The 45,467-nt window shown below is 65.0% G+C and carries 40 protein-coding genes (1 of these 40 only partly in view); 29 read left to right on the top strand and 11 right to left on the bottom strand.

All coding sequences use genetic code 11. The annotated features are described in order from the left end of the window. Nucleotides 1–385, top strand: partial view of an SRPBCC family protein gene (locus D3I60_RS06115; protein WP_262775256.1) — the 3' portion only. Its footprint begins 119 nt before the window's first position; 385 of the gene's 504 nt are visible here — the last part of the coding sequence; the start codon falls outside the window, past its left edge; the stop codon is at nucleotides 383–385. Nucleotides 386–470: 85 nt separating this feature from the next. On the opposite strand, the gene D3I60_RS06120 is transcribed toward D3I60_RS06115, so the two are convergent. After that, the gene (locus tag D3I60_RS06120; RefSeq protein ID WP_262775257.1) at nucleotides 471–1,130 is read right to left on the bottom strand and encodes a histidine phosphatase family protein; all 660 of its coding nucleotides are present in this window, start codon (nucleotides 1,128–1,130) and stop codon (nucleotides 471–473) included. Nucleotides 1,131–1,215: 85 nt separating this feature from the next. On the opposite strand from D3I60_RS06120, the gene D3I60_RS06125 reads away from it, so the two are divergent. The 10 genes from D3I60_RS06125 (at nucleotide 1,216) to D3I60_RS06170 (ending at nucleotide 14,821) form a co-directional block, all read left to right on the top strand. Beyond that, complete coding sequence (locus tag D3I60_RS06125) at nucleotides 1,216–1,746, top strand: MaoC family dehydratase (protein WP_262775258.1); 531 nt, start codon at nucleotides 1,216–1,218, stop codon at nucleotides 1,744–1,746. A gap of 8 nt (nucleotides 1,747–1,754) precedes the next feature. After that, nucleotides 1,755–2,558, top strand: coding sequence for an HpcH/HpaI aldolase/citrate lyase family protein (locus D3I60_RS06130; RefSeq protein WP_262775259.1), 804 nt, complete (start codon nucleotides 1,755–1,757; stop codon nucleotides 2,556–2,558). A 13-nt stretch (nucleotides 2,559–2,571) separates the two neighbouring features. Next, nucleotides 2,572–3,237, top strand: coding sequence for a peptide deformylase (locus tag D3I60_RS06135; RefSeq protein ID WP_262775260.1), 666 nt, complete (start codon nucleotides 2,572–2,574; stop codon nucleotides 3,235–3,237). Between the two features lie 104 nt (nucleotides 3,238–3,341). Beyond that, nucleotides 3,342–4,556: a hypothetical protein gene (locus D3I60_RS06140; protein WP_262775261.1), complete on the top strand. Its 1,215-nt coding sequence runs from the start codon at nucleotides 3,342–3,344 to the stop codon at nucleotides 4,554–4,556. Nucleotides 4,557–4,611: 55 nt separating this feature from the next. Beyond that, nucleotides 4,612–5,142, top strand: coding sequence for a peptide-methionine (S)-S-oxide reductase MsrA (msrA, locus tag D3I60_RS06145; protein ID WP_262775262.1), 531 nt, complete (start codon nucleotides 4,612–4,614; stop codon nucleotides 5,140–5,142). Further along, entirely contained in the window at nucleotides 5,142–6,023 is an 882-nt protein-coding gene (locus D3I60_RS06150; RefSeq protein WP_262775263.1) for a nitroreductase family protein, read from the top strand. Before msrA ends, D3I60_RS06150 begins: the two co-directional genes overlap by 1 nt. Next, nucleotides 6,020–7,273, top strand: coding sequence for an MFS transporter (locus D3I60_RS06155; RefSeq protein ID WP_262775264.1), 1,254 nt, complete (start codon nucleotides 6,020–6,022; stop codon nucleotides 7,271–7,273). Before D3I60_RS06150 ends, D3I60_RS06155 begins: the two co-directional genes overlap by 4 nt. Before the next feature lie 145 nt (nucleotides 7,274–7,418). Next, on the top strand, nucleotides 7,419–11,303 hold the full coding sequence (locus D3I60_RS06160; protein ID WP_262775265.1) for an efflux RND transporter permease subunit: 3,885 nt from the start codon (nucleotides 7,419–7,421) through the stop codon (nucleotides 11,301–11,303). A 24-nt stretch (nucleotides 11,304–11,327) separates the two neighbouring features. Beyond that, on the top strand, nucleotides 11,328–12,089 hold the full coding sequence (locus D3I60_RS06165; RefSeq protein ID WP_262775266.1) for a CPBP family intramembrane glutamic endopeptidase: 762 nt from the start codon (nucleotides 11,328–11,330) through the stop codon (nucleotides 12,087–12,089). 191 nt (nucleotides 12,090–12,280) lie between these two features. Then, nucleotides 12,281–14,821 (top strand): PhoX family protein, encoded by a 2,541-nt coding sequence (locus D3I60_RS06170; protein WP_346659554.1) that lies wholly within the window; start codon nucleotides 12,281–12,283, stop codon nucleotides 14,819–14,821. Between the two features lie 89 nt (nucleotides 14,822–14,910). Here D3I60_RS06170 and D3I60_RS06175 read toward each other — a convergent pair whose 3' ends face one another. Both D3I60_RS06175 and D3I60_RS06180 read right to left on the bottom strand, forming a co-directional pair. After that, nucleotides 14,911–15,552, bottom strand: a complete 642-nt coding sequence (locus tag D3I60_RS06175) for a VOC family protein (protein WP_101545790.1) — start codon at nucleotides 15,550–15,552, stop codon at nucleotides 14,911–14,913. 172 nt (nucleotides 15,553–15,724) lie between these two features. After that, nucleotides 15,725–16,213 (bottom strand): inorganic diphosphatase, encoded by a 489-nt coding sequence (locus D3I60_RS06180; protein WP_101545791.1) that lies wholly within the window; start codon nucleotides 16,211–16,213, stop codon nucleotides 15,725–15,727. A gap of 108 nt (nucleotides 16,214–16,321) precedes the next feature. Here D3I60_RS06180 and dacB point away from each other — a divergent pair, with 108 nt between their 5' ends. The 3 genes from dacB to tilS are packed head-to-tail and all read left to right on the top strand — an operon-like array spanning nucleotide 16,322 to nucleotide 19,837. Continuing rightward, nucleotides 16,322–17,815, top strand: coding sequence for a D-alanyl-D-alanine carboxypeptidase/D-alanyl-D-alanine endopeptidase (gene dacB / locus D3I60_RS06185; RefSeq protein ID WP_262775267.1), 1,494 nt, complete (start codon nucleotides 16,322–16,324; stop codon nucleotides 17,813–17,815). Beyond that, nucleotides 17,812–18,828 (top strand): zinc-dependent metalloprotease, encoded by a 1,017-nt coding sequence (locus D3I60_RS06190; RefSeq protein ID WP_262775268.1) that lies wholly within the window; start codon nucleotides 17,812–17,814, stop codon nucleotides 18,826–18,828. The genes dacB and D3I60_RS06190 overlap by 4 nt, the downstream gene beginning before the upstream one ends. Then, on the top strand, nucleotides 18,815–19,837 hold the full coding sequence (tilS, locus tag D3I60_RS06195; RefSeq protein ID WP_262775269.1) for a tRNA lysidine(34) synthetase TilS: 1,023 nt from the start codon (nucleotides 18,815–18,817) through the stop codon (nucleotides 19,835–19,837). Before D3I60_RS06190 ends, tilS begins: the two co-directional genes overlap by 14 nt. A 3-nt stretch (nucleotides 19,838–19,840) precedes the next feature. On the opposite strand, the gene D3I60_RS06200 is transcribed toward tilS, so the two are convergent. Next, nucleotides 19,841–21,115, bottom strand: a complete 1,275-nt coding sequence (locus D3I60_RS06200; RefSeq protein ID WP_262775270.1) for an amidohydrolase family protein — start codon at nucleotides 21,113–21,115, stop codon at nucleotides 19,841–19,843. 116 nt (nucleotides 21,116–21,231) lie between these two features. Between D3I60_RS06200 and D3I60_RS06205 the strand changes: the two genes are divergently transcribed. The 12 genes from D3I60_RS06205 to D3I60_RS06260 all read left to right on the top strand — a co-directional run bounded on the left by D3I60_RS06205 (nucleotide 21,232) and on the right by D3I60_RS06260 (nucleotide 33,812). Continuing rightward, complete coding sequence (locus tag D3I60_RS06205; RefSeq protein ID WP_262775271.1) at nucleotides 21,232–22,503, top strand: MFS transporter; 1,272 nt, start codon at nucleotides 21,232–21,234, stop codon at nucleotides 22,501–22,503. Between the two features lie 47 nt (nucleotides 22,504–22,550). Next, a complete protein-coding gene (gene hpt / locus D3I60_RS06210) occupies nucleotides 22,551–23,102 on the top strand; it encodes a hypoxanthine phosphoribosyltransferase (protein ID WP_262775272.1) in 552 nt (183 codons plus the stop codon). 179 nt (nucleotides 23,103–23,281) lie between these two features. Next, nucleotides 23,282–25,468 carry an ATP-dependent zinc metalloprotease FtsH gene (ftsH, locus tag D3I60_RS06215; protein WP_262775273.1) on the top strand — a complete coding sequence of 729 codons (2,187 nt, stop codon included), beginning with the start codon at nucleotides 23,282–23,284 and terminating at the stop codon, nucleotides 25,466–25,468. Then, nucleotides 25,468–26,091: a GTP cyclohydrolase I FolE gene (gene folE / locus D3I60_RS06220; RefSeq protein ID WP_172173815.1), complete on the top strand. Its 624-nt coding sequence runs from the start codon at nucleotides 25,468–25,470 to the stop codon at nucleotides 26,089–26,091. The genes ftsH and folE overlap by 1 nt, the downstream gene beginning before the upstream one ends. Nucleotides 26,092–26,114: 23 nt before the next feature. After that, on the top strand, nucleotides 26,115–26,996 hold the full coding sequence (folP, locus tag D3I60_RS06225; RefSeq protein ID WP_262775274.1) for a dihydropteroate synthase: 882 nt from the start codon (nucleotides 26,115–26,117) through the stop codon (nucleotides 26,994–26,996). Beyond that, the gene (folK, locus tag D3I60_RS06230) at nucleotides 26,993–27,949 is read left to right on the top strand and encodes a 2-amino-4-hydroxy-6-hydroxymethyldihydropteridine diphosphokinase (protein WP_262775275.1); all 957 of its coding nucleotides are present in this window, start codon (nucleotides 26,993–26,995) and stop codon (nucleotides 27,947–27,949) included. Before folP ends, folK begins: the two co-directional genes overlap by 4 nt. A gap of 28 nt (nucleotides 27,950–27,977) precedes the next feature. Then, nucleotides 27,978–28,439 (top strand): DUF3180 domain-containing protein, encoded by a 462-nt coding sequence (locus tag D3I60_RS06235; protein ID WP_101545812.1) that lies wholly within the window; start codon nucleotides 27,978–27,980, stop codon nucleotides 28,437–28,439. Continuing rightward, nucleotides 28,436–28,936: a PH domain-containing protein gene (locus D3I60_RS06240; protein ID WP_262775276.1), complete on the top strand. Its 501-nt coding sequence runs from the start codon at nucleotides 28,436–28,438 to the stop codon at nucleotides 28,934–28,936. Before D3I60_RS06235 ends, D3I60_RS06240 begins: the two co-directional genes overlap by 4 nt. Nucleotides 28,937–28,938: 2 nt before the next feature. Further along, complete coding sequence (locus tag D3I60_RS06245) at nucleotides 28,939–30,774, top strand: PH domain-containing protein (protein WP_262775277.1); 1,836 nt, start codon at nucleotides 28,939–28,941, stop codon at nucleotides 30,772–30,774. Next, a complete protein-coding gene (locus D3I60_RS06250; RefSeq protein WP_262775278.1) occupies nucleotides 30,771–31,661 on the top strand; it encodes a Rossmann-like and DUF2520 domain-containing protein in 891 nt (296 codons plus the stop codon). The genes D3I60_RS06245 and D3I60_RS06250 overlap by 4 nt, the downstream gene beginning before the upstream one ends. 44 nt (nucleotides 31,662–31,705) lie before the next feature. Further along, complete coding sequence (gene lysS / locus D3I60_RS06255; protein ID WP_262775279.1) at nucleotides 31,706–33,265, top strand: lysine--tRNA ligase; 1,560 nt, start codon at nucleotides 31,706–31,708, stop codon at nucleotides 33,263–33,265. Nucleotides 33,266–33,482: 217 nt separating this feature from the next. Then, on the top strand, nucleotides 33,483–33,812 hold the full coding sequence (locus tag D3I60_RS06260) for a histone-like nucleoid-structuring protein Lsr2 (RefSeq protein ID WP_092015973.1): 330 nt from the start codon (nucleotides 33,483–33,485) through the stop codon (nucleotides 33,810–33,812). A 294-nt stretch (nucleotides 33,813–34,106) separates the two neighbouring features. Here D3I60_RS06260 and D3I60_RS06265 read toward each other — a convergent pair whose 3' ends face one another. Then, a complete protein-coding gene (locus D3I60_RS06265; protein WP_262775280.1) occupies nucleotides 34,107–34,997 on the bottom strand; it encodes a macrolide 2'-phosphotransferase in 891 nt (296 codons plus the stop codon). Between the two features lie 150 nt (nucleotides 34,998–35,147). On the opposite strand from D3I60_RS06265, the gene D3I60_RS06270 reads away from it, so the two are divergent. Beyond that, nucleotides 35,148–37,688 carry an ATP-dependent Clp protease ATP-binding subunit gene (locus tag D3I60_RS06270; RefSeq protein WP_262775281.1) on the top strand — a complete coding sequence of 847 codons (2,541 nt, stop codon included), beginning with the start codon at nucleotides 35,148–35,150 and terminating at the stop codon, nucleotides 37,686–37,688. Between the two features lie 106 nt (nucleotides 37,689–37,794). Continuing rightward, complete coding sequence (locus D3I60_RS06275) at nucleotides 37,795–38,379, top strand: amino-acid N-acetyltransferase (protein WP_262775282.1); 585 nt, start codon at nucleotides 37,795–37,797, stop codon at nucleotides 38,377–38,379. A gap of 118 nt (nucleotides 38,380–38,497) precedes the next feature. Here the strand turns inward: D3I60_RS06275 and D3I60_RS06280 are convergent, their stop codons facing one another. Continuing rightward, nucleotides 38,498–39,529, bottom strand: a complete 1,032-nt coding sequence (locus D3I60_RS06280) for an A/G-specific adenine glycosylase (protein ID WP_262775283.1) — start codon at nucleotides 39,527–39,529, stop codon at nucleotides 38,498–38,500. A 36-nt stretch (nucleotides 39,530–39,565) separates the two neighbouring features. On the opposite strand from D3I60_RS06280, the gene D3I60_RS06285 reads away from it, so the two are divergent. Further along, on the top strand, nucleotides 39,566–40,369 hold the full coding sequence (locus tag D3I60_RS06285) for a hypothetical protein (protein WP_262775284.1): 804 nt from the start codon (nucleotides 39,566–39,568) through the stop codon (nucleotides 40,367–40,369). Between the two features lie 4 nt (nucleotides 40,370–40,373). Here the strand turns inward: D3I60_RS06285 and D3I60_RS06290 are convergent, their stop codons facing one another. From D3I60_RS06290 to amaB, 5 genes are all read right to left on the bottom strand, one after another. Then, on the bottom strand, nucleotides 40,374–40,766 hold the full coding sequence (locus D3I60_RS06290; RefSeq protein ID WP_262775285.1) for a VOC family protein: 393 nt from the start codon (nucleotides 40,764–40,766) through the stop codon (nucleotides 40,374–40,376). A 43-nt stretch (nucleotides 40,767–40,809) separates the two neighbouring features. Then, nucleotides 40,810–42,177 (bottom strand): DNA repair protein RadA, encoded by a 1,368-nt coding sequence (gene radA, locus D3I60_RS06295; RefSeq protein WP_262775286.1) that lies wholly within the window; start codon nucleotides 42,175–42,177, stop codon nucleotides 40,810–40,812. A gap of 172 nt (nucleotides 42,178–42,349) precedes the next feature. Continuing rightward, nucleotides 42,350–43,117 carry a type I methionyl aminopeptidase gene (gene map, locus D3I60_RS06300; RefSeq protein ID WP_262775287.1) on the bottom strand — a complete coding sequence of 256 codons (768 nt, stop codon included), beginning with the start codon at nucleotides 43,115–43,117 and terminating at the stop codon, nucleotides 42,350–42,352. Nucleotides 43,118–43,433: 316 nt separating this feature from the next. Beyond that, the gene (locus D3I60_RS06305; protein ID WP_262775288.1) at nucleotides 43,434–43,658 is read right to left on the bottom strand and encodes a PLD nuclease N-terminal domain-containing protein; all 225 of its coding nucleotides are present in this window, start codon (nucleotides 43,656–43,658) and stop codon (nucleotides 43,434–43,436) included. Nucleotides 43,659–43,853: 195 nt separating this feature from the next. Continuing rightward, the gene (gene amaB, locus D3I60_RS06310; protein WP_262775289.1) at nucleotides 43,854–45,389 is read right to left on the bottom strand and encodes an L-piperidine-6-carboxylate dehydrogenase; all 1,536 of its coding nucleotides are present in this window, start codon (nucleotides 45,387–45,389) and stop codon (nucleotides 43,854–43,856) included. Nucleotides 45,390–45,467: the final 78 nt, after the last annotated feature.

Consider the following 45,467-nt stretch of genomic DNA (forward strand, 5'->3'; position numbering starts at 1 on the left):
GGAAGCGTGGACGAACCCCGACGTCATGGCCCGCTGGTTCCACCCCGAGACGCTGGTCACCCCACGCGAATCCGTATCCGTCGACCTGCGGGTCGGCGGCGAATACACCTATACTATGCGCATACCAGACACGGGACAGGAGTTCCCGACCGCCGGGAAGTACCTTCACATCGACGAGCCCGTCCGCCTCGACTTCACTTGGGGGAGTCCCGGCGAGATCGACAATGCCCCGCGCGTCAGCGTCGCACTTGAGGAGATCGACGCCGACCGCACCCGCATGACGTTCACGCTGACCGGCCTGCCCGACGACTCGGGTGAAGACGCCAGTGTCTACGACGGCTGGTCCTCGGCCTTCGTCGAACTCCGCGCAGAGGTCTCGGCCTGATTGCGCCCGCGACGTCCGGCACTTGGGCCCGGCGTCGATGTCACGGCTGCGGGCCGCAGTCGCTGCCCCGCGGCGGTGGACCACTTCAGGAATCGCCGAGGTGGTCCACCGCAGCGAGCGACCGCAGGGTCCGATTGCCGAACCGATCGTCCTCGGTCAGTTCGGTGATGCACCCGGACTGCGCGGCGAACGTCGCCCGCCCCATCGCCTCAAGAGGCAGTTCGAGCCACCGACCGATGACGAACGTGTGGGCGAAGCCGTGGGTGACGACCACCTGGTGCGAGGCTCGCTGCGCGAGGATCTCGCCGACCGCGGCGTAGATCCGAGCGCCGGCCTCGCGCCGCGTCTCCGCACCGTCGATGCCTTCGGCATGATCGAGGCGCATCGTGTGGTCGAAGGCGCCATCGGGCACGGGTGGGAAGATGAAGCGCTCGTCCAGCCAGGACTGCTCCCGTCCCTCCGCGACCCCATACGACTTCTCGCGCAGACCCGGGTGGTCGACTGCGCGCGTGCCGAGTCGATCGGCGATCACTTTGGCGGTCCTCCGCGTCCGCTTGAGATCGGAGGTGAACACCGGCGCCGAGGCGGCCGTCGGGATCCGCGACCGCAGTTCGGAGGCGATGCGATCGGCTTGGAGTTCGCCGCGGGCGGTGAGCTCGGAATCGTGCCACCCGCCGACCCGGGCCTCGAGATGGTGTCGGGCCTCCGGGTGGGTGACGACGAAGAGGGATCGTGTGATGGCCATGGTGGACTCGATCCTACCGACCCCCGAGTCGCAGGGGTCCGGTGAATGGCGATAAACTCAAATCACGACGAGTGAGGAGCGTTACATGAGTGACAAGGTCATTGCACAACGAGGTCTGTGGCTGGACGAGATGGAAGTCGGAGCCACCTATAAGCACGCACCTGGCCGTACAGTCACCGAGGCGGACAACACCCTGTTCACGGCCGTGACCATGAACACCCAGGCCCTGCACCTCGACGCGGCATGGTCGGCCACCGAACCCTTCGGCGAGCGCCTCGTCAACTCGATGTTCACCCTGGCCACCCTCATCGGTCTGTCCGTGTCCCAGCTGACGCAGGGAACGACAGTCGGAAACCTCGGCTTCTCCGAGGTCAGCTTCCCGGCACCGATGTTCCACGGCGACACCCTCTACGCAGAGACGACGATCCTCGACAAACGCAATTCGAAGTCCCGTCCGGGCCAGGGAATCGTCACCTTCGAACATCGCGGCTACAACCAGGACGGCAAGCTCGTCGCGAAGGCCGTGCGCCAGGCGATGATGTTCGACTCCAGTCACGAATCTGCGGCGGCAAAGTCCACCGCCGACACCGCCGATCAGACCAACACCGGAAAGTGAGCGCCCATATGTCTCTCGAGTTCAAACCCGCCTGGCTCTTCGTCCCCGGCGATCGTCCCGACCGGTACACGAAAGCAGCCGAACGCTCGGATATCGTCATCCTCGACCTCGAAGACGCCGTCAATGAGGCCGACAAAGCTGCCGCACGGGAGTCCATCGTCGACTTCCCGCTCGACCCGACCCGCACGGTCGTGCGGGTGAACTCCCACGATTCGGGCCACCTCGGCGAGGATCTGAAGATGCTTGCGCGCACCGAGTACACGGCCGTGATGCTGCCGAAGGCCGAGCTTGCATCCGATGTGTCGATCGTTTCCGGATTCCAGGTCATCGCGCTCATCGAAACAGCGCTCGGAGCCGTCAACGTCGCCGAGATCGCCGCCGCGTCGAACGTCTATGCGCTGATGTGGGGTTCGGAGGATCTCATCGCCGACCTCGGCGGAGGCTCCTCTCGCAAGGCCGATGGTGGCTACCGGGACGTGGCCAAGCATGTGCGCAGTCAGACCCTCCTCGCCGCTCGGGCCCACCGCAAGTTCGCACTCGACTCGATCTGGGCAGACATCCCGAACCTCGAAGGACTGGCAGCCGAGGCCGAAGACGCCGTGCAGTCGGGGTTCTCCGGCAAGGTCTCCATCCACCCCAACCACGTGCCCGTCGTCCGCGACGCCTTCCGCCCCAGCGACGAACAGCTGACCTGGGCACGGTCGGTGCTCGACCTGGCGAAGACGGAGAAGGGCGCATTCTCCTTCGAGGGCAAGATGATCGACGCCCCGCTGCTCAAGCACGCCGAACTCATCGTCGCCCGCGCGAACTGAGAGACATCACCTCGTGAACGCCGCCGATGCGCTCATCGCCGACCAGATCCGTGCCGTTCTCACCGCCGCTGAGGCGGGGGACGGGACCGCGCCCATCGTCGAGGCCGGAGACCCGATCCTGCGCACTGACACCCGCCCCTTCGACGGGCAGGTCGACGATGCCGAGCTCGAGCAGCTCGCCGAGGTGATGCGAGCGACCATGCTCGCCGCCCCGGGAGTCGGCCTCGCCGCCCCGCAGGTGGGCATCGGTCTGTCGATGTTCGTCGCCGAAGATCCCGGTGCCCGCGATCCCGAGGTCGCGAAGGTCCGGCAGCGGGAGCCGATGCCGCTGCGGGTGGTCCTCGACGCGGAGTACGAACGCGCCGGGGCCGACGACGTCGCCTTCTATGAAGGGTGTCTGTCGATCCCCGGCTACCAGGCCGTCGTCGCCCGCTCGCGCTCGATCGCATTGACGGGCGTCGATCTGCAGGGCAACCCCATTGCCGAGGAGGTCTCCGGGTGGTCGGCGCGCATCGTCGCCCACGAGACCGATCACCTGTCCGGGGTCCTCTTCCTCGACAGAGCCGAGATGCGATCCTTGGCGACGAACGAATCCGTGGCGAATTTCTGGCACCAGCCCTCGACACAGAAGGCCGCCGCCGAACTCGGCTTCTCCTTGCCTTCGGGCATGGTGATGTGAGCTCTCGCTGCTGCCGTCGGCGGGAACCAGGGCGGCAATCATCGTGACCTCAGGCCCGTGACCATTCTCACCGGCAATTCAGGCGAGCATGATTCGATGAAGCCATGCGACTTCCCGACATCCCCCACCGCCATCACCGTTTCGTGCGGACCACTGCTGCTCTCGGCGCCGGTGCTCTCGCGCTCGTCCGCCGCCGCGACGTCTCCGCCGAATATCAGGGCAGCCTGCGGGGCGCCACGGCGCTCGCCAACGCGGGCCTGACCTGGCTCACCGGGTCCCGGGCCTTCCTCGGCAAGGTGGGCGGATCGAGCGGCATCGACGAATTCTTCGGAGCCTTATCCACCAGAGGGAGCGGCCCCGTCCGATATGCTTCCTCTCCTGCGCACATCTCTGACGTCGGAGCACTCGACGGCGATGCCGACGCGGATACTTGGTGGGACGAACAGGCGAACGTGACGTCCCCGGCGTTCCTCAATCTGGTCACCGCAGCTGGAGCAGGAGCGGCTGCCTGGGCGCTCTGGCCGCTGACGGAGCGGTTGGCGGAGAAGGTCGATGAGAAGCTTCCGAGCGGCGTCGGCCGTGGTCTCAATGCTGTCGTCAACGGCGGACTAGTCGCGGCGACAGCGGTCCTTATCGACAAGGTCGAGAAATGGGCCGACGACGTCGAGGAACTCAATTATGCTCCGCTCGAGATCGAACTTCCCGCCCATATCCGCGAATCGGTCGATACGCTGTTGTCTCTGCCGCACCCGAACTCGGAGGCCAGCGCCGAGGCGGTCCGAGAGCAGTTCGCCTCCGCGAAGTTCTTCGTGTGGGTCACCTATCCCGATTCCTTGTATTCAGGCGATGAACCCGTCGTCCTAAACCCTGAACAGATCGAACAGCTGCTCAAGGACGAGGACATCACTTCGATCGACGTCCGACCCGACGAATCGACCCCGAGCGCGGCACCGGCTCGGCATATCTACCCGGTCACCGGAATCACCGGCGGCGGCGACGGCGGCACCGTCAGATCGGGCGACCACGCCGGCCTATCGAGCGGACGTTTGGAACTCACCCTCGACATCGTCGACGGACGTCTCACCAGTGTGGATCTCAACGAGGTCGACGACGAACCATTCGCAGACCTGCTCTCCGCCGAGGCCCTGCGCGAATCCGTACCCGGCACCCTGCACCCGGGAAGTCTCGACGACGAAGACGGCGGATACTCCTCGAGCTTCGAGATCGCCGATGGCGATGTCGAGGATGCCGTCCGCACACTGGAGCGATGGCCGCGCCCGGACGAATACACCTTCCGCCCCGACCGAGGGCGGCCGTGACCGCTGACCGGGGGAAGCTCGGGAATAACCTGCGCGCGTCATCGTTATACGTTGCATGAGCGATCTTCGTACCCTCACCCTCGGCGCTGGCTGCTTCTGGTGCCTCGACGCCGTCTACCAGCGGACCACCGGCGTGAGAGAAGTGATCTCCGGTTACACCGGCGGACACACCGATAACCCCGGATACCGTGAGGTCTGCTCCGGGATGACCGGCCACGCCGAAGCCCTGCAGGTGACCTTCGACGCCGACATCGTCCCCGAAGACGTCATTCTCGGCCTGTTCTTCACCGGCCACGACCCCACGAGCCTCAACCGCCAGGGCTACGACGTCGGCACCCAGTACCGGTCGGCCATGTTCTACCGCGACGAGACCGAGAAGCAGCACTTCGCCGAAGCCATCGAATCCGCGCAGACACTGTTCGACGACCCGATCGTCACCACCCTCGAACCCCTCGGCACCTTCTATCCCGCCGAGGCGGTCCACCAGGACTTCTACACCGCGAACCCGGACAACGGCTACTGCCGTGTCATCATCGACCCGAAACTGCACAAGGCCCGCACCGCTTTCGCCGAATGGGTGAGCTGATGGGCAGCCGCAAAAAGGACAAATGCAAGAAGTCCAAACACAAGGACCGCAAACGGTCCAAAGACGCGGGCGACGCCTGTGAGGTGACGAAAGGCCGTGTCCGTGCCCACTTCCTCGACGGCAACACCGGGCCATGGGCGAAGAGCCTGGCCGCGCAGGAATCACAGAACATCCAGGGTGCACGAGCCGAACCGTCGCCGCGGGATAGGGCAGAGACGAACTCCACCGAGGCAACCGCCGCCTCAGCGACGGACCGCACCGCAACCGTGACGCCCACTCGCCGCGGACCCGACTACTCAGCGCCGTCATCGATCGACATCGTCGCCGATCCCGTCCTCCACGCCCTGAGCACCCGACGGTCGATCTCAAAGGTCGACCCGGAGACCCCGAACGACTCCGATCTGCTCGAGATCATCCGATCGATCTCCTCGGTCGCCGACCACAAGTCACTGCACCCCTGGCGTTTCCTCATCATCCGCGGCAACGACAGGAACCGCCTCGGCGACGCCCTCGACGAAGCCGCCGGCGTCGTCCGCAAACCCGGCGAGACCAATACGAAGCCGCTGCGGGCCGAACTTCTGCTCGCCCTCGTCTCCTCACCGGTCGAACATGACAAGGTTCCCGAATGGGAGCAGCACGTCACCGCCGCCGGTGCCGGCCACCTGCTCGAACTCGCCCTGTGGCAAGCCGGCTGGGGAGTCATGTGGCGCTCGGGAACCCTGACGAACACCGAACCGGTGCGCCGCCTCCACCGCCTGACCGATCACGAGCTGCTCATGGGCTGGTTCTACATCGGAGCCGTCCCCGAACGCTACCGACAGCGCCTGACCACGAGCACCCGCCCCCTGCCGAAACCCGAACAGTTCCTCGATACCCTGTGAGCACACCCGACACCGACACTCCGGAAACGCGCCGCCTGCCCAAGGAGATCTATGTCCTCGTGGCAGCGGCCTTCATCGTTGCCCTGGGCTACGGAATCATCGCACCCGTCCTGCCGCAGTTCGCGGCGAGCTTCGACTTCGGGGTCACCGCCGCAACCATCGTCGTCTCCTCGTTCGCGTTCTTCCGGTTCGTGTTCTCACCCTCATCCGGGCGCCTCGTCGATGCCTTCGGCGAACGCCGCATCTACATCACCGGTCTCCTCATCGTCGCCGCCTCCACCGCGGCCGTCGCCTTCGCACAGAACTACTGGCAGCTGCTGATCTTCCGCGGACTCGGCGGAATCGGCTCGACCATGTTCAGCGTCTCCGCGATGGCGCTCATCGTCCGCCTCGCCCCGATCGACGCCCGCGCGAAGGCATCGTCGACGTATGCGACCGCGTTCCTCGTCGGCAATATCGCCGGACCCGTCCTCGGCGGTGCCATGGCCGGATGGGGAATGCGCATCCCGTTCGTCATCTACGCCGTCGGTCTGCTCATCGCCGCCGTCGTCGTCCGCGTCTTCCTCGCCTCCACCGCATCCTTCGGCTCCTCGACGAAGTCCGGACGTGCCCGGCTGGAAGCGGAGAAGGACATGGAGCAGCAGGAAGTCATGTCCTTCCGGGAAGCCTGGAAGGATTCGGCCTACCGGTCGGCGCTCATCTCCGCCTTCGTCCAAGGCTGGTCAGCGATGGGCATCCGCGTGGCCATCTACCCGCTCTTCGCCATCCAGGCCCTCAAGGCCGATACCGCCGTGGCCGGACTGGCGCTGACCATGTTCGCCATCGGCAATGCCTCTGCCGTGACTGTGGTCGGACGCTTCGCCGACACCGTCGGGCGCAAACCCTTCATCCAATGGGGTCTGTTCGTCCTCGGCGTGACCACCGCGGCGCTGGCCTTCATCGATTCGATCTGGCTGTTCTTCGCCTTCTCCATCATCGCCGGGATCGGTTCCGGCCTGGCCAACCCCGCTCAGCAGGCCACCGTCGCCGACGTCATCGGCCGCGACCGCAAGGGCGGCCGAGTGCTCGCCCGCTACCAGATGGCCCTCGACGGCGGAGCCATCCTCGGCCCGATCATCGCCGGAGCCGTCGTCGACCACTTCGACTACTCGTGGGCGTTCATGCTCACCGGCGTCCTCGGCATCATCGCCGCGGGCCTGTGGTTCTTCGGCCGCGAGACCCGTCCCCGCCAACCTGCCTCGGCGGGGTGACACATCAGCAGCTGCCAGTGGCCTAAGCTCCTGATTCCGAGAAGTCAGGTTTTCCTCATGTGCGGTTCAGGGGACACTCACTAGGATGGTTGGTTGAGTCGGCGTTCTGCGTCGTCGCCCTGCCTACGACAAAGAAAGTCCCCTCGTGAGTTTCCTGACCCGGCTGAGCCTGAAGAACCGGGCGCTCATCGCGCTCATCTCCGTCGTCGCCATCATCTTCGGCGTCATCGGTGCCGGTTCTCTCAAGCAAGAGCTCTTCCCGTCCCTCGATAACCCACAGGCCACGGTCACCGCCTCCTATGAGGGAGCCACCCCCGAGGCCGTCGAATCCGAAGTCACCGACCCACTCGAAGGGGCGCTGACCGCACTGCCCGAGGTCGAGGACATGACCTCGACCTCCTCGGCGGGCAGTTCGCAGATCACCGTGAGCACGAAGTACGGCGACGACTCCGATGACGTCGTCCGCGCCCTGCAGCGCGCCGTCTCCCAGGTGCAGCCGACCCTGCCCGACGGGGTCGAACCGAACGTCATGATGATGGGCACCGACGATATTCCGGTGCTCGCCCTGTCCGTGACCTCGGATGCCGATGAAGACCAGCTGGCGGCGAATCTCGAAGACATCGTCGAACCTGAGCTGAAGAAGGTCGACGGCGTCTCCCAGGTCCAGATCGCCGGAGCGAAGACCAAACAGGTCGAGATCAGCATCCGCCGCGACGACCTCGAGGACGAAGGAGCCAACCTCGACGAGGTGGCCGGAATCCTCCAGTCCAACGGTGTGCCCACCTCGGCGGGTGAGCTCAAGGGCGACGACGGCACGGCCCCGGTCGAGGTCGGCACCCGCATCCGCTCGATCGATGCGATCAAGGACCTCGTCATCTCCGGCAACGACGGACCGATCCAGGTCTCCGACGTCGCCGACGTCAAACTCGTCGATGAGCCGATCGAGTCGATCTCGCGCACCAACGGCGAACCCTCGCTGTCCGTGTCGGTGATGAAGGAGTCCGACGCGAACACCGTCGACGTCTCTCACGCGGTGGCCGACAAGCTGCCCGAACTCGAGAAGATGATGGGTGACAACACGGAGTTCGTCTCCGCGTTCGACCAGGCCCCGTTCATCGAACAGTCCATCCACGACCTGCTCAACGAGGGTGGGTTGGGCCTGATCTTCGCGGTCCTCGTCATCCTCGTCTTCCTGCTGTCGGTGCGGGCGACGATCATCACCGCCATCTCCATTCCGCTCTCCCTCCTCATCGCCATGATCGGGCTGTGGATGGGCGGGGAGACCCTCAACATGCTCACCCTCGGTGCGCTGACGATCTCCGTCGGCCGCGTCGTCGACGACTCCATCGTCGTCATCGAGGCGATCCGCAGACGCCACGCCTCCGGCGGCGACAAGTTCTCGAACATCCTCGCCGCCGTCTCCGAGGTGGCCGGTGCCATCACCGCATCGACCCTGACCACGGTGGCCGTGTTCCTGCCGCTGGCGTTCGTGACCGGGCAGACCGGTGAGATGTTCCGGCCCTTCGCCCTGACCGCGACCATCGCCCTGCTCTCGTCCCTGTTCGTGGCACTGACGATCGTGCCCGTCCTCGCGTACTGGTTCCTGCGTCAGCGTGAGGCGAAGGTCAAGCTCACCCGTGCGGAGAAGGCGGAGATCCGTCGCAGCCGGAAGTCGATGCTGTCGCAGTGGCGGGCAGAGAAGAAGGAAGCGAAGAAAGCCGACAGGAAGCGCGACCTCGTCGCCGCCGGTGCCGAAGCCGAGGACACCGGTCCTCGTGACAGCGTCGAATCGTCCCTGCGGGCCGATGCTCCCGTGCAGGCCGGTGCCGCGACTCGAACCGATGCGACCGGAGTGGCCGCGGACGGACCGCGCTACGGCGATTCCGAAGACGGAACGGAAGCGGTCGACGAGCTCGCCGGAATGCATTCTCCGGTGACGCGACTGCAGAAGACCTATATGCCGGCCATCGGGTTCTCGACGAAGCACCCGATCATCATGATCCTCATCGCCGTGCTCGTGCTCGCAGGCACCGGAGCGATGATCCCACAGCTGAAGACCGAGCTCTTCGGCGACACCGGGCAGGACTCCCTGCAGATCTCGCAGACCTTCGACCCGGGCACCGACCTCGATGAGGCCTCGGAGCAGGCGAAGAAGGTCGAGGACATCCTCGCCGATGAATCCGATGTCGACTACTACCAGCTGTCGCTCGGCGGCACGTCGTTCGGCTTCACCGACGATTCGTCGCTGACGGGCACCTATATCGTCAACACGAAGTCCGGAGTCTCGGCGCAGTCGATCTCCGCGAATCTGCAGAAGCAGTTCGACGGCCTCAAGGGTGCCGGCGACGTCGAGGTGGCAAGCCAGAGCTCGACCCCGGGTGCGCAGACCATCGACGTCACACTCACGGCCACCGATCCCGAGGAACTCGAGGACGCAACGAACAAGGTCAGCGACAAGCTCGAGGGCGTATCCTCGGCACAGTCGGTGACGAGCGATACCGCTGCGGTCCAGCCCGTGATCGAAGTCAAGGTCGATCATGAGAAGGCCGCGAAGGAGAACCTCACTGAGGCGGCCATCGGCCAGTATGTGCAGCGTGCCATGCACGGTCAGCAGATCGGTGAGGTCGTCATCGACGATGTCTCCCATACGGTGCTGCTCTTCGATCGCAATGCCGACACCGTGGAGAAGCTGCGTGAACTCAAGATCCCGGGCAAGCCGGAAGAGACCGCGCCTGCCGGAGGAGCCGGCGCAGGTGCGGCAGGCGGAACGGCCGGCGCTGCCGGTGGAGCTGGCGGCGGTGCCGGGGGGTCGGGTGACGCCGGTGCAGCCGGAGGCGCTGGTGGTGCCGGCGGCGCAGGTGGTGCCGGTACGACGGGCGGCGATCCGAATGCGGGTGCTCCTGTGACCTCGGAGCCGCGATTCATCGAACTCGATGAGGTCGCCGACGTCAAGGAGGTCAAGACCGCACCGACGATCCGCCACACTGATTCGCAGCGTTCGACCACCGTGTCCGTGACCCCGGAAGGCGATGACCTCGGGGCCGTGTCGACCGAGGTCCAGTCCGCCCTCGACGAGGTGGACCTGCCCGATACGGTGTCCGTCGACACCGGCGGTGCCACCCAGGAGCAGAACGAAGCGTTCTCGCAGCTGGGACTGGCGATGCTCGCGGCGATCCTCATCGTGTTCGTCATCATGGTCGCCACGTTCAAGTCACTGCTGCAGCCGCTGATCCTGCTGGTCTCGATTCCGTTCGCGGCCACGGGTTCGGTTGCGCTCTCGCTCATCACCGACACTCCGCTGGGGCTGACGTCGATGATCGGTCTGCTCATGCTCATCGGCATCGTGGTGACGAATGCGATCGTGCTCATCGACCTCATCAACCACTTCCGAGTGCGCGGGGTCGACCTTCGTACGGCCATCGTCCATGGCGCCCGACTGCGTTACCGTCCGATCCTCATGACCGCGGCCGCCACGATCTTCGCTCTGCTGCCGATGGCCCTCGGGCTCACCGGCGGGGGAGTGTTCATCTCGAAGCCGCTGGCGATCGTCGTCATCGGCGGACTGGTCAGCTCAACGCTGCTCACGCTCATCCTCGTGCCCGTGCTCTACCTGCTGCTCGAAGGGGTCAAGGAACGCCGGGCCGAGAAGAAGTACGTGAAGAACATGGCCCGCGGTGAGGTCCTCGACGCCGCCGAGGCACGGGCGCATGAGCGGGAGACCGCGACTGTGACTGCCGATGCCGGGGCCCCTGCCGCAGATTCCGTTGACACTCGGTCACGGAGATCGGGGGAGGCCCCCACCGAGGCGACCGCACCGACCGCGGACTCGACATCCGCGGATACGGGCACGACCGCCTCGGCGGCGGATGGATCGACGGACGCCGACCGCCTCGATGACCGCCGCGACGACGAACCGACCGGCGCCAGACAGGACACCGACGTGGAGCGAGGCGACGGGCCGGGAACGGACTTCACCCTGCGCAGCCAGCATCCGCGTCGTGATGACGGGGACGGCGAACCCAAACACTGAGCCGTCCCGGCTAGAGTTGAGTCCATGACGACCGAGCTCGAACCACAGGAGAGGAAGCGCCTGTGGTTCGAGCTCGGTCTCATTGCTGCCCTGTCCCTGGGGCAGGCATCCGTCTATGCGATCGTCCGCCTGGCAGACGTCGCCACGCGCGGACCGATCAGCGACGCCCAGGCCAAGCTCAACACCTCGATCTCGCCCCGGCCGGGCTTCGACCTGATCTACCAGCTTCTCGACATCGGCTTCACCCTCGTGCCCGTCGCCCTCGCGATCTACCTGCTCAGTCGAGACCGACCGGCCCGGCCGCTGCCGATCGGGCTCGGAGTCGACGGGCACCGACTGCGCGACCTGGGCCACGGTGCCCTCATCTTCCTCGTGATCGGCATCGGCACCCTCGGGGTGTACGCGGGCGGCAGGGCACTGGGGATCACTGCCGAGATCCAGCCGTCCAACCTCGGCGATCATTGGTGGACGATTCCCGTGCTGCTGCTCTCGGCCGCGAAGAACGGAATCCTCGAAGAGGTGCTCATCTTCGGCTTCGGGGCGCTGCGTCTGCGGCAGCTGGGCTTCGGACCCTGGCCGATCATCATCTCCCTGGCGATCTTCCGCGCCAGCTACCACCTCTACCAGGGCATCGGCCCGTTCATCGGCAACGTCGCCATGGGCATCATCTTCGGCTGGTACTTCGTGCGCAAGGGCAGGCTCATGCCGCTGGTGTGGGCGCATGTCATCATCGACGCCGTGGGATTCCTCGCCCCGGGAATGCTCACCCTCGTCGACTTCGGCTGAGTGGAGCAGGCGAGGTCGGGACAGGCGAACGGGACACTCATTCCTCCCTCCGGGTTCACCTCTGGTTCACCGACGGGTAGTTCCAGTGCCGCTTGCCGGTGACAGTCTTGATCGGGTGAGTCCTTCCGGCTCCGCCCTCTGTACCGGGTGGGCCCCGGACTGGGAAGATACCCGATACAAGGAGAGAATCGATGCGAACCTTTCTGCCGATGGCCGACCATGTGCGTGGCAAGCGCAGCCCAGTCACGTGCGCGCTGAAGTGCGACAACGCCTGTCTCAAGGCCACCTGCAACACATCGGCAAATGGGTATTTCCGCGATATCGTCAATGCGAAGCTCAGCCGTCGCGCGGTTCTCGGTGCCTCGGCTGCCGGCGCCCTGGCCATCGCAGTGACCACCGCACCGAGTCCGACCGCACGCTCTGCCGCCGCAGCCACCGCAGGCAGTCTGGCCTTCACCGCCATCGACCCGGTCCAGCACGAGGTCGACGAATTCATCGTCCCCGAAGGCTACTCCTGGCATCCGATCGTCCGCTGGGGAGACCCCCTGTTCCCCGACTCTCCGAAATTCGACCCGGAGAATCAGAGCCCAGAGGCGCAGCGCCGCCAATTCGGCTATAACAACGACTTCCTGTCCATCCAGATCGACCCCGACGACTCCAACCGGGCTGTGCTCTTCGCCAACCAGGAATACACGAACGACGCCATCATGTACCCCGAGGACATGGACGGAGCCGATCAGCGGGCGATCAGCCGCGAAGCCCACGGACTGACCGTTGCCGAACTCATCCGCACAGATGAGAAGTCGACGTGGACGATCGATGTCAACGGAAAGAAGAACCGCCGGTTCCTCATCGACACCGAGTACGAGTTCACCGGTCCCGCCGCCGGTTCCGATCTGCTGCGGACGAAGGACTACCCGAACGGTGACAAGGCGCAGGGCACTCTCGGCAATTGCTCGGGCGGGCTCACCCCCTGGGGCACTCTGGTGTCCGGTGAGGAGAACTTCAACTCGTACTTCAAGGCGCAGGGCACCTCGGCGGCCGATAAGCGCTACGGTCTCGACAGCGAAGATTCGGCCAACGGCTGGGAAGCCGATGTCGACCGATTCGATACGAACAACCCGGGCTACGCGAACGAAGCGAATCGGTTCGGCTGGATCGTCGAAGTCGACCCTTGGGACCCGAACTCCACTCCTCATAAGCACACGAACATGGGCCGCTTCAAACACGAAGGGGCGAACATCACGATCTCCGATTCGGGCCACGCCGTGGCCTATATGGGAGACGATGAGAAGTTCGACTACCTCTACAAGTTCGTCTCGAAGGACACCTACGTCGAGGGCGATCGCGAACACAACAAGACGCTGCTGACCGACGGCGACCTCTACGTCGCGAAGTTCACCGGCAACTCACCGAAGTCCGAGATCGACGGCAGCGGTGAGGTGCCCGCCGACGGCGAGTTCGACGGCAGCGGACAGTGGCTTCCGCTGGTCAAGAACGGCAAGTCGCAGGTGGCAGGATTCTCCGTCGAAGAGGTCCTCGTCAACACCCGTCTGGCCGCCGACAAGGTCGGACCGACGAAGATGGACCGCTGCGAAGACGTCGAACCGAACCCGGTCAACGGCCGCATCTACGTCGCCTGCACGAACAACTCCGACCGTGGCACCGACGGGAAGGCCGCCGCAGATGAGGCCAATCCGCGCACGGAGAACCGCGACGGGCACATCGTCGAGATCACCGAGCGCTCTGGTGATCATACGGGCACCGAATTCGACTGGACGCTGCTGTTGGTCTGCGGAGACCCGAAGCAGGGCGACGCCACTTACTTCTCCGGCTTCCCCGTTGATCAGGTCTCACCGATCTCCTGTCCGGACAATGTCGCCTTCGACACCGCCGGAAACCTGTGGATCTCCACCGACGGTGCTCCCGACGGCATCGGCTACTGCGACGGGCTGTTCAAGGTCACCATCGACGGCGACCAGCGCGGCCGGGTCGAACAGTTCCTGTCCGTGCCTCGCGAAGCCGAGGTCTGCGGACCGCTCGTCCACGATGAGTATGAGTCAGCTTTCGTTGCGGTCCAGCACCCAGGTGAGGACGGCTCCTATGCCGATCAGCACTCGCAGTTCCCCGATTATGTCGACGCGACCGATGTCGACAAGGGAGTGGCCGCGATGCCACGGCCCACGGTCGTGCAGGTCATCAAGGGCGACGGCGGATCGACACCGGACCCGACTGAACCGCCGAAGGACCAGGACTCCGCCGCCGACGGCACAGATGAAGGGGCGAAGGACTCGGATGAGAACGGCAACTCAGATGGTGCCGGAACGGGTGAGGACACCGATGCCAAGGGCGACAGGACCGGAACGGACGCCGACAGCTCCGGATCGACTGCCGGGTCGCAGGACGGCGCGAAGGATGCCGCGGCAGCTGGTGCGGCAGCGAGTGCCGGAAGCGACGGCGGATCCGGTTCGGGCGGTTCCGGCGGATCCGGTTCGGGCGGCGGTTCTTCGAACGGCGGCTCGGGTTCAGGCGGCTCGGGTTCAGGTGGGTCCGGCTCGGACGGCGGTGAGCTGCCGTGGACCGGTTCGGACAGCACTCTGCCGCTGCTCGGCGGCGGAGCAGGTCTCCTCGCCGTCGGCGGTGCGATGGCAACAGCCGCTCATCTGCGTCGGAAGAACGCAGACGGGACGGAAAGCGAGCAGGGCTTGCCGACGGAGACTCCGGGCGACTGATGACTCCAGGACCATAAGCTGAAGAAGGCCAGAGGCGACACTGCCTCTGGCCTTCTTCGACTCCGCAGTGCGTGCGGACTCTGATGTGCTCAGATGGTGACGGGGCCGTTCTCCGTGTTGAAGCTCACCGACATGATGCCCGGCGTCCCGTGGGGTGCGGACCAGTCGATGTTGATCTCAGAGATCGGCTTGGCATCCTGAGTGCCCAGCCAATCGCGCAGACGATCGCGGTCCCCGGCGATCTGCAGGGTGTCGATGTCGACGCCCTCATTCGTCTTGTACGTCGACGGGTGCTGCGAAGAGTCGGCGGACCACTTGATGAAGAACGGCAGCTGGGGATCGGCGATGAGGCCCTTGACACCGATCTGCAGCCACCGAAGTTCCAAACCGGACTCCGGCGTGCGGTTTCCATCGACAGCCTTGCGCTCGAGGCGGGTTTCGACTGCGGTGAGATCGTCGACCGAGACGCACCAGCCCATCCAGCCGCCGCCGAGCTCGGAACGAGCTCGGACAGCCTGACCGAAGGGGGTCGAGAGAGCGGCCGGATGCTCCAAGGCTTCCACGACTTCGAGGTAGTGGCCGTTCGCTAGGGGGAAGATGAGGTTTCTGGTGCCGAATCGAGGATGCACACCGCCGTCGTAGGGAGCCACTCCGAGCTTCTCCGCGATCCGCTCGGCGGTCGCACGATAGCCGTCAGGTTCACTGGCGTATGACACATGATCGAGTTTCATGACTCGACAATCGCATAACCTGGCTCACACTGCCCCTTAGGCTTACCTAAGAAATCGTGATGGTCATCACGCTGCGGCCCCGGTCGGGGGCCAAAACGAAACCGCCCGGATGTCATCATCCGGGCGGTCGCACACCAGCGCTGAGTTCACAGCACGGTGAGAGAGGAGGGGCTCAGTGGCCCTCGGCCTTGAACCGCTCGATCGAGGCGTTGATCTCGGCCTCGGCGGCTTCGCGGCCGGCCCAGCTCGAACCCTTGACGTACTTGCCGGGCTCGAGGTCCTTGTACCGGGAGAAGAAGTGTTCGATCGAGTCGAGCATGAACTTGTCCACATCCGAGATGTCGGTGTAGGAGTCCCAGCGAGGATCTCCGGCGGGCACGGCGAGGACCTTGTCGTCGCCTCCGGCCTCGTCTTCCATCTGGAACATGCCGATGGGGCGGATGTCGATGAGCACACCGGGGAACAGCGGCTCGGGCAGCAGCACGAGCACATCGAGAGGGTCGCCGTCGTTTCCGAGCGTGTCCTCGATATAGCCGTAATCGGCGGGGTACTGCATCGAGGTGTAGAGGTAGCGATCGAGCTTGACCCGACCGGTCTCGTGGTCGACTTCGTACTTGTTGCGGGACCCCTGGGGGATCTCGATTGTGGCCAGCAGTTCCATAGTGCTCCTTCACGTTAGGGGTGCATCACTAGAATAGATGGTACAAGTCCCCGTCACCGCCCACCGACGGCGACCGCCTCACGGTCGTCGAGGAATGAGATCCTGCGTTTGAACGACACCGATGCGCCGCAGAACCCGTCGGACTCCGGCTCCCCGCGTCGCGACCGCAGAGAGGCGACCTCCCGGCGGAAGAAGGGCGGTGCGATCACCGCCGGGATCATCGTCCTCGCTCTCGGTGCCTATGCCGTCGTCGACGCTTACGACCTCGTGCCCGGCCTGCCCAGCGTGCTGACCACCGAACCCCAGGTCGAGGTCCAGACCGTGCCCACTCCGCAGGCCCACGCCCAGCAGGTGCCCGCCCCCGCCTCGGCGGTCGGCGATTCCGCTCCTGTGCCCACACAGATCCCGAAGACGATCGACGCTGTGCTCAAGGATTCGAAGGTCAAGGGCTTCGGCCTCGAGGTCCGCGACGGGATCAGCGATGACGTCCTCTACGCGAAGGACGAGACGAAGCCGCGCACTCCCGCCTCCGTGACGAAGGTGCTCACAGCGGCCGCCTCCCTGTCCGCGATCGGCGGGGAGACACGCCTGGCGACGACGACGGACTTCGACGCGGAAACGAACACCCTGACGCTCACCGGCGGCGGCGATGTGCTCCTTTCGGACGGAGATTCGGACCCCGGTTCGGTCAACGGGCACGGGGGACTGCGGACCCTGGCCGAAGACACCGCGGCCGCACTCGAAGAGCAGAACATCACCGAGGTGGCCCTCAACCTGGACACGAGCCGCTACGTGGGCGAGGACTTCGACTCCGGCTGGTCCCGGTCCGATATCGCCAAGGGCGTGATCACCCCGATCCAGCCGATCATGGTCGACACCGCCTACGTCGGGTCGAAGAACGCCGAATGGCGGGGCCGCAGTGAACACCCGGCCGAGGACGCGTTCTCGATCTTCGAAAAAGAGCTGAAGAAGGCCGGGATCACCGTCACCGGGGCGACCGAGCGGTCCGAATCCGAGACTCCGTCCGAGCCCGAGAACCCGAAGGAACTCGCCCGGGTGGAATCGGCGACGATCTCCGAGATCGTCGAATACGCGCTCGTGCACAGCGACAACGTCGTCGCCGAGATGCTCGGCAACGAGGTCGCCATCGCCCAGGGGCAGGACGGCAGCCTCGAGAACGGTCCCAAGGCGGTCCTGGAGGCCCTCGGCGAATCCGTCGATCTCGGGCGCACCCACCTCGTCGACACCTCGGGGCTGTCCTATGACAACCGGATAGCCCCGCACGATCTCACGACTGTCCTGCAGGCCTCGGTCGTCGCCGATGACTCGCTGGCCGGGCTCGTCAGCTACTTCCCCGTCGGCGGACTGACCGGCACCCTGCACGACCGATTCCTCGACGAGAGGAACGCCTCAGGGGTGGTGCACGCGAAGACCGGAACGCTGTCGACTGTGACCTCCCTGGCCGGGGGAGTGCTCGACGCGGAAGGCCGCTACCTCGTATTCTCCATCCAGATCGACGACGTGGATAAGGACAAGATCTTGGAAGCCAGAAAGACCGTGGACGATATCGTCACAGCCCTCGCGAACTGCGGCTGCCGATGATCATCGACGAGAACTTCGCCGCCCGCACCGCCCGTGAGCTCGTCTCCGCGGCAAAGGTCCCCGAACCGGGTGTGCTCGACGGACTCGTCGAGGGGATGAAGGACAATGCGCTGACGGCTCAGGACCTCGTGCTCGACTCGTTTCTGCTGCCGCAGGAGCACGCCGATGATGTGCGCGGCCGGCTCGCCGCCGGTTCCGTGCTCGTCCTCGACCAGGTCAGCTGGGTCAAAGCCAACGCACAGTCCGTCAATGGAATGCTCGACGAGGCGGCCCTGCCCGCCCCGGTCAGTCCCGCCACCGCGAAGGCCGGCGCCGTCGAGGTCGCCGGGGTGCTCTCACTCCTGTCGACTCGCGTGCTCGGCCAGTTCGACCCCTTCGCCGTGGAGACGGGACGGCTGATGTTCGTCGCCCCCGCCGTGCTCATCGCCGAGAGGGCCATGGACGTCGATCCGCGTGACTTCCGCATGTGGGTCGCCCTCCACGAAGCCACCCACCAAGTGCAGTTCGCGACCGCGCCCTGGCTGCGCGAACATATGCGCACCCTGCTCTCCGGAGCCGTGTCGACCCGACTGACGATGCCGGGAGTCGGCGGGATCGTCGACCTGTTCGCCACCCTCGGCCGCATCGTCAAGGGCGAGGCCAGCATCATCGACCTCATCCGTGACGAGAATATGCGCACTGCACTCGACGAGGCCACCGCGATCCTGTCCCTGCTCGAAGGCCACGCCGATGTCGTCATGGACGAAGTGGGCGCCGGTGCCATCCCGAGCGTGCGCCAGCTGCGCCGCAAATTCGAGGCTCGCCGCGATGCCGCCCAAGGCGGGTTCCTGACGAATCTGCTCGGAATGGACCTCAAACTCGCCCAGTATCGCGACGGAGCGAAGTTCGTCCGTGCCGTCCGCCGCGAGGTCGGACAGAAGGGCTTCTCCCGCATCTATGCCGAACCCGCGAACCTGCCGCGCACGGCTGAAATCCACGAACCGCAGCTCTGGCTCGACCGTGTCCACGGCTGAGGGGCCGCGCAGCGCATCTTCGCCGAGGCGGCCGACTCTCGACCCGGCCAGCGCAGCCATCCGCAATGCCGTGCGCGCAGCGCTCGCCGTCGCAGGAGCGTCTGTCCCGGGCCTCATCGTGGCAGTGTCCGGGGGAGCGGATTCGATGGCGCTGCTCCACGCGACCGCATTTCTCCATCGTCGCGGTGAGATCCGGGCCCGCGCCGTCACCGTCGACCACGGCCTGCAGACCGTCACCGCCGAGGTGGCCGACCGGGTTGCTGTCACCGCCGAATCCTGGGGCGTGCCGGCCGAGGTGATGAGGGTGAGCATCGATGCCGGCGAGGAGGGCCTCGAGGCGGCGGCGCGCACCGCCCGCTACGCGGCCCTCGAAACCACTCGGGCCGCGGCCGGAGCCGACTGGATTCTCACCGCCCATACCCGCAGCGACCAGGCAGAGACCGTTCTGCTCGGCCTCATGCGCGGATCGGGCACCCGGTCCCTGGCCGGGATGAGCCCGCTGGCCGGTCGCCTCATGCGTCCCCTGCTCGGCCTCGACCGAGACCAGACCGAAGCGTCCTGTCAGGCACAGGGCATCGAGATCTGGAACGATCCGATGAACGCCGACACCGCGTTCACCCGAGTCCGGGCCCGGCAGCTGCTGGCCGGACTCGAAGCCGATCTCGGCCAACCGATCACCGCGAACCTTGCCCGCACCGCCGACCTCTGCCGAGCCGACGCCGATTTCATCGATGCCCACGCCGAGGCGGCAGGGCAGATGATCCGCGGAGCTGCCTCGGTGCCGGTGGAGGTCTTCACTGCACTCGACGATGCCGTGCTCAGCCGAGTCGTGCGCGACTGGGTGATCTCACTCGGCGTGCCCGGACAGAACCTCGGAGCGGTGCGGGTCGCCGAACTCTGCGCGCTCATCCGCGACCGCAGTCGCGGTCGACTGTCCCTGCCCGGGGACACGGAAGTCGTCGTCTCCGACGGTCGGGCCGTGTTCCAGCCCGCCGCGAAGGCCCGCTGAGACTCAGCTCAGCCGCGGCCCGCCTGCCATTTCGCCGCCGGAGGCGATGAGTCGACCGCTCTTGAACACATCTCTGTCCCGTGGGCAGTCCATGATCGCCGAGGTGACCGTGTCGGCGTCGACGAGCACGAAGTCGGCGGGAGCGCCCACCGCCAGACCGAACCGGGAATCGTCGACCAGAGCCGAACCGTCGGGACGAGCACCGGCCATGACCTGCGCTCCTCCGCGTGAGGCGATGTCGAGACAGCCTTCGATATCTGCGTCTGCACGGAACCCGTTCGTGAACGCCAGCTGCCAGGTCCGGCGCAGCAGATCGCCGTCACCATAGGGACTCCAGTAGTCCCGCTGACCGTCCTCGCCGAGCCCCAGAGCCATTCGGCGCTCACGGACGAGTCCCTGCGGCAGCGCACCCTTGGCCGGGGCAACGGTCGTCAGGGCCACTCCCACCTCGGCGAGGACATCGAGGATCCGAGCGACCTCGGGTTCCGGGTTCGTGTTGAGCGCGAAGGCATGGGAGACCGTGACCTGCCCGGCCATGCCCGCGGCTCGAGTACGCGCAGCGATCTCCTCGAGCGTGAAGAGTCCCGCGGTGCCCGCCTCGTGGAGGTGGACGTCGATGCCCTTGCCGTGCTTCTCAGCCAGGCCGAAGACGACATCGAGGTGGGAGACCGGATCCCGGTCGTAGAGCAGCGGATCGAGTCCGCCGACGAGGTCCGCGCCCTCGCTTAGAGCCGCATCGAGCAGCTCTTCGGCGCCCTGCTCGTGCACGATTCCGGCCTGCGGGAACGCGACGATCTGGAAGTCGAGGACATCGGCATGAGCCTCGAGCGCGGCCCTGACCCCGTGGAAGCGCTCGAGACCGCAGTCGGCATCGACCTGTGCGTGTGAGCGGATGCGCGTGCCTCCGGAAGCGATGATTTTCGCAATTGCGTACGCGGCCTGATCGGCGACGCTGCGCTCGCCCTGCCGCCAGTTCTCGCGGTCGTTCATGATGTACCCGTGCAGAGTGCCGTCGGCGGTGTGCGGACGGAACGTCTGGCCCATCCGATTCGAATCCAGATGAGCGTGGACATCGCCGAGGCCAGGCAGCAGGATCCGCCCCGCCCCGTCGATGACCTCGGCCCCGGTCGATGTCGTCCCGGCCGCCGGCGGCGCGGAATCGGGGGTGGCATCCTCGGTGGGGGAGAATCGAGAGAACCGTCCCTCGGTGATCTCGACGTCGACGGCGGGAGCATCGGGGGTGCGTGGGAACAGGCGCACATTCTTCACAACGATCATGTGCTCAGCCTACGACCCTCAAACGGTATACCATCGGAAGCTGTGCCCGTCTGCGTGCCTCTATGGGCTCGCGGCCCGCGCGCACGACGACTACAGCGATCTGAAAGGATGAGGCCATGACGACATCGCCCGTGCAGGGATTCCGACGCAACCGCGGCCTCGATGTTCTGGCCCTGGCCTGCCTCGTCCTCATCGCCGCGTCGCTGCGCCCAGCCGCCTCCTCCCTGGGGCCCGTGCTCTCCGAAGTCAGCGACGGATTCTCCCTGGCCGAATGGCAGACCGGTCTGCTCACGGCTCTCCCGGGACTCGTGTTCGCCATCTGCGGCATCATCGCCGTACCCCTGCTCAAGCGCCTCGGTCTGTTCTCCGCTCTGGCCCTGAGCGCCGCCCTCATCGTGGCAGGCATCGGTCTGCGCGCCATCGTCACCGAATGGGTGGCCTTCGCTCTGCTCACGGCCCTCGCCCTGGCCGGAATGTCGATCGGCAACGTCATCCTGCCGGTCTACGTCAAGTCCCGCTTCCCGCACCGGCCCACCCTGGGCGCGACGACATTCACGGTCTCGCTCGGCCTCGGATCGATGCTGCCCTCGCTGCTGACTGCGCCCCTGGCCGAACAGTTCGGCGGGTGGCGCTTCGGTCTCGGCTTCTGGCTGGTTCTGCCCTTGTCTGCGCTCATCACCTGGACGGTGCTGCGGTCACTGAAGTCAGTGCCCGTCCTCTCCGGACAGGCCGCAGAGCCCGGAGGGCAGCAGGAGGAGGCGTCGCGTCGGCGAGCGGTCTTCACCTCACCCAAGGCGCGGTATATGGCCATGTTCTTCGGCCTCCAATCGGCCAATGCCTATCTCCAGTTCGGATGGCTGCCGCAGATCTACCGCGACGCCGGACTCGACCCCTTCCTCGCCGGGATCATGCTCACGATCGTCACCTTCGGCGGTCTGCCCGGCGGATTCCTCGCCCCGCAGATCATCGTCCGGGGCATCGCGCCGCGCGCCTTCCTCGTCTCCTTCGGGGCCAGCGCCGTCGCCGGCTATACCGGATTGCTGCTCAGCCCGGTCAGCCTCCCCTGGCTGTGGGCAGCTCTGCTCGGATACGGCGGATTCGCGTTCCCCGCCGCGCTGGCGCTCATCACCTCCCGCACTCGCGAGGTCTCCGTCACCGCTTCGACTTCGGCGTTCGTCCAGTCCTCGGGCTATGTGCTCGCCGCACTGTGCCCCCTGGCCGTGGGCGGACTGCTCGGCGTCAGCGGCGGCTGGCCGGTGCCGCTGTGGTTCATGGTCATCATCTCCGCGCTCATGGCGATCACCGGTTGGCTGTCGGCCGGTCCGGGGACCGTCGACGACGAACTGGCACCGACATCCGGGCCCACTGGCACCGGTGAGGCAAAGTGACCCATAATGGAATCTCCAGGACCCGCATCTGAGGAGAATCGACACTCGTGGACATCAACGATCTCGGCAATGACATCGAAAAAGTACTCGTCTCGGAAGAGCAGATAGCCGCACGACTCGTTGAACTGGCCGCCGCCATCGATGCAGACTACAAAGGCAAGGACATCCTCCTCGTCGGCGTCCTCAAAGGCGCCGTCATGGTCATGGCCGACCTCGCCCGCGCCCTGCACTCACCGGTGACGATGGACTGGATGGCCGTGTCCTCCTACGGTTCGGGCACCAAGTCCTCCGGCGTCGTGCGGATCCTCAAGGACCTCGACACCGACCTCACCGATCGTCACGTCCTCATCGTCGAAGACATCATCGACTCCGGCCTCACCCTGTCCTGGCTGGTCCAGAACCTGCGCACCCGCGGAGCTGCCACCGTCGAGATCTGCACCATGCTGCGCAAACCCGAAGCCGTCAAGGTCGACATCGACGTCAAGTACGTCGGCTTCGACGTGCCCAACGAATTCGTCATCGGCTACGGCCTCGACTATGCGGAGAAGTACCGCAATGTGCCGTTCGTGGCGACCCTGGCTCAGCACGTCTACAGCTGAGTCCACTGGCACCGCTTTTTACGCCCGCGGCGAACCCGGGCTGAGTCCGGGGCGTGTGACGGAATAGATTCGGCACGCATTCGGGCTATAGGGGTGCGAAGTACTAGGCTGTGGGGGATGTTCCCAGGCAGCCTCGGTAGCCTGAAACGGTTGCCCACATCTTTTTCCTGAGAGGACTTATGGCCGAGTCGAACAAACGTCGCCCCCTGCTGAACAAGGCGACGAAGGGCCCATTGGTCTGGATCGTCCTAGCGCTGCTCGTCGTATCGATCGGTGCTCTGCTGTTCAGCCAGTCCGGGTTCAGCCAGATCGACACCGAACAGGGTCTGCAGTTGCTGGGGGACGACAAGGTCGAACAGGCCAAGATCGTCGACAAGGACCAGCGTGTCGACCTCACTCTCAAGGACGACTTCAAGGTCGACGGCAAGGACTTCGGCAAGAAGGTCCAGTTCTTCTACGTCGAACAGCGCGGAGAGCAGGTCGTCAAGGCCGTCGACTCCGCCGGCCCGGACAAGGGCTTCACCGACGAGGTTCCCAAACAGAGCTGGCTGATGTCGCTGCTGGGCACGCTCATCCCGTTCGTCATCATCTTCGTCGTCTTCTGGTTCCTCATCTCGCAGATGTCGGGCGGGAAGATGATGAACTTCGGCAAGTCGAAGGCGAAGCTCGTCAACAAGGAGAACCCGGACGTCACCTTCAAGGACGTCGCCGGAGTCGACGAGGCCCTCGAGGAGCTCGAAGAGATCAAGGAGTTCCTCGCCGAGCCGGAGAAGTTCAAGGCCGTGGGAGCGAAGATCCCCAAGGGCGTGCTCCTGTACGGTCAGCCCGGTACGGGCAAGACCCTGCTGGCGAAAGCCGTCGCCGGTGAGGCCGGAGTCCCGTTCTACTCGATCTCCGGTTCCGACTTCGTCGAAATGTATGTCGGCGTCGGTGCCTCCCGAGTTCGTGACCTGTTCGAACAGGCGAAGTCGAACGCCCCCTGCATCATCTTCATCGACGAGATCGACGCCGTCGGCCGCCAGCGCGGCGCCGGAATGGGCGGCGGACACGACGAGCGCGAACAGACGCTCAACCAGCTGCTCGTCGAGATGGACGGATTCGACGTCAAGACGAACGTCATCCTCATCGCCGCGACCAACCGTCCCGACGTCCTCGATCCGGCGCTGCTGCGTCCCGGCCGCTTCGACCGGCAGATCCCCGTCGAAGCACCTGATATGAAAGGCCGCAAGCACATCCTCGAGGTCCACGCCGCCGACAAGCCGCTGGCCGACGAGGTCGACCTCGGGCAGGTGGCGAAGCGGACTCCCGGATTCTCCGGTGCGGACCTGGCCAATGTCCTCAACGAGGCGGCCCTGCTCACCGCACGTGAGAATGCGAAGGTCATCGACAACCGGATCCTGGATGAGGCCATCGACCGTGTCATCGCCGGCCCGCAGAAGCGGACCCGACTGATGAACGACAAGGAACGCCTCGTCACCGCCTACCACGAGGGCGGGCACGCACTGGTCGCCGCGGCCATGAACCAGACCGACCCGGTGACGAAGGTGACGATCCTCCCGCGCGGACGCGCACTGGGCTACACGATGGTGCTGCCAAGCGAGGACAAATACTCGACGACCCGCAACGAGCTGCTCGACCAGCTCGCCTACGCCATGGGCGGGCGTGTGGCCGAGGAGATCGTCTTCCACGACCCGACCACAGGTGCCAGCAATGACATCGAGAAGGCGACGAACATCGCCCGGAAGATGGTCACCCAGTACGGAATGAGCGAGAAACTGGGCATGGTCAAGATCGGCGACGACCAGTCCGAACCCTTCGCCGGCCGCGGTTACGGCGGTGGCGACGAATACGGGGATTCGACCCTGTCCTCGATCGATCGCGAGGTCCGCGGTCTCATCGACTCCGCGCACGCAGACGCCTACTGGGCGCTGACGCACAATCGCGATGTGCTCGACAACCTCGCCTACCAGCTGCTCGAACGCGAAACACTGGACCAGGCCGCCCTCGAAGAGATCTTCGCCCCCGTCGTCAAACGCACCACCCGCGAAGTGTGGCTGGCCCACGACGATCGTCCCGTGTCCGAACGCGGCCCCATCGTTCCGCCCGCACCGCAGAGCGAACGCAGCGACGGTGAAGGAACGACCGGCGCCGAGGTGGACACCACCGACATCCCCGGAGCCGGACCCACGGGCGTCAGCGGACCTCACGTCCCGCACAACCCGCCGGGACCCGAGAACCCGAACGGACCGACCGGCCCGACGGGCGGCCCCACCGGGGGACCGACCGGAGGACCAGGCACAAGCGGTCCGGGAACCGGGGGACCGGCGGCGAATGACACGAACGAAGACAGAGGGAACAACGACTGATGGCCGATATCGAAGAGGTCTCCGCCGGTCTCGGCCCCGCCCCCGCAGGGCAGGACAACAAGGTCGACCAGGAGCGCATCGCCGCTGCCGTCCGTGAGATCCTCATCGCAGTCGGCGAAGACCCCGACCGGGAAGGTCTCGTCGAGACTCCCGGCCGAGTGGCTCGAGCCTATGAGGAGATCTTCGCGGGACTCCACCGCGACCCGGCCGAAGTCCTCGGCGTCACCTTCGACATCAGCCACGAGGAACTCGTCCTCGTCCGCGATATCGACCTCTACTCGACCTGCGAACACCACCTCGTGCCCTTCCACGGAGTCGCCCACATCGGCTACATCCCGAGCAAGAACGGCAAGGTCACGGGACTGTCGAAACTGGCCCGCCTCGTCGAGATCTACGCACGGCGCCCCCAGGTGCAGGAACGCCTGACCTCACAGATCGCCGACGCGCTCGTCGATCATCTGGAACCGCAGGGCGTCATCGTCGTCGTGGAAGCCGAGCACCTGTGCATGACCATGCGCGGAGTGCGCAAGCCCGGAGCCTCGACGATCACCTCGGCCGTGCGCGGGCAGCTGCGCGAAAGCGCCTCCCGAGCAGAAGCGATGAGTCTCATCCTCGGTCGCTGAGGCAGAACACGGACCACACAGCGATGGACGATTCAGCAGCGAAGACGACGCAGATCATGGGCGTCCTCAACGTCACCCCCGACTCCTTCTCCGACGGCGGGCTGTGGTTCGACCATGACCGGGCCGTCGCCCACGGACTCGAACTCATGGCAGCCGGTGCCGACATCATCGACGTCGGTGGCGAATCGACGCGTCCGGGATCGGCCCGCGTCGACGAAGCCGAAGAGCTGCGCCGAGTCGTCCCGGTCGTCCGTGAGCTCGCCGCAGCTGGAGCCGTCATCAGCGTCGACACGATGCGTGCCTGCGTCGCCGCAGAATCCCTGGCAGCCGGAGCTCATATCATCAACGACGTCTCTGCCGGACAGTCGGACCCCGGCATGCTCAGCGTCGCCGCCGAGTCCGGAGCTCCCATCGTGCTCATGCACTGGCGCGGCTACCTCGATCAGGCTTCCGCGACGTTCCACTACGACGATGTCGTCGCCGAGGTGATCTCCGAGCTGCGCACCCGCATCGACGAAGCCATCGCCGTCGGCGTCGAACCTGCGAACATCATCGTCGACCCCGGCCTCGGGTTCTCGAAGAACGCCGAACACAATTGGCAGCTGCTCTCCGCGCTCGACGAATTCGCCGCCCTCGACCACCGACTCCTCGTCGCCGCCAGCCGGAAGCGCTTCATCGCCTCCCTGCTCAGCCCCGACGACCCGAAACAGGCCGAACAGGCGGCGAAGGATCAGGCCACGGCCACGATCTCCGCGATCTCCGCGCAGGCCGGTGCCTGGGCGGTTCGCGTCCACGATCCGGCCACCTCGGCGGTCGCCTGCAAGGTCATCGCCGCGGTCAGGGAACACTCCGCAGCAGGCGCACACCCGGCAGCGGACTCCGGGATTGAGGGAGCCGGGCGATGACCGGCGCAGAGGCGGCACCCGACCGCATCGAACTTCGCGGACTGACGGTGCGCGGCAACCACGGCGTCTTCGACTTCGAGAAACGCGAGGGCCAGGACTTCGTCATCGACGTGACCCTCCACACCTCCGTCGCACGCGCCGCGGCCACCGACGACCTCGCCGAGACGATCCACTACGGCGAACTCGCCGAAGACGTCGCCGGAATCGTCGAGAACAACACCTTCGACCTCATCGAAACGCTGGCCGAACGCATTGCCGACCACTGCCTGAGCCTGTGCGAACACGTCGAGGTCGTCGTCCACAAACCCTCGGCACCGATCCAACGGACCTTCGACGATGTGCGCATCCGAGTCGAACGCAGACGCGCTGACTCTGCTGCCTTCTCGGTGGGGGAGCCTGAAATGGTCGCGGACGCCACGCCCGGTTCGGGCGGCGAGGACGAGGGCGAAACCGAAGCGTATCTCAATCTCGGGGCGAACCTCGGCGATGCCGCGGACACCCTCGACCAAGCGGTTGCCGCCCTCGACCGGCATCCGGACATCACCGTCACCCGCCGGTCCTCAGTCTTCCGCACCGCACCGTGGGGCGGAGTCGACCAAGCCGACTTCCTCAACCTCGGAGTGCTCGTGACGACCACATTGTCGGCCCTCGAACTGCTCTCGGTGGCACAGGGCATCGAAGTCGCCTGCGGGCGGACGCGCGAACTCAGGTGGGGACCCCGCACCCTCGACATCGACCTCATCCGCTTCGGAGACGAGGACGCCGAGCTGCGCAGTCGGACCCCGCGACTGACGCTGCCGCACCCGCGCACCCACGAACGCGCCTTCGTCCTCGCGCCATGGACCGAGCTCGTCGGAGACACACTCATCGACACCCCACAGGGGCGCCGCCCCATCAGCGTGGTCCTGGCCGAACTCGACGATCAGGACATCGCCCGGATCACCTCTGGATAACCGCCCGCGATCTGAGAGACTGGGAACCATGCAGAGAACCTCCTCGTCCACCCTCGCCGTCTGGGCCGTGATCGGCACGGTTCTCGCGATCGTGGTCGACGTGGTGCTCGAAAGCCAGGGGTTCTCACTGCCGGGACTGCCGTGGTTCGCCGTCATCGGCATGCTCGTCCTCTCAGCCATCCTGTTCCTACTCGGCTGGCCCATCAAGAAATGGAATGACGGGGACCGGACGAAGGAGATCGACCCGATCCAAGCGGCGAGAGTGGCGATCATGGCCAAGGCCAGCGCCCTGACCGGGGCAGGACTCTCCGGCTGGTATCTCGGCAACGCAGGGTACTACTTCCTGTCGGCGCCCGGGATCCGCAATGATCTGGCCGCAGGTATGCTTGTCGCAATGATCTCTGCCGCAGTGCTCATGATCGTCGGCATGATCGTCGAGGGATTCTGCGAGATCCCACCCCAAGACCCGCCGGGAGCTGAAACAGCATGAACCGCGACCTCTCCTTCTCCATCGGAGCCGATGTTCCCTTCAACAGGGTGAGTCCGAAGTACGGGCTGAAAGAGGTTCTGGCCTCACTGACGCTGCTCGTCCCGCTGCTCATCGCCGGGCTGGTCTTCGCGATCATCTTCAACTCCGAGGTGCCCTGGCTGCACCTCATCTGGATCGCCGTCATCGTCTACGGCATCATCTCGACGATCATCATCCTCCGTCAGGCACGCGCCATCGGCTATGCCGAACGGGAGGACGACCTGCTCGTCCGTCGCGGCATCATGTTCCACCGTGCCACCGTCGTGCCCTACGGCCGACTCCAGTTCGTCGACGTCGACGCCGGCCCCATCGACCGGATGTTCGGTCTGGCCACCGTCAAACTGCACACCGCGTCGGCAGCCACCGACGCGACGATCCCCGGACTGCCCCGTGCCGAAGCCGATCGCCTGCGCGACAGCCTCGCCGGACTCGGCCAGGCCAATCTCGCCGGGCTGTGACCATGAGCGACGCATCTTCTCCCGAAACCCCGAACCCCGGCACCGAGGCGGCCGCACCGGAGGTCTGGCACCGCGTCCATCCGCTGACGCCGATCCTCGAGAGCCTCGGTGTCCTCGTCGGTATCTTCATCGCCGCAGCCTACGGTCTGCAGAACTTCTTCCAGAGCGCCGTCGAAGACCTGGCCTCCGGCCGTTCCGTCAACCTCACCTTCGCCGAATGGCTGGGCGCCCACCCGCTGGTGATCCTCGCCGTCGTCGGCGGAATCATTCTGATCATGGTCCTCACCGCCTTCTTCAGTTGGCTGGCGTGGCGAGTCATGGGGTATCGGGTCGATGCCGAAGCGATCTACTACCGTCGGGGACTGCTGTCGAAGAAGCTGCGCAAGGCCCGTCTGGACCGCGTCCAGTCGATCAATCTGCAGCAGAAGCTGCTGCCGCGCATGCTCGGCATGGCCGAACTCGTCTTCGATGTCGCCGGCGGCACTGACTCGAACATCTCCCTGAAGTACTTGTCTAAGAAACGTGCCGAAGAGCTGCGCGATGAACTTCTCGCCGCGGTGAAAGCGAAGAAGAACGCATCTGCGACGTCAGCCGATGCAGCGCCCGGAGCCGCAGCCGACCACGGTGGGACCGAGGCCCATGCAGGGGCAGGCAGCGGCGCAGGAGCCGGTGCAGCACGTTTCAGGGCCGGAGACCACGGCAGCCCGGGCCCAGGTCCGGATGGAGAACAGCCGGGCATCGACCGTTCAGTGCCCGAACGCAGCGCCGACAGCATCGGAGTGCGACTGAGCAAGCGCCTGGGCGTCCTGGCCGACGATGTCTCGCACGAAGCGGAACGAAGCCTCAATGATCTGCTGGCTCCGTACAACCTCTCGGCCGATGTCGGCGAAGAGGGAGAGATCATCCGAGTGCCCGCCCACCGGGTCATCGTGTCCTCCCTGCTCAGCACGGGAACGCTGATCTCCGTCGGAGTGATCATCGCCGTCGTCGTCATTGCCGTCGTGTTCCTCCTCGTCGGGATCGAGGAGGCCTTCCTCCCGATCCTCATCGGTGGACTGCCCGGCATCTTCGCCGCGTTCGCCGGGTTCAAGAAGAACCTCGACAATGCCAACTTCGTCGTCCGCATCAGCGAAGACGGGCTGGCCGTCAGCCATGGACTCTTCTCCACGTCCCGCAAAGTCATCCCGCTCGACCGGCTCCAGGCCGTCTGCCTCCACCAGCCGCTGCTATGGCGCTGGGCCGGCTGGTGGAGAGCCGAATACAACATCGCCAGCGACGGCGGAAAGAATGACGAGAATCTGCTCCTGCCGGTCGGCGATATCGACCAGGCACTGCTCATGGTGGGTCTCGCTCTGCCTGACCCGCAGCTGCCCGAAGGCATCTCGGCCGACGGCCTCGTCAGGTCGGCCATGTACGACAGGAAATCCACCCACCCCGACGCCGCCGCGGCCGAGGAGATGTTCCGCGCGCAGCCGCGCTCCTCACGGATCCTCGACCCCCTCGTCTGGAAACGACGGGCCTATGCCCTCACCGAATCTCTGCTCGTGCTGCGCCTGGGAGTCCTCGACCGCCGGGTCGACTTCGTGCCCCACGTCAGGGTCCAGTCCCTGCGCTACTACCAAGGGCCGCTGATGAGGGCGCTGAAACTGGGCAGCGTGGCCGTGCACTCGACCGCCGGACCCATCGCCCCGCTCGTGAAGCATCAGGACGCCGAAGCTGCCAAACGCTTCTTCACCGAACATGCCGAACGTACTCGGATCGCCCGCCAACGCTTCGACGACGCCGCGAAATCGGCACACACCGGCCCCATCGAGACCTACGAGGAAGACAACAGATGAGCCAGGACGACGCACCACGACTGGGCATCGGAATCATCGGCTGCGGCCGAGTCGGAGCCAGCATCGGAGCCGCCTGGCGGCAGGCCGGTCACGCGATCATCGGAGTCAGCGCCACCTCGACGGCCAGCCTCGAACGCGCCGAGGACATGCTGCCCGGAGTGCCGGTCCTCGACCCCGATGCGATCGCCGAACGCGCCGAACTCGTGCTCATCGCCGTTCCCGATGACGAGATCGCTCCCTTGGTCACGGGCCTGGCCGGCCTCGGCCGCATCCACGCCGGGCAGATCCTCGTACACTGCTCCGGCCGGTACGGAACGGACGTCCTCGAGCCCGGGACCCGCCTCGGCGCTCTGCCCATCGCTCTGCACCCGTCCCTGACATTCACCGGCACCGAGGTCGATCTCAGCCGTCTGCGGCAGGCGACGATCGCGGTCACCGCGCCCGCCCCGATCCGTCCGGTGGGCGAGGCCCTAGTCGTCGAACTCGGCGCCGAACCGATCGACATCGCCGAGGCGGACCGTCCCCTCTACCACGCGGCCATCACCCACGCGTCGAACCATTCGATCACGATCCTCGCCGAGGCCATGGAGCTGCTCGCCGAAGCAGGGGTCGCCGATCCGTCGGCCATCCTCCACGCCCTCGTCGACGCCAGCGTCGCCAACACCATGCAGAACGGACCGAAGGCACTGACCGGTCCGATCAGCCGCGGTGACGTCGGAACAATCGAAGCGCACCTGGCGGCACTGAGCGAGTTCAGCCTCAGCCGATCGAACCCGGCCGTGCGCAACAGCTACATCGCGCTCGCCCGATCGACGGCCGCGAAAGCACTGGCGATGGGACGGATCACGGAAGCCCAGGCACAGCAGATCCTGAGCGCTCTGGACTGACCGCCGAATTCCCCCGTACGGCCCGTCCACGGTAGCCTTGAAGCATGGCGAATACCGACTCGAAGACACCTGAGAACGCAGACCTTTCACCCGAACACCTCGATCCGGAACAGATCCGGATTCGAAAGGACAAGCGCCAGCGTCTCCTCGACGACGGAACCGATGCCTACCCGGTGACGGTGCCCCGCACCCACAGCCTCGCCGAGGTCCACGCCGCCCACGACGGACTCGAGGCGGGGGAGGAGACCGAAGCTGTCGTCGGCGTCATCGGCCGAGTCGTCTTCGTCCGCACCACCGGCAAACTCTGCTTCGTCACACTGCAGTCCGGTGACGGAACCCGTCTGCAGGGCATGCTCTCGCTGCGCGAAGTCGGCCAGGAGCGCCTGGATGACTTCAAGACCGACGTCGACCTCGGCGACTTCCTGTTCCTGCACGGAAAGGTCATCAAGTCCAAGCGCGGTGAGCTCTCCGTGCTCGCGGACTCCTGGACCATGGCGTCGAAGGCCCTGCGTCCGCTGCCCGGACTGCACACCGAACTCGCCGAGGACACCCGCGTCCGCCAGCGCTACCTCGACCTCATCACCCGCGAGCAGGCTCGGGAGACGATGCTCACCCGCGCGAAGGTGATGTCGTCGCTGCGGAAGACCTTCGCGGACCAGGACTTCGTGGAGATCGAGACGCCGATGCTGCAGACCATGCACGGCGGTGCCTCGGCGCGCCCGTTCAAGACGCATATGAACGCCTACGACATCGACATGTACCTGCGCATCGCCCCGGAGCTGTTCCTCAAGCGGGCGATCGTCGGCGGAATCGAGAACGTCTTCGAGATCAACCGCAACTTCCGCAACGAGGGTGCCGACTCCACTCACTCCCCGGAATTCGCGATGCTCGAGGCCTACCAGTCCTTCGGCGATTACCATTCGATCGCCGATCTCACGAAGACCCTCATCCAGAATGCCGCCCAGGACGCCACCGGATCGCTCGTCGTCACGCTCGACGACGGCACAGACTACGACTTCGGCGGAGATTGGCCGGTCGTGAGCATGTACGACTCCCTGTCCGAGCTGTCCGGCGTCGAAGTGACACCGGAGACCGGGCTGGACGTCCTCGACACGATCGCCGCCGACAACGGCGTCGACATGGGCGGAGTCTTCCGCTCACACGGAAAGTACGTCGAAGAGCTGTGGGAGCACTTCTACCAGGACAAGCTCTGGGCTCCGACCTTCGTCACCGACTTCCCGGTCGACACCTCACCTCTGGTGCGTGAGCACCGGACGAAGAAGGGCGTCGTGGAGAAGTGGGATCTGTACGTGCGCGGCTTCGAGCTGGCCACCGGCTATTCGGAGCTCGTCGACCCGATCATCCAGCGTCAGCGTTTCGAGGCTCAGGCCGCGGACGCCGCTCGCGGTGACGATGAGGCGATGGGCCTCGACGAGGACTTCCTCATGGCGATGGAGCACGGAATGCCGCCGACCGGCGGAATGGGCATGGGACTCGACCGTCTGCTCATGGCGCTGACCGGTTTGGGAATTCGTGAAACCATTCTGTTCCCATTCACCAAGCCTTTGGCTTCTTCGCAGGAGGACTCGGCTCAGGAGGGCTGACCTAATATGTTGGATATCCTCAAAGCTCTGCTCCCGTCGATCTGTGTGGGATTGCTGTTCTGGTATGTGTTCCGGAATATCGTCCGCGCAGATCGCAATGAACGCGAACAGGTAGACAAATACTATTCAGAGATTGAAGTTAGCGAAGTCGACGATAATCCCCGAGCGGATGTTAAGATGACAGCGACAAAATCCTCTGATTACGAAAAGAGTGAACATGGCAAGGGAAATGCGCCTCGTTCTCACGGATGATTTCGACGGAAGCGAAGCGGCGGAAACCGTTCGTTTCAGCCTCGACCAGGCAACGTACGAACTCGAGCTCTCAACCGAGAATGCCGACAAGCTCCGTGAGACGTTCGCCCCATTCATCGCCAAAGCACGTCGTGTAGCCAACACCGGCGGCCGTGGCCGCCGTGCGGGTTCGTCGGGCCCCAAGCGGGACACGGCGAAGATCCGCGAGTGGGCACAGAACAACGGGTACCAGCTCGGTGATCGTGGACGGATCCCGCTGGAGATCGTCGAAGCATACGAAGCAGCGGAGAAGTAAGAGGCTCATTCGAAAGCCGATAACTTCCGATTAGGCCGGAGGGGCCAGCGAATTGAGTCGCTGGCCCCTCCGGCATTATGTGCTCGGCCTCGGTATTGTCAATTGCCCTCTTCCGGCGATGCGGCAACACAGCAGTGATGAAACATCACAGACAATTGCCAGGTGGAGAGCAGTTGAAAATCATATCGATTGATGGCGCAGCCAAATCATTCGATGAAGTTGCAGTTGAATCAAGGGAGCATGCACTGCGGCTGAGGAAAGACCTCTGCTCACCGTACGGCTATTGAGGTCGGTTCAGCTCTCCGGGTTCAATTGAGCTCGTGCCGCACTCATATGCTCCGGGTCTTCGGTCTGCAGAGCGAACAGCCCCAATTCGACGGGCGACGTCGAGTAGAGCTCGCCGCAGTGCTCTGCGAACCTGGGCCAGATCAGACCGCCGGCTTCCACATATCGCGCGCTCATGTTCTCGAACGCTGAGGCCGAGACACTGGCGTGATGGAACATGAAATCCCTTGCCGGATCGCCGATTGCAGCGGTCGTCCAGTCGAGGATGCTCAGATTGACGGATCCGTCCATGAGCTGATGCGCCGGGTACACTTCGCCATGAGTCACGGTTGAGAACGACGGCCAATAGCTGTCATCGTCGAGCCACGCGGTCCACCGCCGGAGCAGGTTCGGCGCCACCTCGAACTCAGCGGCGACGTTCTCGATGTCTTCGCGCTTGCGCTGTCGGATCTCAGTGGGGGAGAACTCCGGAATGCCTGTGTCCCGAACGGCAGCCGGGTCGACGGTGTGAAGTTCGGCGAGGACTTCCCCGAGCGATGCGGCATACTCGGGGGATTCGGCATCGAAATGCCACTGCGGCTGTCCACTGTCATCGATCGTCAGTCCGGGTGTTCCCGGCAGCAGCGGATAGGCGATGAGGTTCGTCGAGTGGATCTGCCAATTCGGGACCGCGACGCTCAGGCGCGGTGCGATGGCCTTGAGGAAGCGGCCCTCGACGGCGGCGCGGGCGGAGACATCCGGACGCCGAGGTATCCGGAGCACCCAGGATCGACCGTCGACCGCCTCGGCGATGGCGACCTGGAAGTCGAGGCCGAGCTCGTTGATGACGATGGAATCGGTGATGATGTCGAGACCGTGGGCCCGGGCCAGGTCCCGGATGGTCGTGGGATCTGTGGGCATGTCTGCATCCTCACTGACGTTGCTGTGTGGGTCTCGAGTCTAGAGAATTTCGCCCACAGCCGAACGGTTTCGGCTGATGGCGAAACCTGCAATAGATCCGCGGTCGTGGTGGTTAGGCTCAGAAGAATCAGAAGACCGAGGAGGATGAATATGTTCGAGCGGTTCACCGACCGAGCACGACGCGTCGTGGTGCTCGCGCAGGAAGAAGCGAAACTTCTCAAACACAACTACATCGGCACCGAGCACATTCTGCTCGGCCTCATCCATGAGGGTGAAGGTCTGGCAGCGAAGGCACTCGAGGGTATGGACATCTCCCTCGAACAGGTGCGCGACCAGGTCCAGGAGATCATCGGTCAGGGACAGCAGGCTCCGAGCGGACATATCCCCTTCACCCCGCGGGCGAAGAAGGTCCTCGAGCTCAGCCTCCGTGAAGCACTGCAGCTGGGTCACAGCTACATCGGCACCGAGCACATTCTGCTCGGCCTCATCCGTGAGGGCGAAGGCGTTGCCGCGCAGGTGCTCGTCAAGCTCGGCGCTGACCTCGGACGCGTCCGCCAGGAAGTCATCAAGCTGCTGTCGGGCTACCAGGGCAAAGAACCCGTGTCCGCCGGCGGCCGCGAAGAGGGAACGCCCTCGGGATCGCTCGTGCTCGACCAGTTCGGCACCAACCTCACCGCTGCGGCCCGCGAGGCCAAGCTCGACCCGGTCATCGGCCGGCACGAGCAGATGCAGCGCGTGATGCAGATCCTCTCGCGCCGGACGAAGAACAATCCGGTCCTCATCGGTGAACCCGGTGTCGGCAAGACGGCTGTCGTCGAAGGGCTCGCCCAGGCCATCGTCAACGGCGATGTCCCCGAGATCCTCGCCGACAAGCAGCTCTACACACTCGACCTCGGTTCGCTGGTCGCAGGCTCCCGCTACCGCGGTGACTTCGAGGAACGTCTGAAGAAGGTGCTCAAGGAGATCCGCACTCGCGGCGACATCATCCTCTTCATCGACGAGATCCACACCCTCGTGGGTGCCGGAGCCGCCGAAGGTGCGATCGATGCCGCTTCGATCCTCAAGCCCATGCTGGCGCGCGGAGAGCTGCAGACCATCGGTGCGACCACGCTGGATGAGTACCGCAAACACATCGAGAAAGACGCCGCTCTCGAACGCCGGTTCCAGCCGATCCAGGTTCCCGAACCGTCGCTGGCGCATTCGATCGAGATCCTCAAGGGTCTGCGTGACAAGTACGAAGCGCACCACAAGGTCACCGTCACCGACGGAGCCCTGGCAGCCGCTGTCAACATGTCCGATCGCTACATCAACGACCGGTACCTGCCGGATAAGGCGATCGACCTCATCGACGAAGCCGGTGCCAAACTGCGCATCTCGCGTCTGTCGGTTCCCCAGGAGGTGCGTGACCTGGAGGAGAAGATCCTCGAGGCCCGCCACCGCAAGGAAGCCGCCATCGATGCTCAGGACTTCGAACTCGCAGCCTCGGAGCGCGATTCCGAGATGAAGCTGCAGAAGGAGAAGGAAGAGCAGACCGAGGCGTGGCGCAAGTCCGGCACCGACACCTCGAAGGTCGTCGATGCCGATCTCATCGCCGAAGTGCTCGCCTCTGCCACCGGCATTCCGATCTTCAAGCTCACCGAGGAAGAGTCCTCACGTCTGCTGCGGATGGAAGACGAGCTGCACAAGCGCGTCATCGGTCAGGACGATGCGGTCAAGGCGATCTCACGGGCGATCCGTCGTACCCGCGCCGGGCTGAAGGATCCGAAGCGCCCCTCAGGCTCGTTCATCTTCGCCGGCCCCACCGGCGTCGGCAAGACCGAGCTGGCCAAGGCTCTCTCGGAGTTCCTCTTCGGCGATGAGGATTCGCTCATCAGCCTCGACATGTCCGAATACTCGGAGAAGCACACAGTTTCGCGACTGTTCGGCTCACCTCCGGGATATGTCGGATACGAAGAGGGCGGTCAGCTCACGGAGAAGGTCCGCCGGAAGCCGTTCTCGGTCGTCCTGTTCGACGAGGTGGAGAAGGCTCACTCGGACATCTTCAACTCGCTGCTGCAGATCCTCGAGGATGGTCGCCTGACCGACTCGCAGGGTCGTGAGGTGGACTTCAAGAACACCATCATCATCATGACGACCAACCTCGGTACGCGTGATGTCTCGAGCGGACTCCAGCTCGGGTTCCAGGTCGAGGGTGACACGAAGACCAACTACGACCGGATGAAGCAGCGGGTCAACGAAGAGCTCAAGCAGCACTTCCGTCCCGAGTTCCTCAACCGTGTCGATGACACGATCGTGTTCCCGCAGCTGAGCATGGTCGAGATCATCAAGATCGTCGATCTCTTCCTCGAGCGTCTCGACGTCCGCCTGGCCGATCAGGGCATGAAGGTCGACGTCACGGCCAAGGCGAAGGATCTGCTCGCCGAGCGCGGCTACGATCCCGTCCTGGGCGCCCGTCCGCTGCGTCGGACCATCCAGCTCGAGATCGAGGACACTCTGTCGGAGAAGATCCTGTTCAAGGAGATCGGACGCGGTCAGACCATCAAGGTCGACGTCAAGGGTGAAGGAAAGGACGCTGAGTTCACCTTCGAAGGCATCGAGACCGAGAGCCTGAAGCCCGCTGAGGATGACGATGGCGAACTCGCAGGTCTGGGGTCGTCGAGTTCGAGCGGATCCTCGGAGTCCTCGGCCTGATCGTTCATCACCTTCTCGGATAACGCATAAGAGTCCGGGGAGTCGGCAGCAGCCGGCTCCCCGGACTCTTTCGTGTTCGCCTCCGGCGATGGTGTTGAATGTCGGTATGAGCTCACACGCAGGCGACTTCGATCACGGACGGATCTCCGAGGACCACCATTCCAAGCACGAACTCCCCGGAGGTCTGTACCTGCGACGGGCGAGGACCGGCGATGTCAAAGGGATCGAAGCACTGGTCGCCCCGCTGGCCGGTGAGCGGATCCTGCTCGCCAAGGACACGGTGACCTACTTCGAGTCGCTGCAGGAGTTCTGGCTGGTCGTCGATCCACAGCCCGATGGTTCCGAGATCCTCGCCGGCTGCGGTGCCCTGCACGTCATCTGGGCGGATCTCGCCGAGGCGCGCACGGTGGCCACGTCACCGGACTATCGGGGCAGGGGAGTGGGCAAGGCGATCATCAAGCAGCTGCTCGCCGATGCTCGTGAGATCGGAGTCGACCGGGTGTTCTGCCTGACCTTCGAGACCGGATTCTTCGGTTCGCTCGGCTTCGAACCGATCAAGGGCATCCCCGTCTCACCCGAGGTCTACGTCGAGCTGCTCCACTCCACCGATGAGGGCGTCGCAGAGTTTCTCGATCTGGCCAGGGTCAAACCGAATACCCTGGGAAACTCACGGATGATCAAATACCTCTGAGACAGACCCTGATCCTGCCCGTCGTCGGCGGGCGTCGGTTTTGGCCACGCTCTCACTGACCGGTGTAGGCGACTGCCGTACCGTCCAGTGGAGGCGTCTGCCACGTTCGGGTCCTGCTTCAGCTGTTCGGCAGTGCCAATCGCCCGTCGACCTGTTGTGCCAGACCGTCGTCAACGAGGTCGGTGATGAGCCGAGTGATCCTGTCCTGGTCAGCACTGAGTTCACGCACTCGCGCCACCGCAGTGGCCGTCGATTCGGCCAGTGTGTCGAGAAGCGCCGGGTCGAAGTCGGTCACCGAGGCGGTGAAGACGTCGAGCCGGACACCGGGGCGGTCATCCCCGGCGACGTGCGCTGCCTTGAGCACATCCATGATGGCACCGCGCAGCTGTCGATCGGTGCCCGCCCACTTCTGAGTCTTCGGTTTCGTCGCCGAGGCGGGTCTGCCCAATCGGTTCCATGTGCAGATGTCCTGGAGCGGGCAGGCAGGGCAGTCGGGATTGCGTGCCGTGCAGACGAGAGCTCCGAACTCCATGACTCCGGCGTTCCACTCAACGTGCCTATCCTCGGGTACGAGGGCCGCCGCCCAGGCGGTCTCCTTCCGGCCGGGTGAGGTGGTGGGGCGTTCTCGGCCCGCGAAGAGGCGGATGAGGACCCGACGCACGTTCGTGTCGAGCACGGTCGTCTTTCTGCCGAAAGCGAAGGAGGAGACCGCGGCGGCGGTATAGGACCCGATGCCCGGCAGTCGTTCGAGCTCTTCGGTCGATTCGGGAACCCGGTTCTCCAGGTCCGCGGCGATGACTTCGGCGGCTTCCTGCAGTCGCAGCGCTCTGCGCGGATAGCCCAAGCGGTCCCAGGCGTGGAGGACTTCGGCGGTCGGGGCGGCGGCGAGGTCGGCCGGCGTCGGCCACTTGTCCATCCACTCACGCCATCGCGGTTCGACTCGGGCGACAGGGGTCTGTTGGGACATGATCTCACTGACGAGGATTGCCCAGGCACTCGTCTTCGGGTGCCTCCACGGCAGGTCCCGGGCAGTGTCCTCGAACCAGGCGATGATCGTGTCCTGGACTCGTTTGAGCACAGGTTCGGATACCTCGGGGAAGGCGGAGGTCGACCCGGAGGGATTCGATTCGGGACCGGCTCGGTGTGTCATTTGGATGCTCATTCGCAATTGCCTAGGCTCAAAGCGATGACTCCTTCCAATCGTGGTTCGCAGCCGAACAGAGCTGCCGGGCAGCCTCGCCAGTCTAGCGGGAAGCTGCCTGCTCACGTGTACCGCCGGCGCCGCATCACACTTGCTGTGGCCAGCCTCCTCGTCCTGGGGCTTCTCGTGCTCGGAATCGTCGGAATCGTCAGAGCCATCGGCGGCCGCAGCGACGGACCGGACAAGGTCGCTGCCGAGGAGACTACTCCGGCCGAATCGACGACGGCGGCACCCGTGCCGGATAAGAAGGCAGCGAGCGGAAAATGCCCGGAGGACAAGGTCTCGCTGAAGGCGAAGGTCGATCCGAAATCCGTGAAGGAGGGGAAAGAACCCGAATTCGGCATGGTCATCGAGAACGGCCACACCGCCACGTGCCTCATTGAGGTCGGTACCGATAAGCAGGAATTCATCGTCGAGAAGAACGGTGATGTCGTGTGGTCGTCGGAGTACTGCGCGGCGGTGAAAGACGAGAATGCCGAAGCTTCCACGGAGTTCGCACCGCAGTCGGAGAAGACCGCGAAGCTCAAGTGGAACCGGATCAAGGTCGACAAGAACTGCAACCGCGAAGACGATGACTTCGCCCCCGGTGACTATGAGCTCATCGTGAAGCTCGATGACAAGAAGAGCGAACCGACGCCGTTCGAGCTCGAGAAGAGCGCCGCCGAAAAGGCCGAGGAGAAGAAGGCCGCGGAGGAGAAGAAGAAAGCCGACGAGGAGAAGAAGTCGGAAAAGGAATCCGGCGAGAAGGACTCCTCGGATGAGAAGCAGTCAGAGGAACCGCAGGACTGAGTCCTCACGCCCCGCGGTAGGAGCCGACTCCCCAAGAGTTCCCGTCGTGGTCGCGGAAGGCGAATTCGCGGCCGCCGTGAACCTGAGTCGCCACGGGTCGCACGATCGCATGCCCCATATCGACGATCTCCTGGTATAGCCGGTCGACTTCGCGTTCGGTGTCGACGACGACGTACATCGAGCTGCCGCCCACCGAATCGAGGGCCGACCCGTCGTTGCGAACCGAACCGAACATGATCCCGCCGTTGTCACCGAGCGCGAATTCGGCATGCTCGACGAGCGCCGGATCGTGTTCATTGCGCACGATCAGTCTTTCGGTGAACCCGAGCGTGACCAGCAGGTCGATCGTCGCTGCGGCATCGGTGGTGCGGAAGGCTGGAAAAACTGTCGTGGTCATGACACCAGGATGCTCCAAAACCGTGCGAAAGTCCCGGATTTTCTCACTTCTGCTCCCGAAGTGCCTTCTTCGTCAGCATCAGTTCGACCGCTCCGGCGATGTGTTCGCACTCCTCGACCTCCATCTTGTCCGGCGCCGCCACATTGGTCATCGCGCCCTTGGCGACGACAGCGTGAGTGATGCCCAGCCGTTTGGCTTCATTGAGTCGTTGGCCGAGATTGGGGACATTGCGGATCTCCCCTGACAAGCTGACCTCGCCGATCGCGACGAGGTGGCGAGCCAGCGGCTTGCCGAGCAGCGCGGAGGCCAGGGACATGCAGATCGCGAGGTCGCTGGCCGGCTCGGAGAGCTTCGCTCCGCCGACGGTGGCGGTGAAGACATCGCTCTTGGCGAGGTTCGCCTGCGCGACGTTCTGGCTGAGCACAGCCAGCATCATCGCCACCCGGGAGGAATCGACTCCGGAGACCGAACGACGGGACTGACCGCCAGCGGATTCTGTGATGAGCGATTGGACTTCGACGAGCAGCGGACGCTTGCCCTCCTGCGTCACTGTCAAGCAAGTGCCGGGCGGGTTCGCACCGCTGCGCGAGAGGAACAGCCCCGAAGGGTCCTCGAGACTCTTGATCCCGTTCTCCTCCATATCGAAGCAGCCCACGTCGTCGGTCGGACCGAAGCGATTCTTCACCGCTCGCAGCATGCGCAGACGCGAATGCCTCTCACCTTCGAAGGTGCACACGACATCGACGAGATGCTCGAGAAGGCGAGGACCGGCGATCGTACCGTCCTTCGTGATGTGGCCGACGAGCACAGTCGGCAGAGACCGGGCCTTGGCTTCCCTGATGAGGGCGGACGCGACTTCACGGACCTGGGTGACCCCGCCGGGGATGCCTTCGACCTCGGATGATGCCAGAGTTTGGATCGAGTCGACGACGAGCAGCTCCGGCTGTTCGGACTCGATCATTCCCAGGACCGAACCCAGATCGGTCTCAGCAGCGAGGAGAAGTGAGTCGGCCAGGGCATTGATCCGTTCGGCGCGCAGTCGCACCTGACCGGCGGATTCCTCACCGGTGACATAGAGGACCTTGACCCCGAACATGGCGATCTTCGCGGCGACGTCGAGCAGCAGCGTCGACTTGCCGACCCCCGGCTCACCGGAAAGCAGGACAACGGCGCCGGGCACTATGCCACCGCCGAGCACCCGATCGAACTCAGGGACGAACGTCGATCTCGCCTGCGCGAGCGTCGAGTCGATCTCGCTGATCGGCTTCGCCGCATTGGATTTCTTGACCTTCGTCTTCACCTTCGACGAGTTCGCGCCCTTTTCCTCAAGGGTGCCCCAAGCCTGGCATTCGGGGCAGCGTCCCAACCATTTGACCGTCGAATAGCCGCATTCCGAGCATGTGAAAGACATACCGCAATTCTGGCACGGGCCGCTGACACGAGATTCCTTGCTCGAGAGTCCGGCCGCAGTGACAAGGAGAGCTGGCCGGAGCGCACTGCAGCGGGGGAGTCCGGCGAACGCAGAGGGGCGCCCGACGATGAGTTCGTCGGACGCCCCTTGGCGGCAGAGTGCGGCAGCCAGGTCAGTCGAGCGTGGTGAGGATTCGGGGACCATCCTCGGTGATGGCGATCGTGTTCTCCGAATGGGCACCATTCGAACCGTCGGTCAGACGCAGGGTCCAACCGTCCTTGTCGACGGACAGCTTCTTCGAGGTGAAAGACCACCAGGGTTCGATCGCCAGGGTCAGTCCTGGTTTGAGGACCAGCCCGCGACCGCCCTTGCCGCGGTTGGGCACGTGCGGATCCTCGTGCATCGTGTGGCCGAGACCGTGGCCGCCGAAGTCGAGGTTGACGGGGATGCGGTGGGCATCGGCGACGTCACCGATGGCCTTTGAGATATCGCCAAGACGGTTGCCAGCTTGGGCGGCACCGATTCCGGCTTCGAGACCGGCCCAGGTGGTGTCGATGAGGCGCTGGTCCTCGTCGCTGCCGTTGCCGACGACGACGGAGCGGGCGGCGTCGGCGACCCAGCCGTCGATGGAGACGGCGAAGTCGAGGGTGAGCAGGTCGCCGTCCTTGAGGACATAGCTGTGCGGTTTACCGTGGAGGACGCCGTCATTGACGGACAGGCAGATGACGTTGCGGAAGGGGCCGGAGCCGAAAGAGGGGGCGTAGTCCCAGTAGCAGGACTTCGCTCCGGCATCCGCAATGAGCTTCCGCGCGGTCTTCTCCAGGTGCATGATGTCCATGCCCGGTTCTGCGATCGAGGTCAGCTCGGCCAAGGTCTTCGCGATGAAACGGCCGGTCACCGCCATCTTGTCGATCTCGGCGGGCGTCTTCAGCTCAATCACAGGTGGTCTCCTTCAGCGGGGTGCAGGGGTCAACGGCGTTCACAGGTCCAGAGTCGATTTTAGTCCTCGGCGGTCCCGAAGTCGCGGCCGCACCCGGATCTGTGGGCAAGGAGACAGAGAGGCCGAGCGGAAGATCCGATTGCGCGCAAGGAGGCTTGTGCCGTTGTTCCTTGGATTCTTTCGCTCATCGTCTTCCCCGTCTGTGCGTTGATCTGCCTCGCTTGCATCCTCCGCGACTACCGGCGGCGGGCTTCAACGGCGGGGCGTTCGGATTCAGCAGATCGTGCGACTGAGGACGACGTGCACTCAAGCGCCTTCAGCTGAGGCTGGAATCCGAATTCTGCGGTCGCGCGACGAACCAGCAGATCGGCCCGACGACGGGCAACAGCAGGACGATGATCGCCCAGACGAGTCTCACCTGAGGGTCGAGTCCTGATCGGGCGATGCTCACCATTGCCCAGATGAGCAGAACGACGAGCAGCAGGACGATGCCGGACCAGATCACGTCATAGGCGGCGGGCAGCAGCGGATTTTCGCTCATGGCATCAATCTACCTTGGTTTTTGCGCGAGAGTCGCTCGTTCAAGGGGCAGCGCGGAAATCGCGTCGTGTACCACGTGATATCGGCGCTGGCCCTTGAGCGATATGAAGAGGCGCCGGTGGCCAGTCTGCGCTTCGACCACAGCCTACCGACCCACCGGACGAGCACCTCACCTCGACCGGAGGACACAGCTCTCTCAGAGGAACTCGACTCCCTGCGCCAGCGGCAGCTCACCGGAGTAGTTGATCGTGTTCGTGGCCGGGCGCATATAGGCCTTCCACGAATCCGAACCCGACTCCCGTCCGCCGCCGGTCTCCTTCTCACCACCGAAGGCACCGCCGATCTCCGCACCGGAGGTGCCGATGTTGACGTTGGCGATTCCGCAGTCGGAGCGGGACAGGAACTTCTCGGATTCGGCGAGTTCGGCAGTGAAGATCGCCGAGGACAGTCCCTGCGGCACATCGTTGTGGATCTCCAGCGCCTCATCGAGATCCGAATACGTGACGACGTAGAGGATCGGGGCGAACGTCTCCTCCTTGACCACTGCGCTCTGGCTGGGCATCCGCACCACGGCAGGTTCGACGTAGTGAGCTTCCGGGCGTTCATCGGCGAGCACTCGGCCGCCTCCGCAGAGGATCTCGCCGCCCTCTGCCTCTGCCTGCTTGAGGGCCGCCTGCATCGCATCGAACGAAGCTGAATTGATGAGCGGTCCCACGAGCACTCCGTCATCGGTCGGCGATCCGATGCTCAGCGTCTTGTACGCGGCGACGACCTTGTCGACGAACTCGTCCGCGATGGACTCGTGCACGATGAGCCGCCGCAGCGTCGTGCACCTCTGACCGGCGGTTCCAGCGGCCGCGAAGACCACTCCGCGCAGTGCCAGGTCGATGTCGGCGCTCGGGGCGACGATGGCGGCATTGTTGCCGCCGAGCTCGAGCAGGATCTTGCCGAAGCGCTCGGCCACGACGGGACCGACCTCGCGACCCATTCGCACCGATCCCGTCGCCGAGACCAAGGCCACGCGTTCATCCCGGACCATCACATCACCGATGTCCCGGCCACCGACGAGGACAGGCGCGAGGTTCTCCGGTGCCCCCACTTCGGCGGCGGCCCTGGCCAGCAGAGACTGTGCCCCGAGAGCTGCTAGCACGGCGTTTTCCGAGGGCTTCCACACGACCGCGTCACCGGCGACCAAGGCCAGGGCGGTGTTCCAGGAATACACGGCCACGGGGAAGTTGAACGCGGAGATGACACCGACGACGCCGAGGGGATGCCACGTCTCCATGAGTCGGTGACCCGGCCGTTCGCTGGGCATGGTCTTGCCCCACAGCTGCCGGGACTGACCGAGCGCGAACTCGCAGATGTCGATCATCTCCTGGACTTCACCGGCCGCCTCGGAGGGGGTCTTGCCGGCTTCGACGGTGATGATCTTGGCCAGATCCTCCTTGTGCTCGCCGAGCAGCTGTCCCCACCGCTGCACCAGCTGACCGCGGACCGGAGCGGGCACGTCCCGCCAGGTTTCGAAAGCGGTCTGGGCTGCGGCGATCTTGTCCGCCGCCGTCCGCGCGGTGTCCGCGGCGATCGTGCCGAGGTCCTGTCCCGTGATGGGGGAGCGGGCCGGAAGGCTTGCCGAGGCGGCCGATCCCTTGCGGGCGAATGCGTCCACTCCGCAGGCGCTCAGTCCTGAGGTGAGGAGGTCGGTGATGGTCTGATCGGTGGGCAGTGCGGTCATTGCTGTCCTTTCGTCTGCTGCTGTGTCGATCGGCCGCTTGGCCGGTCGTTGCTGATCTGTCGTTGTGGGGGCGGGAAG

Origin of the sequence: Brevibacterium permense (assembly GCF_025506275.1) — a bacterium.
Lineage (GTDB): Bacteria > Actinomycetota > Actinomycetes > Actinomycetales > Brevibacteriaceae > Brevibacterium > Brevibacterium permense_A.

Bases quoted from the DNA above. Each gene is read 5' to 3' on its own strand.
- D3I60_RS06140 (WP_262775261.1), top strand. From the start codon at position 3,342: ATGCGACTTCCCGACATCCCCCACCGCCATCACCGTTTCGTGCGGACC.
- D3I60_RS06265 (WP_262775280.1), bottom strand. From the start codon at position 34,997: ATGCCCACAGATCCCACGACCATCCGGGACCTGGCCCGGGCCCACGGT.
- D3I60_RS06250 (WP_262775278.1), top strand. From the start codon at position 30,771: ATGAGCCAGGACGACGCACCACGACTGGGCATCGGAATCATCGGCTGC.
- ftsH (WP_262775273.1), top strand. From the start codon at position 23,282: ATGGCCGAGTCGAACAAACGTCGCCCCCTGCTGAACAAGGCGACGAAG.
- D3I60_RS06165 (WP_262775266.1), top strand. From the start codon at position 11,328: ATGACGACCGAGCTCGAACCACAGGAGAGGAAGCGCCTGTGGTTCGAG.
- msrA (WP_262775262.1), top strand. From the start codon at position 4,612: ATGAGCGATCTTCGTACCCTCACCCTCGGCGCTGGCTGCTTCTGGTGC.
- D3I60_RS06240 (WP_262775276.1), top strand. From the start codon at position 28,436: ATGAACCGCGACCTCTCCTTCTCCATCGGAGCCGATGTTCCCTTCAAC.
- D3I60_RS06205 (WP_262775271.1), top strand. From the start codon at position 21,232: ATGACGACATCGCCCGTGCAGGGATTCCGACGCAACCGCGGCCTCGAT.
- D3I60_RS06180 (WP_101545791.1), bottom strand. From the start codon at position 16,213: ATGGAACTGCTGGCCACAATCGAGATCCCCCAGGGGTCCCGCAACAAG.
- D3I60_RS06235 (WP_101545812.1), top strand. From the start codon at position 27,978: ATGCAGAGAACCTCCTCGTCCACCCTCGCCGTCTGGGCCGTGATCGGC.
- D3I60_RS06245 (WP_262775277.1), top strand. From the start codon at position 28,939: ATGAGCGACGCATCTTCTCCCGAAACCCCGAACCCCGGCACCGAGGCG.
- D3I60_RS06260 (WP_092015973.1), top strand. From the start codon at position 33,483: ATGGCAAGGGAAATGCGCCTCGTTCTCACGGATGATTTCGACGGAAGC.
- D3I60_RS06285 (WP_262775284.1), top strand. From the start codon at position 39,566: ATGACTCCTTCCAATCGTGGTTCGCAGCCGAACAGAGCTGCCGGGCAG.
- D3I60_RS06270 (WP_262775281.1), top strand. From the start codon at position 35,148: ATGTTCGAGCGGTTCACCGACCGAGCACGACGCGTCGTGGTGCTCGCG.
- D3I60_RS06125 (WP_262775258.1), top strand. From the start codon at position 1,216: ATGAGTGACAAGGTCATTGCACAACGAGGTCTGTGGCTGGACGAGATG.
- folE (WP_172173815.1), top strand. From the start codon at position 25,468: ATGGCCGATATCGAAGAGGTCTCCGCCGGTCTCGGCCCCGCCCCCGCA.
- lysS (WP_262775279.1), top strand. From the start codon at position 31,706: ATGGCGAATACCGACTCGAAGACACCTGAGAACGCAGACCTTTCACCC.
- amaB (WP_262775289.1), bottom strand. From the start codon at position 45,389: ATGACCGCACTGCCCACCGATCAGACCATCACCGACCTCCTCACCTCA.
- folK (WP_262775275.1), top strand. From the start codon at position 26,993: ATGACCGGCGCAGAGGCGGCACCCGACCGCATCGAACTTCGCGGACTG.
- D3I60_RS06130 (WP_262775259.1), top strand. From the start codon at position 1,755: ATGTCTCTCGAGTTCAAACCCGCCTGGCTCTTCGTCCCCGGCGATCGT.
- D3I60_RS06200 (WP_262775270.1), bottom strand. From the start codon at position 21,115: ATGATCGTTGTGAAGAATGTGCGCCTGTTCCCACGCACCCCCGATGCT.
- D3I60_RS06275 (WP_262775282.1), top strand. From the start codon at position 37,795: ATGAGCTCACACGCAGGCGACTTCGATCACGGACGGATCTCCGAGGAC.
- D3I60_RS06280 (WP_262775283.1), bottom strand. From the start codon at position 39,529: ATGACACACCGAGCCGGTCCCGAATCGAATCCCTCCGGGTCGACCTCC.
- folP (WP_262775274.1), top strand. From the start codon at position 26,115: ATGGACGATTCAGCAGCGAAGACGACGCAGATCATGGGCGTCCTCAAC.
- radA (WP_262775286.1), bottom strand. From the start codon at position 42,177: ATGTCTTTCACATGCTCGGAATGCGGCTATTCGACGGTCAAATGGTTG.
- D3I60_RS06305 (WP_262775288.1), bottom strand. From the start codon at position 43,658: ATGAGCGAAAATCCGCTGCTGCCCGCCGCCTATGACGTGATCTGGTCC.
- D3I60_RS06170 (WP_346659554.1), top strand. From the start codon at position 12,281: ATGCGAACCTTTCTGCCGATGGCCGACCATGTGCGTGGCAAGCGCAGC.
- D3I60_RS06290 (WP_262775285.1), bottom strand. From the start codon at position 40,766: ATGACCACGACAGTTTTTCCAGCCTTCCGCACCACCGATGCCGCAGCG.
- D3I60_RS06150 (WP_262775263.1), top strand. From the start codon at position 5,142: ATGGGCAGCCGCAAAAAGGACAAATGCAAGAAGTCCAAACACAAGGAC.
- D3I60_RS06190 (WP_262775268.1), top strand. From the start codon at position 17,812: ATGATCATCGACGAGAACTTCGCCGCCCGCACCGCCCGTGAGCTCGTC.
- D3I60_RS06120 (WP_262775257.1), bottom strand. From the start codon at position 1,130: ATGGCCATCACACGATCCCTCTTCGTCGTCACCCACCCGGAGGCCCGA.
- D3I60_RS06175 (WP_101545790.1), bottom strand. From the start codon at position 15,552: ATGAAACTCGATCATGTGTCATACGCCAGTGAACCTGACGGCTATCGT.